The organism is Salinisphaera sp. RV14 (assembly GCF_052044135.1).
GTDB lineage: Bacteria > Pseudomonadota > Gammaproteobacteria > Nevskiales > Salinisphaeraceae > Salinisphaera.
Genome location: NZ_JBQDYF010000001.1, coordinates 171,363 through 227,733, shown reverse-complemented (window position 1 = coordinate 227,733; position 56,371 = coordinate 171,363). Strand labels below are relative to the sequence as shown.

At 65.8% G+C, this 56,371-nt stretch carries 53 protein-coding genes (2 of these 53 only partly in view); 19 read left to right on the top strand and 34 right to left on the bottom strand.

The window, feature by feature from the left end; all coding sequences use genetic code 11:
- Nucleotides 1–461 carry the final stretch of an MFS transporter gene (locus ACS8Y6_RS01030; RefSeq protein WP_440854824.1) on the top strand. It extends 799 nt beyond the left edge of the window, so 461 of the gene's 1,260 nt are visible here — the last part of the coding sequence; the start codon falls outside the window, past its left edge; its stop codon occupies nt 459–461.
- Between the two features lie 6 nt (nt 462–467).
- Here ACS8Y6_RS01030 and ACS8Y6_RS01025 read toward each other — a convergent pair whose 3' ends face one another.
- From ACS8Y6_RS01025 to ACS8Y6_RS01000, 6 genes are all read right to left on the bottom strand, one after another.
- Nucleotides 468–1,487: an efflux RND transporter periplasmic adaptor subunit gene (locus ACS8Y6_RS01025; RefSeq protein WP_440848634.1), complete on the bottom strand. Its 1,020-nt coding sequence runs from the start codon at nt 1,485–1,487 to the stop codon at nt 468–470.
- Between the two features lie 41 nt (nt 1,488–1,528).
- The gene (locus tag ACS8Y6_RS01020; protein ID WP_440848635.1) at nt 1,529–1,732 is read right to left on the bottom strand and encodes a DUF1656 domain-containing protein; all 204 of its coding nucleotides are present in this window, start codon (nt 1,730–1,732) and stop codon (nt 1,529–1,531) included.
- Nucleotides 1,722–3,830, bottom strand: a complete 2,109-nt coding sequence (locus tag ACS8Y6_RS01015; protein WP_440848636.1) for an FUSC family protein — start codon at nt 3,828–3,830, stop codon at nt 1,722–1,724. The genes ACS8Y6_RS01020 and ACS8Y6_RS01015 overlap by 11 nt, the downstream gene beginning before the upstream one ends.
- A gap of 322 nt (nt 3,831–4,152) precedes the next feature.
- Nucleotides 4,153–5,337 carry an acetyl-CoA C-acetyltransferase gene (locus ACS8Y6_RS01010; RefSeq protein WP_440848637.1) on the bottom strand — a complete coding sequence of 395 codons (1,185 nt, stop codon included), beginning with the start codon at nt 5,335–5,337 and terminating at the stop codon, nt 4,153–4,155.
- A 135-nt stretch (nt 5,338–5,472) separates the two neighbouring features.
- On the bottom strand, nt 5,473–7,428 hold the full coding sequence (gene acs, locus ACS8Y6_RS01005; protein WP_440848638.1) for an acetate--CoA ligase: 1,956 nt from the start codon (nt 7,426–7,428) through the stop codon (nt 5,473–5,475).
- A gap of 140 nt (nt 7,429–7,568) precedes the next feature.
- Entirely contained in the window at nt 7,569–8,066 is a 498-nt protein-coding gene (locus ACS8Y6_RS01000; RefSeq protein ID WP_440848639.1) for a CC0125/CC1285 family lipoprotein, read from the bottom strand.
- Nucleotides 8,067–8,226: 160 nt separating this feature from the next.
- Between ACS8Y6_RS01000 and ACS8Y6_RS00995 the strand changes: the two genes are divergently transcribed.
- Nucleotides 8,227–8,655 (top strand): organic hydroperoxide resistance protein, encoded by a 429-nt coding sequence (locus tag ACS8Y6_RS00995; RefSeq protein ID WP_440848640.1) that lies wholly within the window; start codon nt 8,227–8,229, stop codon nt 8,653–8,655.
- 153 nt (nt 8,656–8,808) lie between these two features.
- On the opposite strand, the gene ACS8Y6_RS00990 is transcribed toward ACS8Y6_RS00995, so the two are convergent.
- The 3 genes from ACS8Y6_RS00990 to ACS8Y6_RS00980 all read right to left on the bottom strand — a co-directional run bounded on the left by ACS8Y6_RS00990 (nt 8,809) and on the right by ACS8Y6_RS00980 (nt 12,000).
- Nucleotides 8,809–9,186: a hypothetical protein gene (locus ACS8Y6_RS00990; protein WP_440848641.1), complete on the bottom strand. Its 378-nt coding sequence runs from the start codon at nt 9,184–9,186 to the stop codon at nt 8,809–8,811.
- A gap of 69 nt (nt 9,187–9,255) precedes the next feature.
- Nucleotides 9,256–9,900: a rhomboid family intramembrane serine protease gene (locus ACS8Y6_RS00985; RefSeq protein ID WP_440848642.1), complete on the bottom strand. Its 645-nt coding sequence runs from the start codon at nt 9,898–9,900 to the stop codon at nt 9,256–9,258.
- Between the two features lie 102 nt (nt 9,901–10,002).
- Entirely contained in the window at nt 10,003–12,000 is a 1,998-nt protein-coding gene (locus ACS8Y6_RS00980) for a BCCT family transporter (RefSeq protein ID WP_440848643.1), read from the bottom strand.
- 287 nt (nt 12,001–12,287) lie between these two features.
- On the opposite strand from ACS8Y6_RS00980, the gene ACS8Y6_RS00975 reads away from it, so the two are divergent.
- Together ACS8Y6_RS00975 and ACS8Y6_RS00970 are read left to right on the top strand one after the other, a co-directional pair.
- Nucleotides 12,288–13,847: a BCCT family transporter gene (locus tag ACS8Y6_RS00975; protein WP_440848644.1), complete on the top strand. Its 1,560-nt coding sequence runs from the start codon at nt 12,288–12,290 to the stop codon at nt 13,845–13,847.
- A 79-nt stretch (nt 13,848–13,926) separates the two neighbouring features.
- Nucleotides 13,927–14,406 (top strand): Hsp20/alpha crystallin family protein, encoded by a 480-nt coding sequence (locus tag ACS8Y6_RS00970; protein ID WP_440848645.1) that lies wholly within the window; start codon nt 13,927–13,929, stop codon nt 14,404–14,406.
- Nucleotides 14,407–14,617: 211 nt separating this feature from the next.
- Here the strand turns inward: ACS8Y6_RS00970 and ACS8Y6_RS00965 are convergent, their stop codons facing one another.
- On the bottom strand, nt 14,618–15,214 hold the full coding sequence (locus ACS8Y6_RS00965; protein ID WP_440848646.1) for a nitroreductase family protein: 597 nt from the start codon (nt 15,212–15,214) through the stop codon (nt 14,618–14,620).
- 86 nt (nt 15,215–15,300) lie between these two features.
- Nucleotides 15,301–15,903, bottom strand: coding sequence for an NAD(P)H:quinone oxidoreductase (gene wrbA / locus ACS8Y6_RS00960; RefSeq protein WP_440848647.1), 603 nt, complete (start codon nt 15,901–15,903; stop codon nt 15,301–15,303).
- A 154-nt stretch (nt 15,904–16,057) separates the two neighbouring features.
- Between wrbA and ACS8Y6_RS00955 the strand changes: the two genes are divergently transcribed.
- Nucleotides 16,058–16,969 carry a LysR substrate-binding domain-containing protein gene (locus ACS8Y6_RS00955; protein ID WP_440848648.1) on the top strand — a complete coding sequence of 304 codons (912 nt, stop codon included), beginning with the start codon at nt 16,058–16,060 and terminating at the stop codon, nt 16,967–16,969.
- On the opposite strand, the gene djlA is transcribed toward ACS8Y6_RS00955, so the two are convergent.
- The 11 genes from djlA to ACS8Y6_RS00900 all read right to left on the bottom strand — a co-directional run bounded on the left by djlA (nt 16,962) and on the right by ACS8Y6_RS00900 (nt 30,871).
- Entirely contained in the window at nt 16,962–17,765 is an 804-nt protein-coding gene (gene djlA / locus ACS8Y6_RS00950) for a co-chaperone DjlA (RefSeq protein WP_440848649.1), read from the bottom strand. The two genes, ACS8Y6_RS00955 and djlA, sit on opposite strands and share 8 nt — an antisense overlap.
- 52 nt (nt 17,766–17,817) lie before the next feature.
- On the bottom strand, nt 17,818–18,501 hold the full coding sequence (gene pdeM, locus ACS8Y6_RS00945) for a ligase-associated DNA damage response endonuclease PdeM (protein ID WP_440848650.1): 684 nt from the start codon (nt 18,499–18,501) through the stop codon (nt 17,818–17,820).
- Nucleotides 18,502–19,660: 1,159 nt separating this feature from the next.
- Nucleotides 19,661–22,150, bottom strand: a complete 2,490-nt coding sequence (locus tag ACS8Y6_RS00940) for a ligase-associated DNA damage response DEXH box helicase (protein ID WP_440854823.1) — start codon at nt 22,148–22,150, stop codon at nt 19,661–19,663.
- Entirely contained in the window at nt 22,143–22,442 is a 300-nt protein-coding gene (locus tag ACS8Y6_RS00935; protein WP_440854822.1) for a hypothetical protein, read from the bottom strand. Before ACS8Y6_RS00935 ends, ACS8Y6_RS00940 begins: the two co-directional genes overlap by 8 nt.
- A 119-nt stretch (nt 22,443–22,561) precedes the next feature.
- Complete coding sequence (locus tag ACS8Y6_RS00930; RefSeq protein WP_440848653.1) at nt 22,562–23,359, bottom strand: ABC transporter permease; 798 nt, start codon at nt 23,357–23,359, stop codon at nt 22,562–22,564.
- A gap of 10 nt (nt 23,360–23,369) precedes the next feature.
- Nucleotides 23,370–24,287 carry an ABC transporter permease gene (locus tag ACS8Y6_RS00925; protein WP_440848654.1) on the bottom strand — a complete coding sequence of 306 codons (918 nt, stop codon included), beginning with the start codon at nt 24,285–24,287 and terminating at the stop codon, nt 23,370–23,372.
- 59 nt (nt 24,288–24,346) lie between these two features.
- Entirely contained in the window at nt 24,347–25,483 is a 1,137-nt protein-coding gene (locus ACS8Y6_RS00920; protein WP_440854934.1) for an ABC transporter substrate-binding protein, read from the bottom strand.
- 92 nt (nt 25,484–25,575) lie between these two features.
- Nucleotides 25,576–26,625 carry an ABC transporter ATP-binding protein gene (locus ACS8Y6_RS00915; RefSeq protein WP_440848656.1) on the bottom strand — a complete coding sequence of 350 codons (1,050 nt, stop codon included), beginning with the start codon at nt 26,623–26,625 and terminating at the stop codon, nt 25,576–25,578.
- On the bottom strand, nt 26,625–28,073 hold the full coding sequence (locus tag ACS8Y6_RS00910; protein WP_440854821.1) for a gamma-aminobutyraldehyde dehydrogenase: 1,449 nt from the start codon (nt 28,071–28,073) through the stop codon (nt 26,625–26,627). Before ACS8Y6_RS00910 ends, ACS8Y6_RS00915 begins: the two co-directional genes overlap by 1 nt.
- Before the next feature lie 189 nt (nt 28,074–28,262).
- Complete coding sequence (locus ACS8Y6_RS00905; protein WP_440848657.1) at nt 28,263–29,171, bottom strand: LysR family transcriptional regulator; 909 nt, start codon at nt 29,169–29,171, stop codon at nt 28,263–28,265.
- A 68-nt stretch (nt 29,172–29,239) separates the two neighbouring features.
- A complete protein-coding gene (locus ACS8Y6_RS00900; RefSeq protein WP_440848658.1) occupies nt 29,240–30,871 on the bottom strand; it encodes an ATP-dependent DNA ligase in 1,632 nt (543 codons plus the stop codon).
- A gap of 254 nt (nt 30,872–31,125) precedes the next feature.
- Between ACS8Y6_RS00900 and ACS8Y6_RS00895 the strand changes: the two genes are divergently transcribed.
- From ACS8Y6_RS00895 to ACS8Y6_RS00885, 3 genes are all read left to right on the top strand, one after another.
- Entirely contained in the window at nt 31,126–31,983 is an 858-nt protein-coding gene (locus ACS8Y6_RS00895; RefSeq protein ID WP_440848659.1) for a glycine/sarcosine N-methyltransferase, read from the top strand.
- A gap of 15 nt (nt 31,984–31,998) precedes the next feature.
- Nucleotides 31,999–32,832 (top strand): SAM-dependent methyltransferase, encoded by an 834-nt coding sequence (locus ACS8Y6_RS00890; protein WP_440848660.1) that lies wholly within the window; start codon nt 31,999–32,001, stop codon nt 32,830–32,832.
- A gap of 133 nt (nt 32,833–32,965) precedes the next feature.
- On the top strand, nt 32,966–33,736 hold the full coding sequence (locus tag ACS8Y6_RS00885; protein WP_440848661.1) for an SDR family NAD(P)-dependent oxidoreductase: 771 nt from the start codon (nt 32,966–32,968) through the stop codon (nt 33,734–33,736).
- A 65-nt stretch (nt 33,737–33,801) separates the two neighbouring features.
- Here the strand turns inward: ACS8Y6_RS00885 and ACS8Y6_RS00880 are convergent, their stop codons facing one another.
- Entirely contained in the window at nt 33,802–34,233 is a 432-nt protein-coding gene (locus ACS8Y6_RS00880; RefSeq protein ID WP_440848662.1) for an RrF2 family transcriptional regulator, read from the bottom strand.
- Between the two features lie 87 nt (nt 34,234–34,320).
- Here ACS8Y6_RS00880 and hmpA point away from each other — a divergent pair, with 87 nt between their 5' ends.
- Entirely contained in the window at nt 34,321–35,547 is a 1,227-nt protein-coding gene (hmpA, locus tag ACS8Y6_RS00875) for an NO-inducible flavohemoprotein (RefSeq protein ID WP_440854820.1), read from the top strand.
- 93 nt (nt 35,548–35,640) lie between these two features.
- Here hmpA and lipA read toward each other — a convergent pair whose 3' ends face one another.
- Entirely contained in the window at nt 35,641–36,636 is a 996-nt protein-coding gene (gene lipA / locus ACS8Y6_RS00870) for a lipoyl synthase (protein ID WP_440854819.1), read from the bottom strand.
- 152 nt (nt 36,637–36,788) lie between these two features.
- Between lipA and ACS8Y6_RS00865 the strand changes: the two genes are divergently transcribed.
- A complete protein-coding gene (locus ACS8Y6_RS00865) occupies nt 36,789–37,883 on the top strand; it encodes a DUF5924 family protein (protein ID WP_440848665.1) in 1,095 nt (364 codons plus the stop codon).
- A 20-nt stretch (nt 37,884–37,903) separates the two neighbouring features.
- Here ACS8Y6_RS00865 and ACS8Y6_RS00860 read toward each other — a convergent pair whose 3' ends face one another.
- The gene (locus tag ACS8Y6_RS00860) at nt 37,904–40,081 is read right to left on the bottom strand and encodes an acetyl-CoA hydrolase/transferase C-terminal domain-containing protein (protein ID WP_440854818.1); all 2,178 of its coding nucleotides are present in this window, start codon (nt 40,079–40,081) and stop codon (nt 37,904–37,906) included.
- A gap of 7 nt (nt 40,082–40,088) precedes the next feature.
- Complete coding sequence (locus ACS8Y6_RS00855; protein ID WP_440848667.1) at nt 40,089–41,009, bottom strand: lipid kinase; 921 nt, start codon at nt 41,007–41,009, stop codon at nt 40,089–40,091.
- Nucleotides 41,010–41,166: 157 nt separating this feature from the next.
- Here ACS8Y6_RS00855 and ACS8Y6_RS00850 point away from each other — a divergent pair, with 157 nt between their 5' ends.
- Nucleotides 41,167–41,724: a YIP1 family protein gene (locus ACS8Y6_RS00850; RefSeq protein WP_440854817.1), complete on the top strand. Its 558-nt coding sequence runs from the start codon at nt 41,167–41,169 to the stop codon at nt 41,722–41,724.
- Between the two features lie 121 nt (nt 41,725–41,845).
- On the opposite strand, the gene ACS8Y6_RS00845 is transcribed toward ACS8Y6_RS00850, so the two are convergent.
- Genes ACS8Y6_RS00845 through cydD form a run of 5 tightly spaced genes read right to left on the bottom strand, consistent with a single transcriptional unit; the run spans nt 41,846 to nt 48,328 of the window.
- Nucleotides 41,846–42,034, bottom strand: coding sequence for a hypothetical protein (locus ACS8Y6_RS00845; RefSeq protein WP_424822102.1), 189 nt, complete (start codon nt 42,032–42,034; stop codon nt 41,846–41,848).
- A gap of 9 nt (nt 42,035–42,043) precedes the next feature.
- A complete protein-coding gene (gene cydB / locus ACS8Y6_RS00840; protein WP_440848669.1) occupies nt 42,044–43,177 on the bottom strand; it encodes a cytochrome d ubiquinol oxidase subunit II in 1,134 nt (377 codons plus the stop codon).
- Nucleotides 43,178–43,180: 3 nt separating this feature from the next.
- The gene (locus ACS8Y6_RS00835; protein ID WP_440848670.1) at nt 43,181–44,767 is read right to left on the bottom strand and encodes a cytochrome ubiquinol oxidase subunit I; all 1,587 of its coding nucleotides are present in this window, start codon (nt 44,765–44,767) and stop codon (nt 43,181–43,183) included.
- Nucleotides 44,768–44,811: 44 nt separating this feature from the next.
- Entirely contained in the window at nt 44,812–46,590 is a 1,779-nt protein-coding gene (gene cydC, locus ACS8Y6_RS00830) for a thiol reductant ABC exporter subunit CydC (RefSeq protein ID WP_440854816.1), read from the bottom strand.
- Nucleotides 46,583–48,328: a thiol reductant ABC exporter subunit CydD gene (gene cydD / locus ACS8Y6_RS00825; RefSeq protein WP_440848672.1), complete on the bottom strand. Its 1,746-nt coding sequence runs from the start codon at nt 48,326–48,328 to the stop codon at nt 46,583–46,585. The genes cydC and cydD overlap by 8 nt, the downstream gene beginning before the upstream one ends.
- Before the next feature lie 192 nt (nt 48,329–48,520).
- On the opposite strand from cydD, the gene ACS8Y6_RS00820 reads away from it, so the two are divergent.
- Complete coding sequence (locus ACS8Y6_RS00820; RefSeq protein ID WP_440848673.1) at nt 48,521–49,264, top strand: helix-turn-helix domain-containing protein; 744 nt, start codon at nt 48,521–48,523, stop codon at nt 49,262–49,264.
- Between the two features lie 73 nt (nt 49,265–49,337).
- Here the strand turns inward: ACS8Y6_RS00820 and ACS8Y6_RS00815 are convergent, their stop codons facing one another.
- Complete coding sequence (locus ACS8Y6_RS00815; protein WP_440848674.1) at nt 49,338–50,024, bottom strand: OmpW/AlkL family protein; 687 nt, start codon at nt 50,022–50,024, stop codon at nt 49,338–49,340.
- Between the two features lie 186 nt (nt 50,025–50,210).
- On the opposite strand from ACS8Y6_RS00815, the gene ACS8Y6_RS00810 reads away from it, so the two are divergent.
- The 3 genes from ACS8Y6_RS00810 (at nt 50,211) to ACS8Y6_RS00800 (ending at nt 52,475) form a co-directional block, all read left to right on the top strand.
- Nucleotides 50,211–51,080: a universal stress protein gene (locus ACS8Y6_RS00810; RefSeq protein ID WP_440848675.1), complete on the top strand. Its 870-nt coding sequence runs from the start codon at nt 50,211–50,213 to the stop codon at nt 51,078–51,080.
- Between the two features lie 86 nt (nt 51,081–51,166).
- Entirely contained in the window at nt 51,167–52,150 is a 984-nt protein-coding gene (locus tag ACS8Y6_RS00805) for a DnaJ C-terminal domain-containing protein (protein ID WP_440848676.1), read from the top strand.
- A gap of 1 nt (nt 52,151) precedes the next feature.
- Nucleotides 52,152–52,475 carry a chaperone modulator CbpM gene (locus ACS8Y6_RS00800; RefSeq protein WP_440848677.1) on the top strand — a complete coding sequence of 108 codons (324 nt, stop codon included), beginning with the start codon at nt 52,152–52,154 and terminating at the stop codon, nt 52,473–52,475.
- A gap of 34 nt (nt 52,476–52,509) precedes the next feature.
- Here ACS8Y6_RS00800 and ACS8Y6_RS00795 read toward each other — a convergent pair whose 3' ends face one another.
- Together ACS8Y6_RS00795 and dusB are read right to left on the bottom strand one after the other, a co-directional pair.
- Entirely contained in the window at nt 52,510–53,322 is an 813-nt protein-coding gene (locus tag ACS8Y6_RS00795; RefSeq protein WP_440848678.1) for a universal stress protein, read from the bottom strand.
- Between the two features lie 94 nt (nt 53,323–53,416).
- A complete protein-coding gene (dusB, locus tag ACS8Y6_RS00790) occupies nt 53,417–54,403 on the bottom strand; it encodes a tRNA dihydrouridine synthase DusB (RefSeq protein ID WP_440854815.1) in 987 nt (328 codons plus the stop codon).
- Nucleotides 54,404–54,584: 181 nt separating this feature from the next.
- Here dusB and ACS8Y6_RS00785 point away from each other — a divergent pair, with 181 nt between their 5' ends.
- The 4 genes in view from ACS8Y6_RS00785 to ACS8Y6_RS00770 are tightly spaced (at most 38 nt apart) and all read left to right on the top strand, a layout consistent with a single transcriptional unit that may run on beyond the window.
- Nucleotides 54,585–54,959, top strand: coding sequence for a glycine zipper 2TM domain-containing protein (locus ACS8Y6_RS00785; protein ID WP_440848680.1), 375 nt, complete (start codon nt 54,585–54,587; stop codon nt 54,957–54,959).
- A gap of 38 nt (nt 54,960–54,997) precedes the next feature.
- Nucleotides 54,998–55,399 carry a PepSY domain-containing protein gene (locus tag ACS8Y6_RS00780; protein WP_440848681.1) on the top strand — a complete coding sequence of 134 codons (402 nt, stop codon included), beginning with the start codon at nt 54,998–55,000 and terminating at the stop codon, nt 55,397–55,399.
- 23 nt (nt 55,400–55,422) lie between these two features.
- On the top strand, nt 55,423–56,130 hold the full coding sequence (locus ACS8Y6_RS00775; protein WP_037339052.1) for a response regulator transcription factor: 708 nt from the start codon (nt 55,423–55,425) through the stop codon (nt 56,128–56,130).
- On the top strand, nt 56,130–56,371 hold the 5' portion of the coding sequence (locus ACS8Y6_RS00770) for an ATP-binding protein (RefSeq protein ID WP_440848682.1). Its footprint extends 1,105 nt past the window's final position; the window shows 242 of its 1,347 coding nt (coding positions 1–242); the start codon lies at nt 56,130–56,132; the stop codon falls past the right edge of the window. The genes ACS8Y6_RS00775 and ACS8Y6_RS00770 overlap by 1 nt, the downstream gene beginning before the upstream one ends.

Below are 56,371 nucleotides of genomic sequence, written 5' to 3'. Positions count from 1 at the left end.
CGGTGGCCGTGGGGGCGTTCGCCATGGGCCTGTATCTGAGCCGGGTATCGCTGAACCGCCGCGCAGGACCGACCATGTTCGTCGCTGTGGCCGTATTCGGTCTGGGGACGATCGTGTTCGGCTTGTCCACCCACTTCGCCCTGTCGTTCGCGGCGCTGGTCATCATGGGCGCGGCCGACATGATCAGCATGTTCGTGCGCTCGTCACTCATCCAACTGGCCACACCCGATGCCATGCGCGGCCGGGTCAACGCCGTGAACATGCTGTTCATCGGGGCCTCGAATGAGCTCGGCGAATTCGAATCCGGGGTCACCGCCGGTCTGCTGGGCACCGTACCGGCCGTGGTACTCGGCGGCCTGGGCACGCTCGCGGTGGTCGGCGGCTGGCTGTGGATGTTCCCGGCACTGCGCCGCGTCGATCGGCTCGAGGACGTCGGCCGCGCACCTGTCGACACCGGCTGAGCGGCGTCAGTGGTTGCCGGCGCCGTTCGCCCCGGCGGACGACGATGATCGCCCGGCGTGATCTTCGTCGCCGAACTGCCCGCGCCGGGCCGGCGACCAGCGCAGGTTGCCCTTGTGCGCGGAGGCCGCATAGCCGCCGGTGTCGCCGGCCTTGGGGTGAACATGCACGGTCGCGGTCAGGCCCACGGACAATGGCAGCTTCTGCGGCGGCCGGTCGAAGGCGATAGCCACGGGCACACGCTGGGCCAGGCGTACCCATTGAAATGTGGGGCTCACGTTGGGCAGATTGCGCTCGCCCGGCGCATTGTTGCCGACCGCAATGCCGCGGCCAATACTTGCGACATGCCCCTTGAGATGGGTATCGCCGGCCATGAGCGTGATATCGGCCGGGTCGCCGACCGCAATCTTCGCCAGCTTGGTTTCTTCGAAATAAGCGGTGACACGGAAGGTTTCGGCGTCGACCAGGGTCATCGCCGATGACCCCTGGGAGGCGTAGTCGCCCTGGTCGAGCAGCAGATGCGTGACATAGCCGTTGACCGGTGAACGCACCGCAGCCCATTGCAGATTCTGTTTCGCCTGCGCGAGTTTGGCCTTGGCCTGGGCAACCGAAGCGCGGGCGGATTCGGCATTCGACTGCGCCTGCTGCAGATTCTGCGTCGACACGCCGCCCGGCGGCAGTTTTTCGAGCCGACGGGCCTTGCGCTGCGCATAATGTTCCTGGGCCCGCGCCTGGGCCAGCGAGGCCCGGGCTTCGGCCACTGCGTGCTTGAACCGTATCGGCTGAATCTTGAACAGCAATTGTCCCTTGCGGACATAGCTGTTGTCGGCCACCGCGACATCGGTCACCGTGCCGGACACCTCGGGTGCGATATTGATGACGTCAGCCTGTACCCGCGCATCACGGGTCCAGGGCGCATAGACGTAGTGCTGCCAGGCGAACCAGCCCAGCACACCTGCGATTGCCACGACCACGAGCGTGGCAGCCACCCGCGCCGTTGTTTTCAGAATATTCTTGGGATTGGCCATCAACTCACCAGGACTTCACGAAATCATACGCACGACCACGCTCAGGGGCCGAACCAGAGCAGGAGGCAGGACAACAGGATCACGAACACGGCCGCACCGGCCAGCGCGGGATGCCAGAACAGACGATAGAGATGCAGGCGCTGGGCGAACCAGCGCAGGATGAAATACACCACACCGGTTACGGCCAGAAACCCCAGGAAGACGGGCAGGTAGATGCCGCCGATGGTTATCGTTTCAGGTAACACGATCGGCCTCCCCGAGGCGAATACGCCGCCCCTCGGTATTCTCGCGCGCCTGCCCGTAATCGGCCAGTGCGGCAGCCATCAGCTCGGCCGAGACCGAGGCCCGAACGCCGTAGCGCATACGCTTGCGCGGCGAGAAGGTCAGCGCCTCATCGAGCAGCCGCCGGGCCAGTCGATTGGCCTCGCCCTGCATTTCGAACACTCGTTCGACGCGCGGGTAACCCCGCTTGAACAACGATTCGAGCCCCACGAGTGCATCATGGATGGCGGCCCGGGTATGGCCACTGAAACCGGCGCGATCGGCCAGTACCCGCAGCGAGCGGGCCTCGACACCCATGTTGACCGCGGCGAAGGCCGCCTGGCGGGCAGAGACATGAAATTCGCCCTGATCCGCCGCCGTTGGCAGTTTGACCAGCCGATCATAGACCCGGGTCTCGAAGCGTTCACGGGACTCGGCGAACCCGGCCGCCAGTTCACCGAATATGCCCGCCAGTCGCGCACGCAACAGCTGCCTCGGATCGACCGGCAGCACCAGCGCGAACGCCACGAGCGCCAGAATGACCGCCAGCTCGGCGCCCAGAAACGTCTCCAGGAAACCGACGAATGTCTGGCGGCTGCCGTCGTTGGCGGGATGCACGAATAGTGCAAACTGCACCAGGGCCACCCGGCCGATCAGCGCGGTGGGCGGATTGACCATTGCCAGCCCTGCGACGAATACACAGGGCATCAACACCAGCATCAGCATGGCGAAGCTGTTCGCTGGCGGCAGGAACACGAAATTCACGAAAAAAGCGGCCCCCCCGGCAACAAGCCCGCCGATGCCGAAACCACGCGCGCCGCCGGCCGGATCGTCCATCAGCGCGAACAGCGTCGTCAGCACCGACAGCAGCACCATGGTCCCGGCCAGTGCCGGCTCGTCGTGCGTCGCCCAGATCGCCGCGCCCGAGCCCATGGCCGCGATCGCCCGGATCGTGACCTTGACCGATTCCCCGATCGGGTTGGCGGTCGAGAACTCGCTGCGACGGGATGCGTTGCGCGCGCCGGCACCGCGTTCGGCAATCAGCATGCCGTGCTTGATCACCGCGGCACGCATGCGGTTGGCCATATCGAGCGCGCGACTGAGTACCACCCAGTCGACCAACGAGCGCTCCCGGTGTCCCCCGTCGCCGTTGAGGCGGGCATCGGCGAGTACATCGTTGTACGCCTTGCCGAAGGCACGCTTGATGGCGCGCGTGTCGCCTGGATCGGCCTCCAGTAATGCCGCAGCTCGATCGAGCGCCGCGAGGGGACGCCGGTCAACCGCGGATCCGAGCTTGGCGAGATATACCTGCAGCGAGGCCATGGCGCTGACAATCGACAGCAACTCATAATCCAGACGTCGTGCCAGCCGGTTGTATTCACCGAAGCCGGGCGCGTCGAAACGCGCGTACTGGCGCGTTTGCTCGAGCTTGAGCGTCTTTTCCACCAACGCATGCAACTGCGGGTGCGGCGTATTCGGGTTGCTGTCGCCATCGACTTCGTCCGGGGGACGATCGAGCTCGCGGAACTGTCGCCCGATCGCCTTGAGCGCATCCACACGGGCCTCGAAATACTTCCGCGCGGTTACGCTCGGGGCCAGCACCACGCTCACGAACGCCGCCACCACCGCCGCCAACGCGGTTTCGGACGAACGCGCCACCGCCACCGAAAACACCGTGGTCGGATCCGACATCGCACGTACGCCGATGATCACCGCCACATAGCCCGCCAGCACGAAGCCGTAGGACAGGTTATTGCGGAACAGGCTGGCACAGAACACCATCGCCGACACCCAGGCGACCAGCGCGACCGAGAACAGCGTGTAACTCTGGGCGAACAGCGCGATCAGCAGGATCGCGACACAGGCGGCCACGAAGGTACCGGCCAGACGCGCAAAGCCGCGCACGACCAGAAAGCCCGGCAAGGGCTGAATGAGGATCGCGACATTGATGAACGCCCAGTAGGCGTTATCCAGTTCGAGATAGAACGCCAGCCACAGCGACAGCGCCACCGAGACGCAGCAGCGTATAGCGAAGGATATGTTTTCTCCGCTGGGCGCGAACAACCAGGCCAGGCGCGACATGCCCGCCATTATCCGTTGCACAATGCATTCAGGCCACCCCGGACTTGCACGTCGCCGGCATCCCGGCCCATCGGCCCGGGAATATACGCTCGCCAAAAAAATACCGGCCGGCGCATGTGCGCCGGCCGGAAGCCGCGATTACGCGGGCGATCGTGGGAAAGACAAGCGCGCACGCATTGGAGGAGAACAACACGACGCAAGATCACCCGCGCAGTACAACTGTTGCAAGCTCGGTGCCAACATCGGTGCGCCGGCCGGCATGGCGGCCGGGATTTCGCCAGACCCATGATTGGCTTTGTCTACGCCAACACCGCGCTTGCGTTCACGGGCGCTCGATAGCCAGCGCAACACCCTGCCCGCCCCCCACACAAAGAGTCGCGAGGCCACGCCGCGCTTCGCGTTTGCCCATTTCGTGCACCAGGGTCACCAGAATGCGGCATCCGGATGCACCAACCGGGTGCCCGAGCGCAATTGCGCCGCCATTGACGTTGACCCGATCGAGCGGCCATTGCATCTGCCGGTTCACGGCGATGGCCTGGGCCGCGAACGCTTCGTTGGCTTCGATCAGATCGAGATCGCGCACCGACCAACCCGCGCGTTGCAGACAGGCCTGGCTGGCCGCCACCGGGCCGATCCCCATCAAGGCGGGGTCCACGCCCGCCGTGGCATAGCCGGCGATCCGCGCCAAGGGCGTCAGACCGAGTTGGCGACAACGTGCCGCCGTGGTGACCACCACCAGCGCAGCGCCGTCGTTCAAGCCCGACGCATTGCCGGCCGTGACTGTACCGTCGCGCTGGAACGCCGGCTTGAGGCCGGCCAGGCTTTCGGCGGTCACGCCCGGCCGCGGGCCCTCGTCGCGAGCGAAGGCGATCGGATCGCCCCCCTTCTGCGCCACCGCGACCGGCAGGATCTCGTCCTCGAACCGGCCGTGCTTGGCCGCCTGTTCCGCGCGTTGTTGCGAGGCCGCGGCGAACTCGTCCTGCTCGGCGCGCGCGATCCGATACTTGTTGGCCACATTCTCCGCCGTGCGGCCCATGTGGTAGTCGTAGAACGCATCCCACAGTCCGTCATGGATCATGCTGTCCTGCATCGGCCACTCGCCCAGCCGGCGCCCGCGACGCGAGCCCGGCAGCAGATGCGGTGCCTGACTCATCGACTCCTGCCCGCCGGCGATCACCACACGGGCGTCACCGAGCGCGATCATTCGGGCTGCTTCGATGACGGCCGACAGCCCGCTGCCGCAAACGCGGTTGAGTGTCGCCGCCGGAACACGGTCGGGCAGGCCGGCGTGGCGCGCCGCCTGGCGCGCCGGATTCTGACCGCAACCGGCGGTCAACACTTGACCGAGCACGACCTCATCGATTACATCGGGATCGATCGCGTGGCGGGACAGCGTATCGCGGATAAGTGCGGCCCCGAGCCGGCTTGCCGGCAACTCTGCCAATGTACCGGACAACCGGCCGATCGCCGTACGCTGCGCGGCGGCGATGACCACATCGTTAGCCATGTTTGGATTCCTTGAACGCCGGAGGCCGGCATCATGATGGTGCACTGCAGCATCAGGCTAGCAAAAAAAAGGCCGGCACCGGCGGGCGCTACGCGCCTCGGCCGGCCCGGCCGCCCCCTAACCCGACCCCGGAGGTCAGGCCCCCCGGGCTTGTAGCTGCTCGAGAATCTGCGGATTCTCGAGCGTCGAAACGTCCTGCGTAACCTCGTCCCCGCGCGCGACCGAGCGCAACAGGCGGCGCATGATCTTGCCGGAACGCGTCTTGGGCAGCCCGTCGGCAAACCGGATCTCTTCCGGTTTGGCGATGGCACCCAATTGCTCTGCCACCCAGTTACGCAAATCCGATGCCAACTGCTCGCTTCCCTCGCCGCTCTTGAGGATCACGAACGCGACGATGGCCTCGCCCTTGACGTCATGCGGGCGCGAAACCACGGCGGCTTCGGCCACTTGCCCATGGGCGACGAGGGCAGACTCGACTTCCATCGTACCGAGACGGTGCCCGGAAATATTCACGACGTCGTCCATGCGTCCCAGAATACGGAAATAGCCCTGCTCGTCGCGCTGTGCGGAATCGCCGGCGACGTAGGTATGGGCATCGTACATGCCGAAGTAAGTCTCCTTGTAGCGCTCCGGGTCGCCCCAGATGGTGCGCAACATGTACGGCCAGGGTTTCTTGACCACCAGCACCCCGCCGGCCCCGGCATCGTTCACCGGCTTGCCGGCTTCATCCAGGATATCGGCCGCGATACCCGGCAGCGCGTGCGTCACCGAGCCCGGCTTGGTGGGCGTGTAGGACGGGATCGGCGTAATCATGTGACCACCGGTCTCGGTCTGCCACCAGGTGTCGACGATCGGGCAGCGATCATGGCCGATCATCTTGCGGTACCACATCCAGGCTTCCGGGTTGATCGGCTCGCCGACCGTGCCCAGCACCTTGAGGCTGTCCAGCGCATGACGCTGCGGGAATTCATCCCCGTGCTTCATCAGCGCGCGGATCGCGGTCGGCGCGGTGTAGAAGATGGTGACCTGATGGGTGTCGACCATTTTCCAGAACCGATCGGCTTCCGGGTAAGTCGGCACGCCTTCGAACATGACCTGGGTTGCGCCGCAGGCCGTCGGGCCATAGGTGATGTAGGTGTGTCCGGTGATCCAGCCGACATCGGCGGTGCACCAGAACACATCGTCGTCGCCCAGGTCGAACACCCAGCGGCAGGTACAGATCGCGCCCAGCAGATACCCGCCGGTGGAGTGCTGGATGCCCTTGGGTTTACCGGTGGAGCCCGAGGTATAGAGAATGAACAACGGGTGCTCCGCGTTCACCCATTCCGGCTCGCACGTCTCGGACTGGCCGTCAATGGCGTCGTGCCACCACAGGTCGCGGCCCGAGGTCATGGTTACCTCGGTGCCCGAGCGTTTGAGCACGATAACCTTTTCGATCGAAGCGCCGCCCTGGGACAGTGCCTTGTCGGCCACGTCCTTGAGCGGGATCAGCTTGCCGCCACGATAGTTGCCATCGGCGGTGATGAGCATCTTGGCCTCGGCGTCGTCGATGCGGTCGCGCAGCGACGGCGCGGAGAACCCGCCGAAGACCACCGAGTGGATCGCGCCGATCCGGGCGCAGGCCAGCATGGCGATCGCCGCCTGCGGCACGTTGGGCAGATAAATGACCGCCCGGTCGCCCTTGCCCAGACCATTGGCCTTGAGCGCGTTGGCGAAACGGCAGACCCGCGCATGCAGCTCGCGATAGCTGATGTGCTCGACCTCGCCGTCGTCGGATTCGAAAATGATCGCGGTCTTGTCGCCGCGGCTTTCCAGATGCCGGTCGAGACAGTTGTAGGACACATTGAGCTCGCCGTCGGCGAACCACTTGAAAAACGGCGCATTGCTGGCATCCAGGGTCTGGCTGAACGGCTTGTGCCAGTCGATCTGCCGGCGCGCCTGATCGGCCCAGAAGCCCTCGTGGTCCTCCTCGGCTGCGCGATACAGCGCCTCGACATCAGCTGGCTTGAGCGTCGCCTGATCGACGAACGCACGGGGCGGTTCGAACACGCGATCTTCGCGCAGAACCGATTCGATCTTGCTGTCAGTCATCGGATCCATTCATGTCGGTATGTTTAGGCCAGCATACGGAATCCCCCGCGGGGCATGCATCAGACGATAGCCTTATGGCCGCAAGGCACGGCAACCGGCCGGTCCGGCGCGGCCCGTCCGGACGACGATACAGCGATCGCTTATCGCCGCCGGGCCGCCACTTCGGGCGCGAGGTTCTGCTTGACCTGTCGCGCGTCGTAGACGTCGGGCCCCTGATCGGGCACATTCGGGCCGATCTGGATCTGCAGCACGCATTCATAGCGTGTGCGGCTCACACTGCCGGTGCTGTAACCGATGCCGGTGCCCCAGAACGGATAGCCCCAGCCATAGCCCACCGCGGCGGTGGGGCCAAAATCATTGTTCTCGGTAATCGGCGATGTCTGTTGCGATACCACGCGGAAATGGTCATCGCCGTGCGATAATGCCAGGTCGGCGGCCCGGAACAGGGCAAAGTTCTCGACTGTTTCACGGGCCGTGCCGTCATCACCGGCAAAGCTGACGCGATAATGCTGGGCCGTGAGCTTGGTATCACGGTAACCGAAATCGCCGGGCGCGGGCGCGGGCCGATAGACCGGCCCGGAAGCACAGCCGGCAAGCAGAGCGACCAGAGCGGTCAGCCAGAGGAAACGCGTCTTCATGATGCTCATATCGTGGTGCCGGCTGCGGATTTCGGTGCGGCGCGCGGTTGATTCTAGCTTAAGACCACAGGGCGCGCCGGATGTTCATGGGTCACTTCTAGTTGCGCGCAACATAACGTCGTGACAATCTCACGGCTTCATTTTAGCCCCAAGGCCCCCCATGGCAGTCGACAAGATTCTTTATGAGGCCGAAGCCACCGCAACCGGCGGCCGGGACGGCCGCGCGGCGAGTTCGGACCCGGTGCTGGACGTGAAACTGTCGACGCCGAAGGAGCTCGGCGGCGCCGGCGGCGACGGCACCAATCCGGAGCAACTGTTCGCAGCAGGTTATTCAGCGTGCTTCATCGGCGCGATGAAGGTCGTCGCCGGCCAACAGAAGATCAAGCTGCCCGAGGACCACAGGGTCACCGGACACGTGGGTATCGGCCCGTCGGGCGACGCCTTCGGTATCGCGGTAACCCTCGATGTCTCGCTGCCCGGACTGGAACAACACACGGCCGACGACCTGGTGGCCAAGGCACATCGGGTCTGCCCCTATTCCAACGCCACCCGCGGCAACATCGAGGTCACGCTCAACGTCAGCGTCTAGCAGCGTAAATGCGCGCCCGGCAGGGCGCACCGATGAACCGCCGGGCGACGGTGGACGACCGCAAAGCCGCATGGGGCGAAAAAGCGTCGGCGCCGGGCGATACGCCGGCGTTCCGGGGCCCTGTGTTCGCCATTATGGTCGGCGGCCCGGCCTTCAGTGCGTATCGCGCGCCGGACGGCCGAGTTCGTAGAGCGCCGAGATGGCCAGCACCAGCGGCATGACCGCCGTGAGCATGATAACGAGTGCGCCGATATTGGCGATCCAGATGGCGTGACCGATGCCGATCACGTCCACACAAAGCACCAGCGCCGCCAGCACGATCATGGCCCAGCGCGCCGCCGCCAGGCGTCGAAAAATCCCCAGGCCGCCGATGAAGGCAATCGCGCCCACCCCGACCATCGCCGCAAGGAAGACATTGTTGAGTGGCACGTCCGGCGGGTCGAACCAGAACATGAACCCGCTGATGGCCGTCATCGCACCCACGGTGCAGAACACCAGCCCGAATATGCGGTGAAGCAGGACGCTGTTCATGGCGCGACAACGCGCACAACCGCGCGGTGCGGCGGCACGGTCACGGCGGGCAAGCGGTACGTCATGCCCTCACCCGCCGAGGCGCCCCTGGCGCCGCCAGATCATCAGCAGAATGAAGCCGAACGCCATGCCACCGAGATGCGCGAAATGCGCCACGCCGGCCTCGGTGCCCGTGACGCCGAAAAACAGTTCCAGTGCGCCGTACCCCAACACGAAATATTTCGCCGGCATCGGGATGGGCGGAATCAGCAGCATGACGCGCACGTTGGGAAACATCATGCCGAAGGCCAGCAGAATGCCGAACACGCCGCCCGAGGCACCCAGTGTCGGCGCGACCGGTCCGGACTGGATGAATGACACCACCACCAGCTGCGTCAGCCCGGCCCCGATCACGCATACGGTGTAGAACAGCAGGAATCGCGCCTGTCCCCATATCTGCTCCAGCACGCGGCCGAACATCCACAGGCCGAACATGTTGAAGAACAGATGGAAGAAGTTCGCGTGCAGAAAGGCGTAGCTGACCAGCTGCCAGGGCTTGAAACCGACGCTGATGCCGGTCGCGGCCACCGGGAAGTTTCCCAGCGGCCACAAGGCAAAATGCAGGATCATCAACTGCGGATCGTAGATGCGCAGCAGAAAACCGATGCCGTTGGCGATCAGGAGCCATTTGATCATCGGCGGCACGGCAGTCAGGGCGAGCGGATTGGGGCGCATGAACATCCGGGCTGGCGAAAACGGGGTCAAGGATAACCGATCGGGGAGTCGTCACCGACGACGAAAGGACCGGCGCCCGCGAGCGCCGGGTTCCGGATGCGACTAATCGCGCATCAAATGCAGGAAATGCAGATGCTTTTCGTACTGATCGAGGATGTCGCCGATCAGCTGCGCCCGGGTGTACCCGACCACGCTGTATTGCTGTCCCCCCTCGCGCAGATAGACCTCCGCGCGATAATGGCTGCGATCGCGGGTATCGTCCCGGCGCGCACGCAGCGCGCCCATGGCGAACGACGGCGCGGCGAAGCGGCGGGCGCGCACGCCGTAGACGAAGTCGATCTCCGCCCCGTGGTCCACGTCGATGTAACAGCGATCGTCCTCGATCGAGACATCGGCACTCATGCCCGACTCTTGGAACTTCTCGGCCACCTCGTCCATCGCCGGCTTGACCGTGTCCTTGAGGAAGGTCTCGATCTGACCGCGCTGCGGCGAAGACACCAGCGTCTCGAGCCGGCGCTGCCAGTTGCCACCCGCGCCCGAGGCCACGTTGGAGGGTGTATTCATCATGTGGCGCATCGAATCCTGCTTGACCGCCTCGACTTTCAGCGACTTGTACAGCCCCAGCGCCATGATGAGAATGATGAGGGTGAACGGCAGCGCCGAGGCCAGCGAGGCGGCCTGCAACGCGCCGATACCGCCGGCCAGCAGCAGTACGATGGCCACCAGACCCTCCGAGACCGCCCAGAAGATGCGCTGCCAGACCGGCGCCTCCTCGCCGTCCCGGGCGGTGAGAATGTCGATCACCATCGAGCCCGAGTCCGAGGACGTCACAAAGAACGTTACCACCAGGATCGTGCCCAGCACCGACGTCACCATGGTCAGCGGGAAGTGCTGAAGAAAGACAAACAGCGCGGTGGAGACATTGGCATTGGCCGCACTCATGAGGTCGGTCGCGCCCTGGGCCATGACCATGTGCAGGGCGCCATCCCCGAAGGCGCTCATCCACAGGAAGGTGGCGCCCACCGGCACCAGCAGCACGCCGCCGACGAATTCGCGGATGGTCCGCCCACGCGACACACGCGCCACGAACATGCCCACGAACGGCGACCAGGAGATCCACCACGACCAGTAGAACAGCGTCCAGCCGCTCATGAAGCTCCGGGTGTCCTTGCCACCGGTATACACGTACGAATTGAACGTCATGTCGACCAGCGAGGACACATAGTTACCGACGTTCTGGGTGAACGACTGGAAGATATACAGCGTCGGCCCCAGCACGATCACGAACAGCAACAACGCCGCCGCCAGCCACAGGTTGAGTTCGGACACGCGGCGGATGCCGGCATCCAGCCCGAACACGACAGATGTCGTGGCCATGGCCGTGATGATGCAGATCAGCACGATCTGCGTGAACATCGAATCGGGCACGCTGAACAGGAAATTCAGGCCCGAGGCCACCTGCTGCGCGCCGAGCCCCAGCGAGGTCGCCACGCCGAACAACGTACCGAACACGGCGAGCACATCGACCGTGTTGCCGATCGGACCGGCGATGCGCTTGCCGATGAACGGATACAGCGCCGAACTGATGCGCAGCGGCAAGTCGCGCCGGAAACCGAAATAAGCCAGCGCCAGGCCCACCACGGCATAGATCGCCCAGGCATGCACCCCCCAGTGGAAGAAGGTGATGCGCATCGCCTCCTTGGCCGCGGCCGGCGTATGGGCCGGTCCGGTCGGCGGATTGGCGTAGTGCAACACCGGCTCGGCCACCCCATAGAACATCAGCCCGATACCCATGCCGGCCGAGAACAGCATGGCGAACCACGACAGATACGAGAAATCCGGCTCGCTGTGGTCCGGCCCGAGCTTGAAGGAACCGTAGCGTGACAGCGCCAGCACGATGCAGAACACCAGATAGACGCCGACCGAGGCCAGGTACAGCCAGCCGAACTTGCCGATCAGCCAGCTCTGGACCGCACCGAAGAACCGGTTGGCCGTTTCGGGCACAGCCGCGGCGAAGATCACCAGCAGGCCGACCACCACCACGGACGGAAAAAAGACCGGCGGGTTGATTCCTGCCTTAGTCTGTATAGTATCTGTCATGCAGCACGCGCAATTATGTTGCGCGCATCGTTTTAACATGCCTGTCCACGCGGTGACTGGCCGGGGGCATCGGCATGGCGTAGTCTGAATGCGGGCTGAAATCGCCGTCAGGTCATCGAAGGGGGCGCCACGACCCGGCCCGGTCATGGCAGCGCGAGCCCGCGTCGCGCCCGGTTCACAAGCCACAATCCCCCGCGTGCTTTTCGACGTCCCCGGCCGTCCGCGCGCCGCACCATGACCCGCGCGCTGGCCGTCGGCAGACGAACCCAACAGGGAGCATACCGTTCATGTCCCAGATCAAAACCTACCTGAAAACCCATACCAATCCGCCGGTATTCCTCATATCCGGCGGATTGCTGCTCGTGCTGGTGACGCTGGCCAGCGTTTTCCCCCAGGGGTTTTCCGGCGTCGCCAACGCGATCCAGAACTTCATCGTCACCTACTTCGGCTGGTTCTATATTCTCAGCACCACGCTGTTCCTGGTGTTCGTGGTGTTCATCGCGGTCAGCCGCTTTGGCAACCTTCGCCTGGGCGCCGACGACTCCACACCCGACTTCGATACCTGGTCGTGGATCTCGATGATGTTCACCGCCGGCATGGGTATCGGGCTGGTCTACTACGGCGTGTCCGAGCCGCTGCTGCACTACAAGAATCCGCCCGTGGTCGACGGCAAAACACCCGCGGCCGCCGAATCGGCGATGAACTACACCTTCTTCCACTGGGGCCTGCACCCATGGGCGATCTATATCGTGCTTGGCCTGTCGCTCGGCTATTTCGCCTACCGCCGCGACCTGCCGCTCAAGCCGGCTTCGGCGTTCTATCCGTTCATCGGTGATCGCATCTACGGCCCCATCGGCCATTTGATCGACATCCTCGCCGTTTTCGGCACCCTGTTCGGGCTGGCAACCTCGATTGGCCTCGGCGCAAGCCAGATCTCGGCCGGCCTCGGCCAGCTATTCGGCTTCGCCGACGGCCTGACCACCGAGTTGCTGGTCATCCTGGCGGTCGAAATCGTGGCCATCACCAGCGTCATGCTCGGCGTGGACGCCGGTATCCGGCGGCTGTCGGTCATCAACATGTGGCTGGCGATTGGGCTGGCGGTGTTCGTATTCGCGGTGGGGCCGACGGTGTACCTGCTGAGCTATCTCGCCACCGACACCGGCTTCTATCTCCAGCACCTGGTACAGACCAGCCTTAATATCTTCACCGACAAGAAGGGCCAGAACTTCCAGGATGCCTGGACGCTGTTCTACTGGGGCTGGTGGATTTCCTGGTCGCCGTTCGTGGGCATGTTCATCGCCCGTATTTCCTACGGCTACACCATTCGTCAGTTCATTCTGGGCACGCTGTTGATCCCCACCGGTGCATCGCTGGTCTGGTTCGTCATCTTCGGACGCAGCGCGCTGTACTACGTCATGCACGGCGGCGACTCGGCTCTCATGCATGCCAACTCCGCCAACGCCATTTTCGTGCTGATGAACCAATTGCCGATTCCGGCCTGGATCGCGATCATCGCCTCGGCGCTGGCCATCGTCGTGGTCACGCTGTTCTTCGCGACCTCGTCGGATTCGGGCTCGCTCGTGGTCGATATCCTGACCAACGGCGGTGACCCGAACCCGATCTGGCAGCAGCGCCTGTTCTGGGCAATCATGGAAGGCGCGGTCGCAGCCGTGCTGCTGATCGCCGGAACGGTTGGCGGCGGCAATCCTCTGTCGGCCTTGCAGATGGCGGCGGTAACCTCGGGGCTGCCGTTCTGTCTGGTTCTCGTGATCATGTGTTTCGCGTTGTACAAGGCACTCAACGAAGAGACGATACCGACGCGTGCCATCAACCCGAAGCGCGCCTGATCGCGCCGCGGTTGCACCTTCAAGCGGCCGGGCCCGATGATGACTGGGCCCGGCGCCCGAACCCATTCCGGAGGTTTCCATGGCTGACAATCCCCACCCCCCCAAATCCCGTCACAACCCGTTCCGTGGCTTCCTCGACGTCATGAGCGAGATGAACCGCGCACAGGAACAATGGATGACGCGCGGCAAGGTCAGCGGCAGCGGTCGCACCCATGCGGGCGCCTACGTGCCGCCGGCCGACATCTTCGCCATCGGCAACGACCTGATCGTGCGCTGCGAAGTAGCCGGCGTGAAGAGCGAGGATGTCTCGGTGACCGTCGCCAGCAACGTGCTGACCATCTCGGGCCAGCGTGATAGCGAACTCAACGACGACGAGGTGCTCTACTACACCCGCGAGCGCGTCTACGGCGAGTTCCGGCGCGCGATGATCCTGCCCAACGGGGTGGACGAGTCCGACATCAACGCTACCGTGCGCAACGGACTGCTCGAAATCCGCGTGGCCGGCGGCGCCGCGGCCAAGCCGCACGCGATCAACATCGTTGATCAGAACGACGACTGATTCTCGTCCAACAAAGTGCATCACAAGGAGGCCGCCGGGAAACCGTCGGCCTCTTTTCGTGTCGCCGGCCGCCGTGTCAGGCGACACCGGGTTGCAGCCCCAATCGCCTGGGGCCAACAAGGCGCACCGCCGATCCAAGGGGCCAGGTAAAACGGCGGCCGGTTATTGGCGCCTGTTTCAGCAGAACAAGGCGGGCTACCGGGACAAACTCTTAAAGCCCGGCGCTTTCGCCGAACCGATCGCCAAAGACGAATGCCGAGATCGGGCGCCGCTCGCGCGGCGTGGCATCGCGTTCGGCCAGCGCGGCGTCGTCCCCGCCCGTCTTGTCGGCGTAGCCGATCGCTATCGCAGTCAGGGCCTCGGCGTTCATCGGAATCGAGAACGCACTGCGCGCGGCTTCCGGGTCCAGTCCGATCATCTGGTGGACGTGCAGGCCACGCGCCGTGGCCTCGACCAGCAGACTACCGACCGCCAGACCGAGATCGTGCTCGGCAGCCTTGTTCGGATTGCCGTTACCCACGAATTCCCGAACGACCGTGCCGAGCACGAGCACCGGCGCCCGGTACGCCCATTTCCGATTCGGCTCCGCCAGACACTGCAGGATGCGGTCGTGCGCATCGCCCTGCTCGCGCCGGCCGACGATGAACCGCCACGGCTGTTCGTTGTAACTTGAGGGCGCCCAGCGCGCGGCCTCGAACAACGAACGCAGGTGCGCCGCCGGCACGGGTTGTTCGCTGAACACATAAGGGCTCCAGCGCACGGCCAGCAGATTCCTGATCGGATGATCGACGTCAGCGGTCTTTTTCATGCCCACTCTCCGGTTGCGGCTCGGCGCGGCCGGCCCGTCGGCCAGCCGCTGACGTGATCATCTTCGCATAGGGCCGAGCGTGTCGGTCAGCCCGAGAATTGCGTGGCCAGCCGGGCGACCTTTTCGCCCTGATAGCGGGCGATGGACAATTCATTGCCGGAGGGCTGACGCGAGCCGTCGCCGCCGGCATAGGTCGATGCGCCGTAGGGCGAGCCGCCGCGCAGCTCGGAAATATCGAACAGTTCCTGGGCGCCCGCGTAATCAAGGGGCGCGATCAGCATGCCGTGATGCGCCAGCGTGTTCCAGAACGACGTGATCGTCGTCTCGTTGCCGGCGCCGGTGGCGCTCGAAGTGAATACGCTGCCGATCTTGTTGACCAGCTTGCCGTTGGCCCAGAGACCGCCGGTCTGATCGAGGAAGGTGCGCATCTGGCCGGCCATGTTGCCGAAGCGGGTCGGTGTGCCGAACACGATGGCGTCGTAATCGGCCAGCTCATCAGGCGCAGCCTCCTCGCCCGCCAGCGCGCCCTTGGCACCGATGGCATCGAGCGCTTCGCGGCTCATGGTTTCCGGCACGTGCTTGAGCGCGACCTCCACGCCCTCGACGGACTTCGCGCCCTCGACCACCGCCTGCGCCAGCGTTTCGATATGGCCGTACATGGAATAGTAGAGCACCAGAATCTTTTTCATACGAACTCCTCGGCCCGTTTCGGCCTGAATATTGTTCAAACGGATTCAATCGGACGACCCGACTGCAGCAATGTCGAGACTAGACCTGTGGCGCCGCCGCGCATAGCAAGGCTTTCTGGCATAGTTGTTCAGATTTTCCGAATGCCTACCATCCATGACCGAGTCCGTCCGCCTGGAAGCATTGGAGGTGTTGGACGCCATCGACCGGCACGGCAGCTTTGCGGCGGCGGCGGCCTCGTTGTACCGCGTGCCTTCCGCGATCTCCTACACCGTCAACCAACTCGAGGCCGAGCTCGGCATCCGCGTGTTCGATCGTACCGGTCATCGCGCCGTGCTCACCCCCGCGGGCCGCCTGCTGCTCGACGAAGGCCGGCGAATTCTTGTGGCCACACGAGAACTCGCCGCCGCGGCCCGGCGCCAGGCGGACCACTGGGAGCCGGAACTCAAGATCGCGGTGGACGCCACCCAGCGGCCGGCCGATCTGTGGCCGGTGATCGCGGAATTTGCCGCCGCGCACCCCGCCATCAACGTGCGCATGAACGAGGAAGTCCTGGCCGGCAGCTGGGAGGCCCTGGTCGACGAGCGCGTCGATCTGGCGATCGGGGTCACCGACCCGCCGGCCAACGCCAGCATCCAGCGCACGCAGTTCGGGCGCATCGAGTTCGTCTTCTGCTGTGCGCCCGATCATCCGCTCGTGGACGCGCCAAGGCCACTGTCCGAAGACGCGATCCGGGCGCATCGTGCGCTGGTGGTCGCCGATACCGCGCGTCAGTTCGCCCCGCGCAGCGGCAACCTCATCGACGGCCAGCCGCGGCTGACCGTATCGAGCATGCGTACCAAGATCGAAGCCCTGGAACGCGGCCTGGGCGTCGGCTACTGCCCGCGCCACTGGGTCGTCGACGCGATCGCCGGCGCGCGGCTTGTTGCGCTGCCGACCGCCACCCGGCCGGCCGCGCGCGACACCTACCTGCTGTGGCGTCGCGGCGAACACGGGCGCGCGCTGCAATGGTTCATCGACCGGCTTGGGCGCGGCTTCGGCTCGCCGCCCGGCGCGGAGACTAATTGATGCCGCGCGCCTCGCGGATGCGTTCGTAGGCCGCCCCGATCTCGCGGGTCTTTTCCTCCGCCATCGCGCGCATGCTCTCCGGCATACCCTTGGAGGCCAGCTTATCCGGATGATTCTGGCTCATCTGGCGACGATAGGCCTTCTTGACCTCCGCGTCGCTGGCCTCCGACGAAACGCCGAGTACGTCGTAGGCCTGCTTGAGTTGATCCTCGGGCGACACGCCGGCCCGGGACCCCATGCCGTCGCCGCCAGTGTCGCCGCTAGCCGCACCGCGCGCACCCAGCATCGCCTCGAGCTGGCGAATCTCCATCTCGGAAAGGCCCAGCCCGCGGGCCACGCGCATGAGCGCGGCATGTTCGGCCGAGCTGACCTTGCCATCGGCCGCGATCGCCGCGATCTGCACCTGCAGGAACATCTGGTGCAGCGCGCGCTGGCCACGGGCGACCTGCACGAACTTCGCGACTTCCGCATCCAGATCGAAATCGCCCTGCTTGCCGCGATTGAACGAGCGACGGGCGTCGTCCTTTTGCGTATCCGACAACCGCAGACGCGTGAACAATTCCTCGGCCACGCGGATCTCGTCGCGCGTGACCTGGCCGTCCGCCTTGCACAACGCGCCCATCACGGCGAACGTGGAATCCAGGAACTGGGACTGGATCTGGCCCAGATTGCCCCGCCGCAGGGCCATCGCCAGCAACTGGGCGACCCAGTAACCCACAACAGCGCCCAGCAGCGCGCCAGAAAAACCCATGAACGAGGCGCCGATGAGCGCCCCGGCAATAATCGCGATCAACATCCGCGCGATTCTACCCGCGCCGCACCGGTTACGGCGAATCCGAAATGCTGATTCACGCCAGCCGCGCCTCAATCACCTCGCCCTCGCCGATCACGAACACACGATCGTCAACGCCCGGCGCGATCCGGCCGCCGCCAGCAAACCCGCAAAATGCCGGCAGCACCATGCCACCCGGACGCACCCAGAACGCCGGGCAGCGTACGCGTTCACCGGCGGCCGTCAGGCGCACGACCGGGTGGAGATGGCCGGCGAGCACCGGGCCACGGAAATCCTCGCCCGGCTCGTGCCGGCACACGAACGGCCCGATCCGGCGCGCGCCCGGTTGCCAGTCGATATCCATATCCACCGGCAACTGGCGCACACGATCATGGTTGCCGCGCGTGACCACGATCCCGATATGGTCGTGCCGGGCGCGCCATTCGGCGAACCGCATCAACCAGGGCTCGTCGCGAGTCGGCGGGGCGTGTACGAAGTCACCGAGCACGATCAGCCGCTGTGCGCCGGTCACTTCCAGCGCGTGCTCGAGCCGGGCGAGATCGTGCTCCGTGGTGCCGGTCGGCACGTTCACGCCCTGACGCCGGAACACGCCGCCCTTGCCGAAATGCGTGTCGGCCACGAACAGCGTCCCGCCGGCCGGCCAGAACAGACTGTGATCGGCGCGCAGCAGCAGCCGTTCGCCAGCCAGTTCAAGCTCGGCTTGCTGGAGCGGGAGTCGTGTATCGGCGCTTGCGGTCATCCGTCTTTTACACGTTGATGTGTGGCCAGCTTAAATGCGGCGGCAAGAGGCCCCAAGCGAGCATCGTGCCCATCATGGGTCGCGTCATACACTGGGCACGGAGCAATCGGCGACCGACGTATTCGATTTATCCAGTGCGGATAGGGCGCTGTCAGAACCGGCTCCGCAAATTAAACAGCGAAACAAAACTTCCTCCGCCTTCGAGCGTTCGCGCTTGGAAAACTCGCGAGTTTCGCGTTACTTGAGGTTTCGCGCTGTAGCGCGACTCCCTTTCGTTTGCTTGTCCCAACGAAAGGAAGCAAAGGAAACGACACCCTACCTTGCGCCGATGCTTTTCGCATCGGTGCCCTGCGCGGCTCCGGCCGCAAGAGGGACAGCCGCGAAACTCGCGCCGCTACGCGGCACTCAGACACACGGCTGTCTTGCTCCTCTTTCGGCCTCCACTGCTCGGCGCTGCGCTCAAGGGAACCCGAATACAGGCACGGCGCGCGAGGTAACGGAGTTCGTGTCTGTATTACCTCCCGTCTGAGGCGACGGAGACGCGCAGCGGCGACGGGTGTCCGGCGCACTGCGCCGGTGCGGCAAGCTGTCTGAGGACGGCCAAAGCCGTCGGAGTTTTTGCCGCATCCCGTCGCCGCGAGCATCGGAGTGTCGCCCCGAGAAGCGGAGCAGGGCCTTCCCGCAGCTAAGCTGTGGGATGCGACATTCGGCGGGTCGAACCGGACGAGTCGTAGCGTGGGGCTCATGCCGAACGCCGGCGGTCGCATCCCGGCTACGCCGGGAAAACCCTGCTCCTCGCCTCGTACGGCACCGGCAAAGTCGGCGCCGATGCGGGTGCCCTTTTCTTGGTTCCTTCTTTTTTTTGAGGGTGTAGACAACTTAACTGCCGGTGATAAACGCAATATCAGATCGTTACGTAGGTGGATTAGGTGCTTGCACCGTAATCCGACAGCCGAGCCTCGGCACTCGCCGATTGAGCGTCGGATCGCGCGCTGCGCGCTAATCCGACCTACACCCAAGACATTGTTTTTAAATTCGGTAGGCGGAATAAGGGTTTGTCTACACCCTCTTTGGGCAAGCAAAAGAAGGGGCTCGCACTGCAGTGCGAAACCCGAACCACTGCGCACCTCGCGAATCGTCCGGCATCCATGACCGGAACTCAACGCCCCGATTTCTTATCCGCCGCTTTTTCGAGCTGCACGGTCATGCGCTCGACCCGATCGCGCCAGGATTCCCCGGTCACCTGACTGGCCACCCGCTCGACCCAGAGCGGAAAACCGAGCGGCGTGAGCCGCGGCGGCTCGGCCAGCCGGATCGACTGGTCCGCAATCGCGGCGAGCGCGGATCGCAGCCGTCCGATCTCCAGCTCCCGCTCAAGCACTTCCCGGCGCGCCTGTCCCAGCAGGCGATTTTCGGCGTCGTAACGCGCCAGGACGTCGTAGACCAACCCGCTGGAGGCCTGGATCTGGCGCGCGCTCTTGGATGTACCCGGGTAACCGGGAAATACCAGCCCGGCGATACGCGCGATATCGCGAAAGGCGTGTTTGGCCAGCTCCGACGCATTGAGACAGGTCAGCAGATCGTCCACGAGATTGTCTTCCGGCAACGCGGCTCGCAGTTCATTCTCGGTGAAATCCACCTTCGAACGGGTGACCAATTCGAAGCCGTAATCGTTGACCGAAAAGCGGAACGTCGCCTTGTGCATGCGCGCCAGCCGCCAGGCCACCAGCGCCGACAGGCCTTCGTGGGCAAGCCGCCCGGCAAACGGATAGAAGAACCAGTGCCGGCCTTCGCGGGAGGTGACGTGCTCGATCAGCAGTTCATCGGCGGCCGGCAGCACCGACCAGCGTTGCTGTATTGCCAGCAGATCGTGGATCGCGGCCAGTTCCGGCTCGTCGTAGTGGTTGTTTCGAGCGGCTTCGAGCAGTTCGCGGATGGCATCCGCGAGCGTGCCGGAGATCGCCATGCGCCCGCCCGCCCAGCGCGGTACCTGGCGATTCTTGCGGGTGGCTGTTTTCACATAGGCCGTCAGCTCCTTCACGCGCACCAGCTCCAGCAGCCGCCCGGAGAACAGAAACACGTCACCCGGCTTGAGCTGCGCGATGAAGCGTTCCTCGACCGAGCCGAGCCGGCCGCCCTTGACCCAGCGCACGCTCATCGCGGCATCCGAGGTGATGGTGCCCATGGTCATGCGGTGCCGCCGCGCGATGCGCGGGTCGTTGACGACGAGGCTGCCGCCGACGAGATCTACACGCCGGAATTCCGGATAAGCCGCGAGTGCCGCCCCGCCGCGGGTGACGAAATCCAGCGTCCATTGCCATTCGTCGTCGGTGATATCGCGATAGGCATGCGTGCTGCGAACCTCGGCCAGCAGATCCTCGGGTGCGACCCCACCCGCGCCCGTGCTGCCGAGCGCTCGCGTGACGATATGCTGGGCGAGCACGTCGATGGCGCCGGTCAGCGGGCGCCGCGCCTCCAGCTCGCCGGCATGTGCTTTTTTGCGCGCGGCCGCGATCTCGACCAGCTCGAAGGCATGGGTCGGTACGCACAGAATCCGACTGGGCACGCCGGGGCGATGGCCGGAGCGCCCGGCCCGCTGCAGCAGCCGCGCCACGCCCTTGGGGCTGCCGACCTGGATCACCTGATCGACCGGCGAGAAATCCACGCCCAGATCGAGGCTGGACGTGGCCACCACGCAGGCCAGCCGGCCATCGGCGATCATCGCCTCGACCGTGTCGCGCAGCTCGCGGTCGAGCGAGCCGTGGTGCAGCGCGATTTTCTCCAGCCAGTCCGGCCGGGCCCGAATCAGCGCCTGATGCCAGAGTTCGGCCTGCGAGCGCGTGTTGGTGAACAGCAGCGTGGTCCGGGCTTTTTCGAGCGCGGCGATTACCGGCGCCACCATCTGCGTGCCCATATGCCCGGCCCAGGGGAAACGCTTGATGGTTTCGGGGATCAACGCCGTGATTTCGGTGGTGGAAGGCACCACGCCGCGGATATGGGTCACCGGCTGGCCGCCCGTGAGCACGTCGCCGGCCTCGTCGAGATTGGCCAGTGTGGCCGACACACCCCAGGTTCGCAGCCGCGGATTAATGGCCCGCAGGCGCGAAAGCCCCAGTTCGAGCGCCACGCCGCGCTTGGTCGAAAGCAGTTCATGCCATTCGTCGACCACCACACACTGCAGCCCGGCAAACATCTGCTCGTGATTGGCGTAGGACAGCAGCAGATTCAGACTTTCCGGCGTGGTCACCAGCGCGCTCGGCAATTTCTTGCGCTGGCGCGCCTTGACGTGCGACCTGGTATCGCCGGTACGCCGCTCGACGGTCCAGTTCAGGCCCAGTTCGGCGACGGACGCCGCCAGATGCTGCGTGGTATCGGCGGCCAGCGCGCGCAGTGGCGTGATCCAGAGCACGGTCAGGCCCGGCGTGGCGGACTCGTCGTCGACACGCGCCAGCCAGTCGTTGACCGCGCCGAACCAGGCAGCCAGCGTCTTGCCGGTGCCGGTCGGCGCATGGATCAGCCCCGATTCGCCGCGGCGCTGGGCGGCCCAGGCCGCGCGCTGGAAATCGAAGATCCGCCACTCGCGGTCGGCGAACCAGCGCTCGATACGGGGATCGACAGCGACACGATCCGGCGCGATCGCCTCACTCATCGGCCGGTTTCTTGCGGCTCCAGCGCGTGGCGATGCCGCGTGCCTTGTCCGACAGCCACGGAAACCTGCGCTCGAAGCGCGCGAGTTGCTTCTGCACCCAGCGCGAATACGGCGCCAGCAGGATCGCGGAGACGATCAGGAACAGCACGCCCTGAAGAATCGGCAGCACCAGACCGGCGATGCCGAGAAAAAAGAAGAAAACGCCAGCGCCAATCCGCAGGTAATCGCGCCAGGTCATATCCGCCCAGCGGATCACGCGGGGCTCTTGGTCGTCACGCGTGGCGTAGGACATCGCGGCATCCGATCGCAGGATTGCGTACCCACAACATGCGGGCACGCCGGGCCAAAGCAAACCAGCCGCGGAGCGGCTGGCTGCTGAACGAATACGCGATCAACCGCCCCGGCGATGCGTTATTTGCCGGTATCGGCCGGCGCGCGGTTCATCAGGCGATAGGCCAGAATCACCGGAACGAGCGTGGCGAGCATCACGACCGTGACCACCACGTTCACCTCCGGCAGGCGCTGGCCGAGGCGGATGGCGCCGAAGATCCACAGCGGCAGCGTGTTCTGCGCACCGGCCGTGAACGTGGTCACGATCACTTCGTCCAGCGACAGGGCAAAGGCCAGCAGCGCGCCGGAGATGAGTGCGGTGGACAGCATCGGCAGCGTGATGCGCCGGAAGGTCGAGAAGGCATCGGCGCCGAGGTCCATCGACGCCTCGCGCAGCGAGCCGGAGATACGGCGCAGGCGCGCGATGACGTTGTTGTAGACGATGACGATACAGAAGGTCGCGTGGCCGATCACGATGGTCCAGTACGACAGCCCGACGTGCCAGAAGCCGAAGAAGGAATTGAGCGCGATACCGGTGAGCACGCCCGGTAGCGCGATCGGCAGCACGACGATGAACGACACCGCGTCGCGGCCGAAGAACCGAAAGCGATGCACGGCAAAGGCTGCGGCCGTGCCGAGAACGACCGAAATGGTGGTGGCCAGCAGCGCGGCCTTGATCGACAGCCACAGCGCGTGCCGGATCTCGCGATTGTGCCAGGCGGCCGGGAACCATTTCAGCGACAGCCCGGGAATCGGCCAGCTCTGGATATTCGACGGATTGAAGGCATAGACCACGATGATCGCGATCGGCACGAACAGAAAGACGATGACCAGCGCCGTCCAGATGCCGAGCAGCCATTTGGTGAGTGTGCTTTCCATGATCGCGCCCCTACATCATCTCGAACGCGCCGAGCCGGCGCGCCGCGGCCAGGTACAGCACCATCACCAGCGCCGGGATCGTGGCGAAGGCCGCGGCGAATGGAATGTCGTTGGCGATGCCGACGTTGGCATACACCACGTTGCCGATGAACGACGAGCCCGGCCCGCCGATCAGGATCGGCGTGATGTAGTCGCCCATCGTGAGCGAGAAGGTGAAGATCGAGCCGGCGATGATGCCGGGCACCACCAGCGGCAGCGTCACTTTCGTGAAGGTGCGCAAGCCCTTCGCACCGAGATCGGCCGAGGCCTCGAACAGCGAGCCCGGCACGCGCTCGATGGCGGCATAGATCGGCGTGATCATGAATGGCAGCCAGATATAGGAGAACACCAGCCACATCGCCGTGTTGGTGTAACCGATGTCCGCTGCCGGCAGACCCAATGCGTGCAGCGTCCAGTTGAGCACGCCGTCGTGCGCCAGGATCAGCCGCCAGGCGTAGACGCGGGCGATATAGCTCAGCCAGATCGGCAGCAACATGACCACGAACAGCGTCGCGCGCAGCCGCGGCCCGGCGATGCGCGCCATGAAATAGGCACAGGGAAAGGCCAGCACGATGTCGGTGAGGGTCACGAGTGCCGCGATACCGAGCGTGCGCCCGGCGATCGCGCGGTAGGTCTCGCTGGTGGCGAGCGTTTCGAAGTTGACCAGCGTCCAGCGATGCACGATCTCGCCGGTGAAATCATCGACCGTCCAGAACGCGGATAGAAAAAGTATGCCGAGCGCGGCCAGATAGATGAGCACGAACCACAGCATCGGCGGCGCCAGCAGCGCCGTTGCGGCCAGGCGCGGCCGCCGCCACAACACGGACGAAGCCGCCCGCAGGAAACGCTGGGCCGGATTGAAATCAAGCGCTGCCGTGGATCGTCGCATGCCCTGCTCCCCTGTTCGCGACCGGCCGACCGCTTTTCGCAGCGGCCGGCCCCACATCGCTAGCCTTTCACCCGCTGCCAGGCCCGCTGCCAGTCGCGATAACTGGTGCAGTCGTGCTGGCCATCGGCGCATTGGGTGCGCGGCGTCTTCCAGAAATAGATCTGGTCGAAGTAGGACGACGGCGCATCGAGATGGAACTTGTGGCAGGCGCCATCCTGGATCTTGTCCATCGCGCTGCAGGCCTGTTTGTTGGCCGGCGTCTCGCCGAAATAGATGGCCTGTTCGGCCTGTACCTTGGGCGTGGAGACATACTGCATCCACTTGTAGGCACAGTTCGGGTGCTTGGCGTGGGCCGACAGCATCCAGGTATCCGACCAGCCGGTCGCGCCCTCCTTCGGGATGGTGTCCGCGACCGGCACGCCGTCTTTTTGCAGCGCGTTGGTCATGTACGGCCAGGCCGCACCCACCACCGCGTCGCCGTTCTTGAACAGCTCGATCTCGTCCGAGGCCTGGGCCCAGTATTTCTTGATCAGCGGCCGTTGCTTCTGCAGCAGATCGACCGCCGCGGCGAGCTGTTTCTGCGTGAGCTCGTAGGGATCCTTGATGCCCAGCTCCGGCTTGTGGGCTTTCAAATAGAGCGCGGCGTCCGCGATCTGGATCGGGTTGTCGGGCACCGTGATCTGGCCCTTGTGGTCCGCGCTGTAGATCGCATCCCAGCTGGCCGGTTTCGGGCTGACCTTCTTGCTGTTGTAGAGCAGCACGTTCGGGCCCCACTCGTAGGACACGCCGTAGTGCAGGCCGTTGACCGTGTTGTTCGGCGGCGATTTCAGCTGCGGCAGGAAATCCTGCCAGGCCGGGATCAGCTTCACGCTCACCGGCTGCACATCGCCGCCGTAGATCAGCCGCAGCGAGGCATCGCCTGAGGCCGACACGAGATCATATTCGCCGCCGCCGCCCTGGCGCATGAGCGCGACCATCTCGTCCGAGGAACCGGCATATTTTCGATGCACCATGCAGCCGGTCTGTTTCTCGAATGGTTTGACCCATTCATCCTGGGCGTAGCCTTCCCAGGCCACCAGATTGAGCTGGCCCTCGCCCTTGCCCACCTTGGCCGGATAATCGGCCTTGACCGGCGCCGCCGTGGCCGCCGTGGCCGCCGTGGCCGCCACGCCCAGCGTGAGCCATACCGCCGTCATGCCGCCGGCCACGGCCGTTGAAACCCGATTACGTATTATTTTCATCGATCCACCCTCCCTCGGACACTGTCCGAGTCACCCAGATTGTTAAGTCAAACGTCGCCGGGCAGCGCATACAGGCTGTCCCGGTGCCATGCGACGTGCACGGCGTCCCCCGCGGCCACGCGGTCGAAGACCGAGTGCCCCGGTAGATTCTGTTCGGTCACCACGACCCGCTCGCCGGCATCGAGCGCGACCGTATAGCGCGCGAACATGCCCACGAATTCCTTGAACTCGATCCGTCCCGGCTCGACCTGCCAGCCGTCGGCGGCGAACGCCTCGGCATGGAGGGCCAGCCGGATCTTCTCCGGCCGCAGCACAAAACGGGCACCGCCACGCTTGACGAAATTCGATGTCCCCACGAAGTTGGCCACGAATTCGCTTGCCGGCCGCTCGTAAAGCGCCACCGGGTCCCCGATCTGTTCGATGCGGCCTTCGTTGAACACGGCGATGCGATCGCTCATGGTCAACGCTTCTTCCTGGTCGTGGGTTACGTAGATGAAAGTGATCGCCACCTCGGCCTGAATGCGTTTGAGCTCGTGCTGCATCTCCTGGCGCAACTTAAGATCGAGCGCACCGAGCGGCTCGTCGAGCAGCAGCACCCGTGGTCGGTTGACGATCGCCCGGGCGAGTGCGACGCGCTGGCGCTGACCGCCGGAGAGCTGCGCCGGATTGCGCTCGCCGTAGTTCTCCAGCCGCACCGCCCGCAGGGCCTCGGCCACGCGCTGCGGAATCTCGCGCCGGCCGACCCGCTTGGCCTGCAGGCCGTAGGCCACGTTCTTGGCCACACTCATGTGCGGGAACAGCGCATAGTCCTGGAAGATCGTGTTGATATCGCGGTCATAGGGCGCTGTTTTGGTCACATCGCGCCCGTCGATATCGATCGTGCCGGCACTCGGCCGCTCGAAACCCGCGATCATGCGCAGGGTCGTCGTCTTGCCCGAGCCCGACGGGCCGAGCAGCGTGAAGAACTCACCACGCCGGATATCAAGATTCAGCGTTTCCACCGCCACCGTGGCGCCAAACGTCTTGCCGACGCCGGCCAGCCGGACGATGCTGTCGTCGGCCGTGACGGTTGCGCGAGCGGGCGCGGAGCCGTTCATCAATGCTTGACCATGACGTGCCGGACGGCGGTGTAATCCTCCAGCGAATACATCGACATATCCTTGCCATAGCCGGACTGCTTGATGCCGCCGTGGGGCATTTCGTTGCAGAGCATGAAGTGGCAGTTCACCCACGTGCAGCCATAGCGCATGCGGGCCGACGCATCCATCGCCCGGCCGACGTCGGCCGTCCACACCGACGAAGCCAGACCGTAACTGGAGTCGTTGGCCCAGGCGATCGCCTGATCGTCGTGGTCGAAACGCGTGACCGACACCACCGGCCCGAACACCTCGCGGCGCACGATCTCGTCTTCCTGCAGCGCGCCGGCGATCACGGTCGGCTGGTAGAAGAAGCCATCGCCGTCGGCAACCCGGCCGCCGGTGGTGATCTCGGTATGCCGCAGTTCAGAGGCGCGCTCGACGAAACTGGCCACCCGATCACGCTGGCGCGCGGAGATCAGTGGCGGGATCTCGTTGGCGGCATCCTCGGACCGGCCATAGGCGATGCCGGAAACCGCCGACGACAGATCCGCGACCAGCCGGTCGTAGATCTTCGGCCCGGCATAGACGCGACAGGCGGCCGTACAGTCCTGGCCGGCGTTGAAATAGCCGAAGGTGCGCACGCCCTCGACCACCGCCGCCAGATCGGCATCGTCGAACACCACCACCGGCGCCTTGCCGCCCAGTTCCAGATGGGTGCGCTTCACGCTCTTGGAGGCAGCCGTCAGGATCTTCTTGCCGGTGGCGATATCGCCGGTCAGCGAGACCATGTCGATGCCATCGTGGTTTACCAGCCGATCGCCGACCGTCTCGCCGCGCCCGGTGACGATGTTGAGCACGCCCGCCGGCAGCGCATCGCCGGCGATCTTCGCCAGCAGCAGCGCGGTCAGCGGCGTCTGTTCGGAGGGTTTGAGGACCACCGTATTGCCGGCCGCCAGCGCCGGGGCGAATTTCCAGGCGGCCATCATCAACGGGTAGTTCCAGGGCACGATGGAACCGATCACGCCGACCGCGTCGCGCCGCACCATCGAGGTGTAGCCGGCCATGTATTCGCCGGCCGCGCTGGTCGACATGCAGCGCGCCGCCCCGGCGAAAAAGCGAATCACATCCACGGTCGCCGGCAACTCCTCGGCGGCCACGATATGTGCCGGCTTGCCGCAGTTCATGGCTTCCAGTCGCACGAACTCGTCGGCATGCCGCTCGATCACATCGGCCAGCGCCAGCAGTACCGCCGAGCGATCGCCCGGCGTACGGCGCGACCAGGGCTCGAACGCGGCTCGCGCGGCTGCCACCGCGGCATCGACCTGGCCGGCAGTGGCCTCGGGGATCGCACCGATCGCCGCCCCTGTGAACGGGTTGAGAATGGTCTCGGAATCGCCCTGGCCGGCGACGTTCTCGTCGCCGATCAGGAGCGCGGTGGGGACATTGTTCTGGCCGCCCTGCTGCATGCCTGCTCTCCTCGAATGATCGCGGATCAGACGCAGCATCCCGCGTCAATCCGTGTTCATTCGAGTATCCGCAAACGCGCCGCGTTATCGCAATAACAAAAAATAGAAAAGCGCTATCGGAAAAAACGAAACCTATGCCCCGACAAAGACCTGCATTCAAATGCGCCGGTCGACCCAACCGGCTGCGATTCAGCCGGGCCCGGGCGAAGTCTTTTCAAGCGCCATCTCCACGAAGGCCGACGCTGCCGCCGACAGCCGCGTGCCGCGACGCGAAACCACGCCGACCGCTACCGGCTCCAGCGCATCGACCAACTCGGCCACGCCGATGCGATCGCCTTCCAGCGACCAGGGGCGGTACATCAGATCGGGTAACACCGACACGCCGGCGCCGGTTGCGATGAGGCTGCGCACGGCCTCCACCGAGGTCGTGCGATACGCGATGCGCGGCGTCTGGCGCATGTCGCGCCATAACGCTTCGGTCGAAGCCTGGATTTCGTCGAGATTGAGCAGGACATAGTGCTCGTCGACCAGCCGGGCGCGCTGTACCCGCCCTTCCTCGGCCAGGCGGTGGCCGAACGGCACCCAGAGCCGGAAAGGGTAACGCTGAATCACCGCGCTGTTGAATGCCGAAGGCTCGCCAAGCGCCGACAGGAATAACAACGCCACGTCGAGTTCGCCGCCCAGCAGGAAATGCTCGAGATATTCGGGGCTGTCTTCATACACCGACACCGCGGTGGCCGGGAATGCCCGTCGATAGCGCGCCAGCAGTTCCGGCAGCGCGTAGCCGGCCACCAGAGACGTGACGCCCAGATTGAGCGTACCCGTGATGCGCTGGCGCCCGGCGTTGAACGCCGATCGTGCATGGCTGACCTCGGCCAGAATACGCTGGGCATGACGCAGGAAGGTATGGCCGCGATGGGTGAGCGCCATGCCGCGGGCATGGCGCTGCACCAGCGTCACGCCCAGGTCCGACTCCAGCGACTTGATCGCCTCGGTGATCGTCGACTGCGAGGCAAACAACTCGCGCGCCGCACCGGAGATCGAACCGATCTCGGCCACGGCCACGAAATAACGCAGTTGCTGGAAGGAAAAACTCATCGGCCACGCCCGCTTCGCCTTGAAGCCGCGATGCTACCGGAACCGGACACGACAACAGACCATCGCGTTCAGCCGAGTTCGGCGCGTTCGCTGGGCGGCAGCAGCGCCTTGACATTGTCGAGCGTATCCGCCTCTTCCAGCGGCTTGTCAGTACGCCAGCGGGCGATGCGCGGGAAGCGCACGGCAATACCGGATTTATGCCGGTTCGAGGCCTGGATGCCCTCGAAATGCAGCTCGAAGACATGTTGCGGCGTCACCGAGCGCACCGGGCCGAAACGCTCTTTGGTGTTTTTTCGGATCCAGGCATCCACCTGGCGAATCTCTTTGTCGGTAAGCCCGGAGTAGGCCTTGGCGAACGGCACCAACGCGTCGCCGTCCCAGACGGCGAAGGTATAGTCGGTCAACAGGTTCGAACGCCGGCCCGAGCCCGGCTGGGCATAGAGCAGTACCGCATCCACCGAAAACGGATCGATCTTCCATTTCCACCAATCGCCGCGTATGCGCCCGACCCGATACGGCGAGCCAAGCCGTTTGAGCACGAAACCCTCGGTGGCATATTCGCGGGCGCGCTCGCGCAGGGCGGCGAGTTCGTCCCAGGAGCCGGCGGCCAGGCTTTCCGATAGCGCGATGCGTTCGTCGATGCCAACGAGCACGTCGCCCAGGCGCGCCCGCCGATCCTCCAGCGGCTGTTCACGGATGTCGACGCCTTCGTGTTCCATCAGGTCGTAGGCAAAGAACCGCACCGGATGTTTTTGCTGCATGTTGGCCGAGGGCTTGAGCCGGCCGATACGGCGCTGCAGGCGGGCGAACGGCAGCGGCAGGCTGTCGCCGGCGGCCCAGGCCAGGATCTCGCCGTCCAGCACACAGCCGTCGGGCAGCGCGGCCGCGGCGGCCTCCAGTTCCGGAAAGCGGCCTTCCATCAAGTCCTCGCCGCGCGACCAGATATGACATTCTCCAGCACGCCGGATGAGCTGGGCCCGGATGCCGTCCCATTTCCATTCGGCGTGCCAGTTTCCGGCCGGGCCGAGGTCGGCGATCGTCTCGATCGGCGCATTCTCGATCGGCGAGGCCAGGAAGAACGGGTACGGCTGCGCCGCATCCTCACCGTGGTCCTCAGGGTCGACCAGGCGCTCGAAGAATTCCGGGGTGGGTTGCCAGCGTCCCATCAATCGACGGGCCAACCGGGCCGGCTCGATGCCGGCATATTCGGCGAGCGCCCGCGTGACCAGCCGCCGCGAGACGCCCACACGGAAGGCGCCGGTGAGCAGTTTGTTGAGCGTGAAACGTGCCTCGGTCGGCAGTTCGCGCCAATAGCCGTACAAACATGCTTTCTGTTCGGCCTCGCTGAGGTTTTTGAGCGGCAGAATGCGGTTCTCGACCCACTCGTGCAGCGGCACGTCGAGCCCGGCCTCGCTCGAGCCGATCTGGTCGAGCAACAGCGTCATGGTTTCGGCCGAATCGCCGACCGCCGCATAACTCTCCTCGACCAGCCACATCGGCATGTCGATCGCCTCGGCCACCCATTCCCGCAGCTTCGGCCCGGCGATCAGCCGCTTGATCCGCCGTCCGCAGAGGAATGATACCGCCCAGGCGGCATCGGCCGGCGGCGCTTCGGCGAAGTAATCGCGCATCGCAGCCACCTTCGAGTTGGTCGCCGTGGTGGCATCGAGACGTGCGTAGAGGGCGGTAAATAGCTGCATCAAGCAATATTGTTTGCGCAGATGACAGCCCGATTCAAATCGGCCGTACACGATTGACTTGTCAACTCCGTATTCCTGCGGATGCCTTGTCCAGACAGGCTTGCAGCGCGATCAACGCGGGCCGGCCCGCGCGCAGCGGGGTGCGCGGCAAATTGAAGTCGGTGCGGTCTGTGCATACGGTGACAGGGCATCATTTGAAAAGCTCGCGGCCGGCGCTTGAAGCGCTGCAACGGCTGCTACGGAGGCATTTGCGTATGACTAGCGATCCCACGGTCGATCCCATGTTTCAACGCACGCAGGACTTTGGCGACCAGCCGACCGAAATCCGCGAAACCGACCACTACCAGCACGAATACGTGCACGATTTCGTCGAACGCTGGGACGACCTGATCGACTGGGACGGCCGGGCGGCCAGCGAAGGCAGTTTTTTCATCGATGTACTCAAGAAGTACGGCTGCGAGACGGTCATCGATGCAGCCTGCGGCACCGGCTTCCATTCCGTCCAGCTGCTGCGCGCCGGCTTCGAAGTCGCCAGCGTCGACGGCAGCCCCCAGATGCTCAGCAAGGCGTTCGATAACGCCCGCGAGCGCGGCTTCATCCTCAAGACCGTACACACCGACTGGCGCTGGATGACCCGCGACATGGTCGGTCGCTATGACGCGATCATCTGTCTCGGCAACTCCTTCACCCATATCTTCAACGAACACGACCGGCGCCGCACGCTCGCCGAGTTCTACTCGATGCTCAAGCACGACGGCATCCTCATCCTCGACCAGCGCAATTACGATGCCCTGCTCGACGGCAAGACCGGCGGCCCGAGCCATAAGTTCTATTACTGCGGCGAAGGCGTGTCCGCCCAGCCCGAGCATGTCGACGAGGGTCTGGCGCGCTTCCGTTATGAATTCTCGGACGACGGCTCCGTCTACCACCTGAACATGTTCCCGCTACGCAAGGCCTATGTGCACGACCTGATGCACCAGGTCGGTTTCCAGCGCGTGACCACCTTCGGCGATTTCCAGTCGAGCTATCGCGAGGACGATCCGGATTTCTTCATCAATGTCGCGGAGAAGAGCTATCTCTCGGCCGACGAAGACGACGACGTCAGCGAATAAAACGAGGGGGAACCGATGAGCGAGTATTCCGAGGCGGTCAGGACCGCCCAGAACTACTACAACAGCGACGACGCCGATAATTTCTACTCCAGCCTCTGGGGCGGCGAGGATATCCACATCGGCCTGTACCAGTCCGACGACGAGCCGGTCACCGAGGCCAGCCATCGCACCGTCGCCCGCATGGCCGAGTTGGTGGCCGACAAGCTCGGCCCGGATGCCCGGGTGTTGGATATCGGTGGCGGCTATGGCGGGTCGGCCCGCTATATTGCCGGGAAATACGGCGCCGAGGTCGTGTCGCTGAACCTGTCCGAGGTCCAGAACGAGCGCGGTCGCCGGCAGACCGCCGAACGCGGCCTGGACGACAAGGTCACCATCGTCGACGGCAATTTCGAGAATGTTCCCTTTGATGCCGACCGCTTCGATGTGGTCTGGTCGCAGGATGCGATCCTGCATTCCGGCAATCGGCCGCGCGTGCTCGACGAGGTCGTGCGCGTATTGAAGCCGGGCGGCGTGTTCGTATTCACCGACCCGATGTCGGCCGACGGCGTGGCAGCCGAGGTCCTGCAGCCGGTGCTTGACCGCATTCAGCTGGAGACCATGGGCTCGCCCGGCTTCTACCGCGAACAGCTGACGCGGCGCGGTCTGACCGAGCGCACCTTCGAGGACCACACCGAGCAGGTCCCGCGCCACTATGACCGGATCCACCGTGAACTCGACGCCCGCCGCGGCGAGCTCGACGGCCGGATATCCGAGACCTATATCGCCAACATGAAGAAAGGCCTGCAGCACTGGGTGGACGCCGGATCGGCCGGCCGGCTGGCCTGGGGCATCATGGTGTTCGACAACTGACCGAACGCTACCCTGCCGTAGCGTAGCGGCCCGGACTTGGGTTGTGACGCACAACGCGTCATAGTCGCGGTCACTGGCTTCAAGGCGCCGCCCGGCCCAGCCGGCGGCGCTTTTTTATCGAAAGGATGGATCCATGACTGAACGATTTTCCGGCAAGACCGTGGTCGTCACCGGCGCCGGCTCGGGTATCGGCGCCGCCACCGCCAGGCGATTCGCTGCCGAGGGCGCCAACGTGGTGCTCGTGGGGCGCACCCGCGAAAAACTCGAGGCCCTGTTCGGCGATGTCGCGGACAAGAACACGCTGATGATCCATGCCGCCGACGTCTCCGATGCCGATCAGGTCGACGCGCTGTTCAAGGCCGTCATCGATCGATTCGGCCGCCTGGATGTGCTGGTCAACAACGCCGGCGTGGCCTCGGGCGGTCCGATCTCCGAGGTCTCCGACGACGACTGGAAAAAAGTGATGTCGATCAACGTCGACGGCGTATTCCACTGCACGCGCGCCGCCATGCCGCATCTGTCAAAGACCGGCGGCTCCATCGTCAACACGTCGTCGGTGTCGGGCCTGGGCGGCGACTGGTCGTTTGCCACCTACAACACCAGCAAGGGCGCGGTGAGCAACTTCACCCGTGCGGTGGCACTGGACTACGTCAATACCGGCGTGCGCGTGAACGCGGTCTGCCCGAGCCTGACCCGCTCCGAGCTCACCGACGACATGTTCGAAAAAGACGACCTGATGGCGAAGTTCGCCGAGCGTATTCCCATGGGTCGCGGTGCCGAGGCCGAGGAAGTCGGCGACGTGATCGTGTTCCTGGCCAGCGACGATGCCCGTTTCATCAACGGCGTGAACCTGCCGGTCGACGGCGGCCTGTCGGCCTCCAACGGGCAGCCGCCGCTGGCCTGATCCCGGCGCCAGACCGTCACACCCCGGCCCGCCTCGGCGCGCCGGGTTTTTTTGCTTTTTTCGGGTCAGGGATGCCCGAGCAACGCCGACAGCTCCGCCCGGTTGGAGACCAGGCGATCCAGCGTATAACCGTCCAGCACCGCCAGAAACGCCTGCTGCGCCGCCCCCAGCACGTGCTTGAGACCGCAAACCGGATCGATGGGGCAGGTCGAATCCGGCCCGAAGCACTCCAGCAGTCGCAGATTCTCGGTCTGGCGCACCAGGGTGCCGATATTGATGCTCTCAACCGGTACGGCCAGCAACAGCCCGCCCCCGCGCCCCCGATAGCTGTGGATATAGCCGAGCTGCACCAGCGTCTGTGCCACCTTGGCCACGTGATGGCTCGATATGGCATAGCGAGCCGCGACCTCCTGGACACGAGCCGGCTCGGTGGCATCGCGCACGCCGAGATAGATCAGCAGGCGCAGCGCGTAATCCGTATGGGTGGTCAGTTGCATGGGCGGAATCTTGACTCTGAATCGGCAGAATATATACTCATTTAAATTGGTATATCACATGCTTTTTTAAACCCAGGAGAGCCCTCCATGCTCACAGCGCAGCAGACCGCCGCGATCAAGGCAACCGTCCCGCTTCTCAACGAACACGGTGAAACGCTGGCCCGCACCATGTACGCGCGGATGTTCAGTCACAATCCCGAGGTCAAGGCCTATTTCAACCCGGCCCACCAGCTCTCCGGCCGCCAGCAGAAAGCCTTGTCGAACGCGGTCTGTGCCTATGCCCAGCACATCGACAACCCGTCGGCCCTGGCCGATGCGGTCGAATTGATCGCGCAAAAGCATGCCTCGCTGGGAATCGCACCGGAACACTACCCGATCGTGGGCGAGAATCTCCTGGCCGCCGTCCGCGAGGTACTGGGCGAGGCCGCCACCGACGAAGTCATCGATGCATGGGCCGCCGCCTACGGCCAACTGGCCGATATCTTCATCGAGCGCGAGCGCCAGATCTACGCCGAGCAGGCGGCCCGCGACGGCTGGTCCGGCTTCAGGCGGTTCGTCGTCACGCGCCGCGAACCGGCCGCCGACAATATCGTGTCGCTGTATCTGGAACCGGTCGACGGCCAGTCGCTGGCGGCACATCGCCCGGGGCAATACGTGGCCATCCAGACCGAATTGCCCGACGGCGACAGCGCGCTGCGCAACTACAGCCTGTCGAACGCACCGGGCACGCCGTACTATCGGATCAGCATCAAACGCGAGGACGCCCCGGCGGCGAACGCGCCCAACGGCAAATTCTCGAACTACGCGCACGACCAACTGGCCGTCGGCGACCATGTTCGGCTCAGCCCGCCCTGCGGTGAATTTACCCTGCAGGCGGACGACGCCTCACGACCGCTGGTACTGCTGGCCGGCGGGGTCGGCATCACGCCGCTGTTGTCGATGCTGCATGCCGCCGTGGAAACCGACCCCAAGCGCGACATCGTGCTCGTACAGGCCGTGCGTGAACGCCGACTGCGCCCGTTCAGCGACGAAATCGACGCGCTCGCCGCCGCACACGACAACCTGCGCATCCATGTCCGCTACAGCGAGCCGGCGGCCGATGATCCGACGGATAGCGACGACGCGAGCCGCGGCCTGATCGACCACGCCCTGCTCGATGCGCTGGTCGGTGATCGGCCGGCCGATTACTACTTCTGCGGCCCCAAGCCGATGCTGGCCCTGATGCGGCGACTCCTGGACCAGCGCCGGGTGCCGGATTCGGCGATGCACTATGAGTTCTTCGGTCCGGCCGACGGCCTCGACCAAGCCGCCTGAGCGTCTATGTCACAGAGCGACCGGCGGCACGGCCGGTCGCTGCGGCATCGGCGGCATCGGGCTCGGGGCCGCGGGGACAAGCGCATAGGGCGCTCAGGCTGTTTCCTCCAGCCCGGCGTTGTTCTGGTCGAACACCCGATCGGCGCGATAGGAGCTGCGCACCAGCGGCCCGGAGACCACTTCCATGAAACCGCGCGCCAGGCCCCATTGCCGATATTTCCTGAAGTCGTCCGGCGGGACATAGCGATCGATCGGCAGGTGATTGACGGTCGGGCGCAGGTACTGGCCGAAGGTGACGATGTCGACGCCGATGGCGGCCAGATCGTCCAGCGTTTCGGCGATTTCGTCCTCGGTCTCGCCCAGACCGAGCATCACGGACGTCTTGGTCAGCACATCCGGATTATGCTTTTTCGCATGCGCGAGGACGTCCAGCGTCTGTTGGTAGCCGGCACGCGCGTCGCGCACGACATGCGTCAGACGCTTGACGGTCTCCACGTTCTGGGCGAACACCTCGAGCCCTGAATCGACCACGGTCTCGACATGGGCTTCGACGCCGCGGAAATCCGGGGCCAGCGCTTCCACCCGTGTTTCCGGCGTACGGCGCTTGATCGCCTTCACGCAGTCGGCATAATGCTGCGCGCCGCCGTCGGCCAGGTCGTCGCGATCGACCGAGGTGAGCACGATATAGTTCAGGCCCATGATCTCGACCGAGTCGGCACAGTGCTCCGGCTCGTCGGCATCCAGCCAGCCATGCGGATTGCCGGTGTCCACCGCGCAGAACTTGCAGGCGCGGGTACAGGTATCGCCCATGATCATGATGGTGGCGGTGCCGTGGGTCCAGCATTCGCCGATGTTCGGACACATCGACTCCTCGCACACCGTGGCCAGCTTGTGCTGGCGCACATTGTCCTTGACCCTGGCGTACTCGCCGCCGGAGGGCAGGCGCGCGCGCAGCCAGTCCGGCTTGCGCCCGATCGGCACCGCGGCCGCCTTCTTGGAGGCCTTCATGCCGTTCTTGATGGCGCGCGTGCCGTTGGGTTTGCTCACCTTGGTCCCGGTGACCACGGGAATGCCCTTGAACTCGCTCATATCCTCGATCCGGTCTGGCGGTTATCGATCGGCCGATCATGATAACACTCACCGATTCGGCCCATGCGCGTGTCGCGTAAGTCGTTGCCGCCGCGCGCCGCTGCTATGATGACGCGTTGATTTCGCCGCCCGCCGACGAGCCCTCGCCGCCCGTGTCGCGTTCCGATTCCGCGCTTGCAACCACCGTCCCGGCGAGCCGCACCGATCAGCTGATCGCGCGCGTAATGAACAGCCGCGCCGGGCAGCTGGCCTATCGGTTCCGACGCCTGGTACCCGTGGCGTCGTTCGCGATCGGCCTGGGCAGCTATTTTCTCATCCAGCGCCAAAACGCCCTGGCCCAGTGGCTGACCGCCCTCATGCTGCTGGGCTGGCTGGCGCTGCTGTTCGAAGGTCTGTTGTGTCGCGTTCTGGCCCGCTTCGTCGGCGAGCGTGTACCGCAGATCCTGGTGCGCTATGCCGCCCAGGTGCTGCACCAGGAAACGCTGTTCTTCGTCCTGCCGTTTTTCCTGACCACCACCACCTGGCAGTCGGCGCAATGCGTATTCACCGGGCTGATCGTCATCGCCGCCGTGGCCTCGGCGATCGATCCGCTGTATTACGACGTCATCGCGCGCCGGCGCTGGCTGTTTCTCGGCTACCACGCCTTCACGCTGTTCGCGGCCATCCTGGCCGGCGGGCCGATCATTCTGTCCCTGACCACGGGCAACTCCATCGCGCTCGCCTCCGCGGTGATGGGGGTCTGCGCCCTGCCCAGTTTCAACGATGTGCTGCGGGCCCGGCACTGGTCGCGCTGGTTCGTACTCGCCGGCCTGTCGGTCGCGCTCGGCGGCGGCGCCTGGATGGCACGTTTCTGGATCCCGCCGGCCACGCTCAACGCCAAGCACATGGCCATCACCACCCGGATGGACACCGCCAATCGACAACCCGGACCGGACCGGCATCATTTCACCGTAGCCCAACTGCGGGCCAACGGCCTGTATGCGTTCTCGGCGATCAAGGCGCCGCGCGGTCTGCACCAGAAGGTGCTGCATGTGTGGTCGCATGACGGCAAGGTGGTGAGCCGGATCCCGCTGCATATCCGCGGCGGCACACGCAACAACGGTTTCCGGACCTGGAGCCACAAGACCTCGCTCGGCCCGAACCCCGCCGGCCACTGGCGGGTCGCCGTGGTCACCGACGACGGCCAGCTGATCGGCGCGGAACGCTTCACCGTCGGTCCGGCCCGCGGCAACGGCCCGGGCGATTGAAGCGCGTGTCGCGATCGGCCTCAGTGGCCGTCGATGGCACCGGATTCAAGCAGCGCCATCGTCACCAGGCGGGCCTGCCAGCGCTCGCGCCAATCCCTGGGCCGATCCAGATCCATCCGCTCGAGATACGGGACGGCCGCCGCATGCGCGCGACCCAGCCTGGGCGCGTTGCGGGCCACCACGGCGACGAGCCGGGCCGGCGGGGCCGAGCGCAACGAGCGCAGCGCGCCGATCAGCGCCCGCTCGATATCGGTGAAATCGCAGCCATAGGGATATTGGGGAAAGCCGCCTTCGCGGCGATCCGGGGCCAGCCAGTCATGCACGGCCGCCGGCATGTTGGCCCGGGCCGCCGCGGGGATGCGATAACGCGGCGATAGCTTGCCGGCGGCCACCGCGGCCGCGCGCAGTTCGTCCTGGAAACGGGCGTCGGCGATTTCGATCAGGGCGATGGCGACGTCTTCGTCGGTCTTGCCGCGCAGGTCGGCCACGCCGTACTCGGTGGCCACGATGTCGCGCAGGTGGCGCGGGATGGTGTTGTAGCCGTAGCGTGCCACGATGTTGGATTCGGGCCCGCTCGCCCCCGACCGCACCGCGCGTACGCAGACAATCGAACGCGCGCCCGCCAGTTCGTGCGCCTGCGCCACGAAATTGTATTGCCCGCCCACGCCGGACAGGACCTGCCCCGACTCGAGGCCGTCGGACGCCACCGCGCCGTCCAGCGAAGCCTTGAGCGCGGTGTTGATAAAGCGCGCGTCGGTGCGCTGGGCGCGCTTGAGCGCCTCGTGGCCGTACAGCTGATTGATCTCGCCGACGCTGGTCATGTGGAAACGCTCGCGCGTGTCGGCGTCGAGATCGCGCAGGCGTTGATAGAAGTCGTTCGGCCCGAGAAAGAAACCGCCGTGGACCAGCGTCGCCCCGGCCAGATGCGTGCCCAGACAACGCGCCTCGATCTCGCTCCGGGCGTCGCGATCAGCCAGATTCGCCGCGATCGGCGGCTCGTGGTCGCCAGCGGACAGGTGCCGGTCCAGCCACACCACCCCGGCATGAAACACGCCGATGGACTTCAGATACGCGACATCATCCGCGCTGAGCTGGCCATCGATCGCGCCGGCATCCTGCAACGCGGTGAGCGTGCGCGGACCGACGGCCTCGTCGATGGCGCCAGCGTTGAGCAGGGTCTGGACGGTCAGGTCGTCGTAGACCGCGCGCTTGATCACCCCGGCGCGATGCAGCTGCAGATAGGCATCCACCAGCATTTCGGTACAGCCATAGAGCCCGCGCTCGAACACGCCCCGACCGGCATGGCGATCGACCAGGACGTGTTCGGCGGCGGTCGCCGGCATGCGCCCGATCAGCCGGCGAAAGCGGGCATTGTCGTTGTGGCGCAGCGCCAGGCAATAGGCGATGGCATCGGACAGACTGCCGATGCCGATCTGTAGCGTACCGCCGTCGGCCACCAGCGCCGCCACGCGTGCGGCAATGGCGTAATCGGCGTCGGGCACGGGCGCGGCCGGCGCGCCGAACGGCTTGAAGTCGGCGGCAGGGCCCTCGAACAATGCATCCATCCGGCGGCTGGACACCAGCGCGCTGCGGGTCATGGTCGGCAACCGGCGGTTGACCTGGCCGACGATCAGCGGCGCGGTGCCGGCCTCGCGCATGCGCTCGACGACCGGCATCAGATCCAGCGTGACATCGGTGTTGCACGACAACGAGATTTCGTCATCGCGAATGCCGGGCGCGACCATCTGCATAAGGACGTTCACCCCGGCATCGAGCAGATCGCGCGCCGCGTGGGTGTAGTTCACCGAGCGATAATGGCGCTGGGCATAGGTGTTGCCGAGCATGGCGCCGGGCTGGAAGAAAAACTCCGATACGGTAACGTTGGCCGGCAGCGCGCCGCGCTTGAGATCGCGCAGATAATCCAGCCCCGGATAGTCGCCGAACACGCGCTCGACGATCGGCCCCATCAACCGGCGTTCGAGATCGCCGGACGGCTCGGGCACATCCAGTGAAAGCGCCGTGATGAAGGTCAGATCAATGGCCGGGTCGGCACAGGCGCGCCGATACAGCGCGTTCATGAGTGTCGCGGCCTTGCCCAGCCCCAACGGCGCACCCACACACAGCCTGCGACCGACGCGCCCGATCAGCCAGTCGACCAGCGCCTCGGCATCGGTGAATCGTTCGGGCGCACGCGTCACCGGACACCTACGCGGCCGAGGCCGGCTTGGCGCGACCGTAACGATCAATGTACGCACGCGGCACCTTGACGGTCAGCACCCGCGGCCACACCCGGAAGGTCGCGGGCGTGGCCGTGAGAATCTCGCCATCGGTGTTGATAGCCATCGGCTGCTCGGTGTGAATCTCGAACGCCGTGCTCTCGAACAGCTGCACGCCCTGCATGGCCTTGTGCGGCCCGCGCACCAGCCCCGGCAGCATCGCGATCAGCGAGGGCAGCGGCTGCGGCTTGAGGCTATACAGATCAAGCCGGCCATCGTCGAGCGCGGCGTCGCTGGCCACCGCCAGCCCTCCGCCGAAATAGCGCCCGTTGCCGACGGCAATCTGAATCGATTCGAGATGTTCACTGCGCCCCTCGAAACGGACTTCGGCCCGAAAGGCTTCGGTATCCCGCACCGCGGAGAAAACATTGGTGGCGTAGCCGAGAGAACCCAGCCATTTCTTGGCCGTATCGGAGCGGTACTCACAAGCCCGCACGGCCAGACCGATACTGGCGACGTTGAGGAAATAGACGTCGTTGCACTGGCCCAGATCGATGCCATGATCGATGCCGTCGACCACGTTGTCGCAGGCTGCGGCCAGATCGGTGGGTATCAATAGCGTCCGGGCGAAATCGTTGGCGGTGCCGAGTGGCAGCACGGCCATCGGCTTGCCGCAGTCCAGCATCGCCTTCGACGCCAGATTGAGCGTCCCGTCACCGCCGCCGAGCACCACCACATCGACATCCCCCGCCTGGCGGTGGATGGCGGCCGGCACGTGGTCCGGCCGGTCGAAGCGGGCCTCGACGACGTCGACGTCGCGCGCGGCCAGGTGTTCGACCGCAGCCCGCGCATTGGCCTCGCCCTGGCGCGATTCGCGGTTGATGAGCAATAGAGCGCGCAGGCTGGTCACCCTGATCGAAACATGTGCTGCTAGCGTAAGCGGCTGTCGCGGACAGGGCAATCGAGAATTGCCGCGGCCGGGGCGACCCGCGGTCACGCGGGCCGGCTGGTCTTCACCGACGGTTTGCGCCACGCTGTGACGCGTTCACGCAAACCAAGATCATCACATGAGTGGATTCATTGAACGCATGGTCGGCGCCGCCAGGCTTGAGGTGCCGATCTACGAGGAAGTCGAACATGACAGCGCGGCCACCGGGCAGGCCGCCGGTGTCGTTATCCTGGCCTCGATCGCGGCCGGCATCGGCGCGCTCGGCCACGCCGGTTTCGGCGGCCTGATCCTGGCGCTGGTGGGGGCGCTGCTGGGCTGGGTGATCTGGGCGGTGATCGTCTGGTTCGTCGGCACCAAGGTGCTGCCGCAGGCCCAGACCGAGGCCGATATCGGCCAACTGTTGCGCACCATGGGCTTCGCCGCCTCACCCGGCCTGTTGCGCCTGTTCGAGATCGTGCCGGTGCTCGGCGGCCTGGTCGCGCTGGTGGTTTCGATCTGGATGCTGGTCGCCATGATCGTCGCGGTACGCCAGGCACTCGACTACGACAACACCTGGCGCGCGATCGGCGTAGTGGTGATCGGCTGGGTCATCCAGCTGCTGATCGCCTGGCTGATCGGCGGCGCGGCCATCTACGGCATGGGCGGCCCGCCCGCCGGCGGCGGTGGCGCGGTCTGAGCGCAGGCACAACGGACAAAAAAACGCCGGGCGGTCGCCCGGCGTTCTCCCGCTCCCTTTTTGGGGCCCGCCAAGGTTTTGCCCCACGCCTCGGCAGCCCCTCTGCCTCTCCCCTCTCGTTTTACTCGAGCGGCTCGTCCTCATAGCGCGCATCGAGCATGACCGTGCCGGCCACGGCAATCAGGATGATCATGACCGTGCCCAGCACCCAGGCCAGGTACCAGGCGCCGCGCTCGCCCAGCACGATGGCCAGGAACAGGGCGACAAAGGCCACGAGCAACCAGAAGATGAGTTGCAATACGGTTTTCATGACGCTCTCCTAGTAGGCGTGGTCGTCGTTTTCTATCGAGGCCGGTGTGACCTTGCCCCGCATCACGTAAAACGCCCAGCTGGTGTAGACGAGGATGATCGGCACGAAGATCAGCGTGAACACCAGCATCCAGCCCAGCGTGCCGGCACTGGATGACGCATCCCAGACCGTCAGGCTCTGGCTCGGGTTGCTCGACGACGGCATGAGAAACGGGAACATGGCCGCGCCCACGGTGCCGATGGTCGCCGCCCAGGCGACGGCCCCCGCCCACCAGGCGACGATCGCCGCGCCGCGGCGCGCGGCAACAACGCCCGCCACGATCGCGACATAAACCAGCCCCGGGATCGCCCACAGCGCCGGCACGGCGCCGTAGTTATGCAGCCAGGCGCCGGCTTCGCGAACCACCGTCTTGTTCAACGGCAACGCGGCCCCACCCGGATCGGCGCCCGCGGTGATCACATAGCCGTGTATGAATGCGACCCAGACGCCGCCGATGGTGAACAGCACCAGCGCGGCCGGGCCGCTGACCGTGGCCAGGCGCATCGCACGCTCACGGATCACGCCTTCGCCGCGGCCCATGATCATGGTCGATCCCTGATACAGCGCCAGCGCCAGCGACACCAGCCCGCACAGAATCGCGAACGGATTGAACAGCGTGATGAAGCTGCCGGTGTAGTACGACACCATGTCCCAGGAAAAGTGGAAGGGCACGCCCTCGAGCATGTTGCCCATGGCCGCGCCGAACACGATCATCGGCACCGCGCCGGAGATGAACAATGTCCAGTCCCACAGATTGCGCCAGCCCATGCTGGGCATCTTGCTGCGGTACTCGAAGCCGAGCGGCCGCACGATCATCGCCCACAGCAGCAGCAGCATGACCACATACAAGCCGGAAAACGCGGTGGCATAGATCGTCGGCCAGGCCGCGAACACCGCGCCGCCGCCCAGGATGAACCACACCTGGTTGCCGTCCCAGTGCGGGGCGATCATGTTGATCGCCGCACGCCGCTCGCCATCGGTGCGCCCGAAATAGCGCAGTGCCGCCCCGACGCCCATGTCCATGCCCACCATCACGGCCAGGCCGATCAGCAGGACGCCGAGCAGCGCCCACCAGATCAATTTGAGTACAACATACGCATCCATGATTTATGCCTCGCTCCACTGCGACATGCGGGGTGGGGTGGCCGGCTCAGTCTGGCCATGGCCGTCGTCGGGATCGTCCGGCCCGAGCCGGATGTACTTCACCATCAGGAACATCTCGATGACGATGAAGATCGAATACAGCAGCACGAAGCCGGTCAGCGAGAAGATCATGTAGCCGACCGAATGGGTCGAGGCCGAGACCCAGGTCGGCAGCTGCTCGTAGACCGTCCAGGGCTGGCGTCCGAGCTCCGCGACCAGCCAGCCCGCCTCGTTGGCGATGAAGGGGACCGGGATCATCCAGGGTGCGACCTTGAGGAACCAGCGCTTGTCGGCGATCGTGCCGCGCAGCGAATAATTCACCGCCAGGATCAGGAAGGCCAGCATCAAGAACGCGGCGGCCACCATGATCCGGAAGCTCCAGAACACGGGCGCCACCGGCGGGATGGCGTCACGCGCGGCTTTTTCGATCTGGGCATCGGTGGCATGGGCGACGTTCGGCGCGTAGCGCTGGACCAGCCGGGCATAGCCGAGATCGTCCTTGTGCGCATTGAACCGGGCGCGGGCGGCCGCGTCGTTCGGGTGCTCACGCAGGGTCTTGAGCGCCACCAGCCCGGGGATGCCGTTGCGAATACGCTGCGCGGCCTGTTTTTCCAGATCGTCCACGCCGGGGATCGATTTGCTGAAGCTGTGTGTGACCAGCGGCGTGAGCAGATACGGAATCTGCAGCTCGAACTCGTTTTTCTGTGCCGCCTGGTTGGGCCAGGCGATCACGTTGAAGCCCGCCGGTGCCGGCGCGGTCTTCCACAGCCCTTCCATCGCCGCCAGCTTGGTCGGCTGGTCCTCGCCGTTGATGAAGCCGAGCGCATCGCCCAGGCAGATCACCGCGATACTGGCGAAAATACCGAACAGGGCCGCCATCCGGAACGAGCGCTTGGCCAGCTCGATGTGGCGCTTGCGCAGCATGTAGAAGGCACTGATGCCCAGCACGAACATCGCCGCGGTCAGATAGCCGGCGATGCTGGTGTGCACGAACTTGGCCTGGGCGTCCGGGTTGAACACCAGATTGGTGAAGCTGGTCAACTCCATGCGCATGGTGGCGGGGTTGAACGTGGACCCCACCGGCGACTGCATGTAGCCGTTGGCAATCAGAATCCACAGCGCCGACAGGTTCGAGCCGAGTGCGACCATGTAGGTCACCAGCAGATGCTTGCCGCGCGACAGCTTGCCCCAGCCGAACAGCATCAACCCGACCATCGTGGATTCGAGGAAGAACGCCATCAGGCCCTCGATGGCCAGCGGCGCGCCGAAGATATCGCCCACGAAGTGCGAATAGGTTGACCAGTTGGTGCCGAACTGGAACTCCATGGTCAGCCCGGTGGCCACGCCGAGCGCGAAGTTGATCGCGAACAGCTTGCTCCAGAAGTGTGTCATCTGGCGGTAGATCGAGCGACCGGTGATGACATACACCGTCTCGATGGCCGCCAGCAGCATGCTCAGCCCGAGGGTGAGCGGCACGAATATGAAGTGGTAGAGCACGGTGGCAGCAAACTGCCAGCGCGATAGGTCGACAACAGTATCCAGGGAGTGCATCGGTCACGTCTCCGATCAAGGCGGCCCGGCCAGACAGCGGCCGTTCAGGGCAAGGTTAAAAGGGTCCCGGCGGCGGGTCGTTGATCTGAATCAAGGCGATAACCCGGACGGGTCAGACGACGATATTCGGCACAGGTCTCGGCCAGATCGCCCGGCGCGCCGTCGCCCACGACCCGCCCGCGATCGAGCACGATCACGCGCTCGCAGTGGGCCACCCATTCCGGCTGATGCGACACCACAATCAGCGTCCGGCCGGACAGGCGGGCGGCGGCCGCGGACCACAGCCGCGCGCCGGTGGCGCCGTCCAGCCCTTCGCCGGGCTCGTCCATGATCACCACCGGGGCGTCGCGCAGCAGCGCGCGGGCGATACCGATACGGCGGATCTGGCCGCCGGACAGGCGCAGTCCTTCCTCGCCGACCAGCGTGGCGTAGCCTTCGGGCAACGCCATGATTTCGTCATGAATGGCGGCGGCCCTCGCGGCGGCGATGATCGCGTTTTCGTCGGCGTCCGGGTCGCCCACGGCGATGTTGTCGGTCACCGTGGCGTGGAACAGGTAGATACGTTGCGGCACCAGCGCGATCGCGGCCCGAAGATCGGCGCTGCGATACGCCGTCACGGGGGCGCCGCCCCAAGTCACTTGACCCCGCTCGGGCAGCGTCATCCGGGTCAGCAAATGCACCAGGCTGCTCTTGCCCGCCCCGCTGGCGCCGACGATCGCGACGCGCTCACCGGGTGCGATCGAAAGCGATACATCAGCCAGTGCCCAGGGTGTATCCGGCGCGTGGCGGACGAAGACATGCCCGAACACCAAACGGTGATCGACCGGCGCCGGCCGCGGCGTCTCGGGTTCGACGATGGCCGGACGCAGCGACTCGAAGGCGCGCAGCCGGCGGGTTACGGCCTGGAGCTGGCCCAGCGCCTGCCAGGCCGCGGGCATCTGGGTCACGGCCTCGACGCTCGCCAGCACCAGCAGCACGACCGGCGCGAAATCGATCGGCGCCGCCGCGCCGGTACGAATCGCCGGCACGATCAGCCCGATCGAGGCCAGTACCGCCGCATTGATCAACAGCAGCATGCCGGCCTGGCCGAGCCCGGTAAGGCGCGAAAGACGCGCCTGGCTGTCCAGATGGGCCGCGGTCAACGCGGCGACCTTGCATTCACGCGCGGCGAAGGCGTCGAACACCACCAATTCGCCCAGACCTTCGACCATGTCCACGAGCTGGGCCTTGAGCCGGGCGGCGATCGCCACCGACTGCGCCCCCGGCGCGCGCCCGGCGCGTGCCACCCACCACGGCAACAGCCCCCCGGCCATCAGCAGCAGCGCCAGGTTGGCCAGGGCCACCGCCACGCTGTACCAGGCCCAGACCGCGACCGCCCCCGCCACACAGACCACGCCCACGGTCACCGGCAGAATCAACTGCAGATAGACCGCGCTCAGCGTGTCGATATCGGCCCGCACGCGGGCCAGCAGATCGCCGCTGCGCAGGCCGGACAACTGATGCGCCGACAACGGCTCGACCTGGCGGTAGAACCACACCCGCAGGCCAGTCAGCAGCTTCAACGTGGCGTCGTGGGTGACCAGCCGTTCCAGATAACGTCCGCCGGTGCGCGCGATCGCCAGGCCGCGGATGGCCGCGGCCGGCGTGAAGTAATTCATGTCGGCGGCGGCCAGCCCGGCCGCCGCCATGCTGGCAATGAACCAGCCGGAAACGGCCAGCAACGCCATGTTGGAGGCGACCGTGACAATGCCGAGCACGACGCCGAGCGCAAACGCCCCGCGATACGGCCGGGCGAGTTGCAGCCACCAGCGCAGATCACTCATGCCGGCCCTCCGCGAGCATGGCGGCATACCGCCCGCCGGCCGCCACCAGCGCCTCATGGTGGCCGGTCTCGACCACCCGGCCGGCATCCAGCACCACGATGTGATCGGCCTCGCGGACGGTGGCCAGACGATGCGCGATGACCACCAGGCTGCGATCCGCGCCCAGCTCGCCGAGCGCCGCCGTCAGCGCCTGTTCGTTGGGGGCGTCCAGATGCGCGCTGGCTTCGTCGACCACCACGAAGGGTGCGGCGGCCGCGAACGCCCGGGCGATGGCCAGCCGCTGGGCTTCGCCGCCGGACAAGCGCACCCCGCGTTCGCCGATCGGCGTATCGAGACCGTCCGGCAGCGCGGCCACGAACGCCCGCGCCTGGGCACGCTCCAGTGCCTGCCACAGGACATCGTCCGGCACCTCGATCGCGCCGAGCGTGAGGTTGTCGCGCACGTTGCCATGGAACAACCGCGGCTGCTGGGGTACCCAGGCACACCAACGCCGCCAGTAGTCGGGGGCCAACGTCGCGCGATCGATGCCATCCACCGTGACGCGGCCGGTTGTCGGCGCGAGCAGCCCCATGAGCACCAGTGCCAGCGTGCTCTTGCCCGCCGCCGAGGCGCCGACGATGGCCACCGTCTCGCCCGGCGCGATCGACAGATCCACACCGGTCAGCGCCTGGGTGCCGTCCGGGTAGGCGTACGACACCGCATCGAGCACGACAGCCGGCGCGCGCCCGGCCACCAGCCCGTCGCAACGGCTGCCCGGATTCGCATCGACGGGGGCATCCAGCAGGGCGACGATCCCCTCGGCGGCGCCGATGGCTTCCATGCGCGCGTGGTAGACCGTGCCCATGTTGCGCAGCGGCAGATAGAACTCGGGCGCCAGCAGCAGCACCAGGAAACCGGAGGTGAAGCCGATATCGCCCCAGAGCAGACGAAACCCGATCAATACCGCCACCATGGCGATGCTGACCGTGGCCAGGAATTCGAGTACCAGCGACGACACGAACGCCAGCCGCAGCACGCGCATCGTGGCCAGGCGGTATTCATCCGACAGCTTCGCGATCAGCCGGGCTTCGCGCGCACCGAGATTGAATAGCTTGAGCGTGGTCAGCCCCTGCAACGCGTCCAGGAAATGCCCCGACAACACCCCCATGCGCCGCCACTGGCGCTGGTTGAGCTTTTCGGCGCCGCGCCCGATGAAAATCATGAATACCGGGATCAGCGGCGCGGTCACCACCAGGATCAGCCCGGAGATCCAGTCGATGGGCGCGATCACGGCAAGAATCGCCAACGGCACCAGCGCGGCCAGCGCGCTCTGCGGCAGATAGCGGGCATAGTAGGCTTCCAGTGCCTCGACCCCGTCGCTGAGCGTGTTGACCAGATCGCCGGTGGCCTGGCTGCGCTGCCAGACGATGCCGCGCCCGGCCAGCCGGGCCACCAGCCGGGCCCGGATCTCGGTCTTGATGGCACGCCCGGCGGCAAAGGCGGCCTGTTGCGCCAAATAGACCAGCCCGGCCCGCACCAGCACGATCGCGGCCAGCCCGGCCAGCAGCCACACCAGCGCGGGCAATGCCGCGCCGTCGAAAATCACCGCATTGGCCAGATGCGCCAGCACGCTCGCCTGAACGATCAGCAGCAGGCCGCCGGCCAGGCCGAGGCCGACCGTGATCGCGACCGGGCGACGGATATGCGCCCGGTTGGATTTCAACCAGACAAGCGTGGGCGTGGCAGCGGAATGGCTCATCATGCGGTGCGGCCGAGCCGCCGATCGAAGCAGACGGGGGCCACACTAATCGGTCACCCGATCAACAGCGTTGATCTGGATCAATCATCAATCTGACGCGCACAACATGATGGTGGACTGGACACCTCCGATCCGAACGAATTTTTGGGTACAGTGATGGGCTATCCCTCCAACCGTCGACCGGAGCCGTACATGCCGGCGACATTCCGACATCTTGACGACGTCCAGCAGGCCTGCGGCCGCTGCTCGCTGGCGCATTTGTGCCTGCCCTACGGGCTCGGCACGGGCGATATCCAGCGCCTGGAAACATTGGTGGATGTCGGCAGGCCGCTGGCCCGCGGCACCGAACTGTTCACCCAGGGCGACCGGTTGAGCGCCCTGTACGCGGTGGGCTCGGGGGCCATGAAGACCTCGATGATCGACGCCGAAGGCCTGGAACAGATCATGGGCTTCTACTATCCCGGCGATCTGCTCGGCCTGGACGGCATGGGCGATGAAGTTCACCACTGCACGGCGACTGCACTCGAGGACAGCCAGATCTGTCGCATTCCGTTCGATCAACTCGATCACCTGGTCGACGAGGTGCCCGGCCTGCGCCGCCAGCTCATGCGCCTGATGAGCCATGCCCTGTCCGATGACGAGCAGCTTCTGCTGACTCTGGGCCGCAAGAGCAGCGAAGGCCGGATCGCGACGCTGCTGCTGAGCCTGTCGCGGCGGAGGAAGATGCGCGGATTGCCGGCCTCGCCGATCCGCCTGTCGATGAAGCGCGCCGATCTGGCCAACTTTCTCGGCATGCGTATCGAAACCGTCAGCCGCGTACTGCGCCGACTGCAGGAATGCCGGATCATCGCCGTGGATCGTGCGGATGTCGCGGTTCTCGATTTCGACGCGCTGGAAGCATGGGCCACGCGCGGCGCCTGGGTGGCCGACCAATAACCCGACCGGCCCGCAGGGCGCTCCGGATCGTGGCTCTGCCCGATCCGGAGTCGCCCGGGTACCCGCTCATCCTTTAAAAGCGATAGCCCACCGCTGCCGTGTACACCCACGGATTGATATCGAGGTTCACCTTGGTGTGCCCGCCGCCGGCGGTGTCGACGTGCGCATTGGTATCGATGCTTATGTAGCGCACGTTGGCGTTCACCAGCCAGTGATCGCCGATCCGGTAATCCAGGCCGACCTGGGCGGCGGGGCCGAACGAATTGCTCAGATCGAGCCCGGTCACCCCCGCGGCGGCCGCCTGACGGTGAACATGCTCGTCGAAAAACAGCGTGTAATTCACGCCCACGCCGACATAGGGCGACAACGGCGTGCCGGTCTCGAAGTGATAATCGAAGCTCAGCGTGGGCGGCAGGTGCTTGATGGAGCCGAGATCGGTCCCGCCCAGCGCGCCGCCCTGCAACTTCACGTCATGCTTGAACGGCCAGGCCGCCAGCAATTCGACGTCGATGTGATCGGTGATCATGTAGGCCAGTGTCACGCTCGGCTTCACGTCGTTGCCGACCGCGACATGGGTGCCCGCCAGCGCCGGCGCCAGCGTGCCGGATTTACGGTGGGTCTGTTCGTCGGGAACCACGGCGCTGGCGCCGCCGCGCACGATCACGTCGCCCGCGTGCCAGACGGGGGCCGCATTCGCGGCGCTCGCGCCCAGCACGAGCGCCAGCCCCGCACCGGCGCCGATCCAGGTATTTCTGTGCATGATGTACTCCCTTGGTCGAATGAATCCGGGAGCGAATCTAGGCCCGTGACCGCCCGGGCGGGTTGACACAGATCAAGTCGGTGCGGTCTTGCCGGCGCCGCCCGAGGGCGCTTGATTCAGGTCAATCGTCAGCCGGGGCGCGCATGGCATGATGACGCCGATAGACCCCCAACCGAACGCCCCGTCATGCGCTACGCCAGCCTTCTCGCCCATGTCCAGGACACGCCCAGCCAGGCCGTGTTCACCGACACTGCCGCCGTCCTGGCAGCGCGCTGGCGAGCCCATGTCACCGGGCTGCATACCCATGTCCCGACCTACAACAGCTATGTCGCCACCGGCGAGTATCCGGTGGCGCCGTCACCGACCGTGGTCGCCGAGGACGACGCGGCCGCGCGCGACCGGGATACGGACCTGGCTCGCGCCTTCGCCGAACGCGTCGAGGCGCGGCATGTGGCCGACCACGACTGGCGCTATCGCACGGCGGACCTGGCCGGGCGCCAGACCGCGGACCTGATCGCCGAGGAAGCACGGACACACGATCTGGTCGTGCTCGGCCGCCCGGCGCCGTCCGATCGTGACCATACGAGCGCCGACACCGCCGCCCTCGTCGCCCAGGCTTCGGCCCGGCCCGTACTGGTCCTGCCGGCCAGCGATGCACCGTTCGCCGACCTCGGCCGACATGTCGTGCTCGCCTGGAATGCGTCGCGCGAGGCACAGCGCGCCATCAGCGGCGCCCTGCCGCTGCTGCAGGATGCCGAGTCGGTGACTCTGCTCGTGGTCGACGACAACCATGCCTGGGTGTCGCCGCACGGCGAGGAGCCCGGTGCCGATATCGCGCTTTATCTGGCCCGCCACGGCGTATCCGTCGACATCTCTCGGGTCGGCTGCCGCGGGCGATCGGTCGCCGAGGCGTTGTGTGCGCAGGTGGATGAACGCGGCGCCGACCTGTTGTGCATGGGGGCCTACGGCCACTCGCGGCTGCGTGAGTTCTTCCTCGGCGGCACCACCTACGAGATGCTGCGACGCCTGCCCGTGCCCACGCTGATCGGTGCCTGAAAACGCCGGTGGCCCGGGTCCACAGGACCGCGCCACCGGCCTATAATCGAGCCATCGTATCCACGCCGAAAGTCGTATCCGGGCCTATGGAATACAAGGACTATTACAAGATTCTCGGCGTCGAGCGCGACGCCAGTGAAGACGACATCAAGCGGGCCTACCGCAAGCTCGCCCGCAAGTATCATCCGGACGTGAGCAGCGAGGAAGGCGCCGCCGAGAAGTTCCGCGAGGCCAACGAAGCCTACGAGGTGCTCAAGGATCCGGAAAAACGCGCCGCCTACGACCAGCTCGGCCGCGGCGGCGGCCCGCGCGCGGGCGCGCCCGGCGACGACGGGGCCGGCTTCGAGCCACCGCCGGGCTGGGAATCGAACTTCGATTTTCACGGCGGCGGTTATACCGGTGCCGATGCCGGCGATTTCAGCGATTTCTTCGAATCCCTTTTCGGCCGCGGCGGATTCCGGGCCGCGAGCAACCGGGGCCCCGGGGCCTCCGCAGGAGGCGCCATGCGCGGCCAGGACCAGACCGCTCGCATCGCGCTGGATCTGGAGGACGCGTTTCAGGGGGGGCAGAAAATGTTGTCGCTGCGCGTGCCGGAAGTCGATGCGCAAGGCCGCGTCGTCAACCGCGAACGCACCGTGCGGGTGAACATCCCCAAGGGCGTGCGTGCCGGCCAGCAGCTCCGGCTGAGCGGCCAGGGCATGCCCGGCCTCGGTGGCGGCGACGCTGGCGACCTGTATCTCGAGATCGAATTCCGCCCCCATCCCCTGTTCCGTCTGGACGACCGCAACCTGATCCTCGAGCTGCCGGTTGCCCCCTGGGAAGCCGCGCTCGGCGCGACGGTCAAGACCCCGACGCCGGCCGGGCCGGTCGATCTCAAGATTCCGGCCGGCTCGAACGCCGGCCGGCGACTGCGTCTGAAAGGCCGCGGCATGCCGGGCAAGACGCCGGGCGATCTGATCGCCATCCTCAAGATCGTATTGCCGGAACGCCTCGACGACGAGACCCGTACGCTCTACGAGCGCCTGGCGCGCGAGAGCGACTTCAATCCCCGCAAGACACTGGGGGTCTGACATGCAAGACACGCGCTATACGCTGACCTGCGAGCTCGTCGACCATGGCGAGACACTGACCTTCGCCGAACTTTGCCGGTCCTGCGGCGTCCATGCGGAATGGGTCGCCCTGCTGGTCGAGCATGGCGTGCTCGATCCGGTCGCGCCGCGCGAACGCCAGTGGCGCTTCGCCATCGCGCAACTGCCGCGCGTGCACACCGCGCGCCGGCTGGCACAGGATCTCGACCTCAACGCCTCGGGCATCGCACTGGCGCTGGAGTTGATCGACGAAATCCGCACGCTGCGCAGCCAGCTGGCCGCACGGGAGACGCCAGACGCACATTGATGCGCGGCTGGCGCCGCCCGCGGGCAGGCCGGGCTCAGTGCGCCAGCAACAACGGCACCGGGGGCGGCGCGTCGATCACATCCCGCGTCACCCCGCCCAGCACCAGTTCGCGCAGCCGCGAGTGGCCGTAGGCGCCCATGCAGACCAGATCGGCGTTCATCTCGATCGCTTCGGTGAGCAGCGTATCGGCCACACCGACACTGTCGCTGTCCGCAAGACGCACTTCGGCCTCGATGCCGTGCCGCGCCAGATACAACGCGATGTCGGCGCCGGGATTGTCGCCCAGGCGGCGATGGGCAGAGCCATCCGGATCGATCACCAGCACGCACACCTGTTCGGCGCGCGCCATCAGCGGCAGCGCCGCCGTCGCGGCCCGGGTCGACTCGCGGCTGGCGTTCCAGGCCAACATGATGCGCTGGCCCAGGGGTCGGTCCCGGTCGGCTTCCGGCACCGCGATCACCGGGCGCGACGACACGATCGCGAGCCGCGCCGCGAGATCGCCGCCGCTCATGACCAGTGCATCCGCATAACGCGCATGCAGCGCCAGCGTATTCAGCGTTTCCCCCCGCACGAAACGCCATTCGTTGGTTTCCACGCCTTCCGCCCGACAGGCGGCCTCGAAGGCCTCGCGAGCCGCCAGGGTCGCTTCATCCCGGCCGCTGGCGGCCTCGGGATCGACATCGGCGATATTCGGGTAGGCCAACGGGTAGCGATAATACGGCGGCTCGTAGACGTACAAGCCGGTCAGGTGGGCGTCGAAGCGCGCGGCCAGCGCGGCGGCCTGATTGATCGCGGCGCGATCCAGCGAGACCTCCGTGATGGCAATGATCAGACTCTTGTAGCTCATGGCAGTGTTCCCTGCGTGATCCGGACACGACCCGATCGAGTGCCGGGCATACCACCAGATTAACGCCGGTCCGGCACTCGGGACCTGATCTGGATCAACTCACATCGCGCCAGGCCACGGCAGCCGCCGCGTCGAAGTAACGCTCGATCAGGCGGATCTGGCGCGCCGCGCTCGCCGCGGTCATCAGATCCATGTACAGGGCCGGATGCGGCGCGCGGCGCTCGCACAGCCAGCCGATGTGCCGGCGGGCCACCCGCACCCCCTGTTGTTCACCGTAGAAATCGTGCACCTGTTCGATCAACCCCAGAACGATTTCGGCCTCGTCCGCCAGATCCGGCGCGACCGCCACCCTGCCCGCCATGGCGGCGGCCAGCTCACGAAACAGCCATGGGCGGCGACCGGCCGCGCGCCCGATCATCAGGCCGTCGGCGCCGGTTGCCGCCAGCACCTCGCGCGCGCGATCGACCGAATCCACATCGCCGTTGGCCCAGACCGGAATCGAAATCGAGGCCGCGACCGCCGCGATGGTGGCGTACTCCGCTACCCCGCGATAATGCTGATCCCGGGTTCGCCCGTGTACGGCCAGCGCGGCAATGCCCGCCTGCTCGGCCCGCTTCGCGATGGCGACCGCGTTGATTCGATCGGCCGAGATGCCGGTGCGCATCTTCAGTGTGACCGGTACCGGCGAGGCCGCCACCACGGCCTCCAGAATCCGGGCCACATTGTCGGTATCGGCCATGAGCGCCGAGCCGGCCGCCTTGCGACAGACCTTCTTGGCCGGGCAGCCCATATTGATGTCGATGATGTCGGCCCCGGCGTCGGCGTTGATACGCGCCGCCGTGGCCAGATCGGTCGCATCGCCTCCGGCAATCTGGATGACCCGGGGCGCGGGCTCGCCCGAGAAATCCAGCCGCAGCCGCGACTTGCGGGTAGCGCGCAATTCCGTGCGAGCCGAAACCATCTCGCCTACCGTCAGCGACGCGCCGAAGCCGCGACACAGGCGCCGGAACACGCGGTCGGTCACCCCGGCCATCGGTGCCAGCGCCAGTGCATTGGGGAAACGATAACCCGCGATCTCCATGGCGCGCAGTGTAGAGCCTGTGACGGCGACATACGAGATCGCGCGGCGCTCACTGGCGGGGCGCCCGGACCGGCCGGCGGGAACGGCCGCTGCCGGTTGCCGACGACAACGAGACCACGACCTCGCTTCAGGATCGATTCAGCGCTGGCCTTGTATTTTCGCGTCGAAACGAGGCTCGACCATGCGCAATTCGCTCCGCCCCATCCTGTCGACGGCTCTGATCGGTGCCGTACTCGCTCTGGCCGCCTGCGCCACACGGAACGGCCCGCAGGTGGATCCGATATTCAACGCCGTGCCCGGCGGGCGTTATGCCTGCGCCAACGCTCCGGATAATCGCAATGTGCTCGTGCGCAGTCTGACCAGCCCGCTGGGACAGGCAGCGCTCGGTGGCGCGCTCGGCGGGCTGGTCGGCAATCAGTTCGGTAGCGGTACCGGCCAGGATATCGCCACCGGCGCCGGGGCTGCCGCCGGTGTGGCCGCGGGCAACTGGAACGCCAACCGCATGGCCGACAATCGTTACCAGCAGTGTCGACAACGCCAGCAATCGGGCTATTGATGCATCGTCCGCCCGCATGCCCGGCCCGGCGCGTCGGCATGATGCAGCGGTCGATCGGCCCGCGCGAGTTGGCCTATGTGCTGATGTGCGCGCTGGCGCTGCTTGCGTATGCGGTCAACGCGGCGGCCGATCCGGCGACCCGTTCGACCCCGCCGCGCGGCGACGCCAGCCTGCTGCTGCGAACCGACTTTCATGCCCGGCCGGACCACGCCAACGGCCCGCATGGCGACAACGACCGTCGCCGGCAACAGCGCCAGAACAGCGAGAAACGGCAACGCCCGGCGATCACGCCGGAGCAGGCCGCGCAACGCGCCCGCCACCGCTTCGGCGGGCGCGTGCTCAACGTGATACTGGAACACGGACCGGGCGGGCCTTACTATCGGGTGAAACTTCTGGAAAATGGCCGGGTTCGCGTGGTGGATATCGACGCACGCCGTTGACCCCGGCCGCAAGGTAAGCACGCATGCGAGCTCTGGTGATCGAAGACGATGTCGAACTGCGCACCCAGGTCTGCGAGCGTCTGCGCTCGGAAGGCTTTGCAGTCGACGAGACCGGCGAAGGCGAAGAAGGCCTGTTCTATGCCAAGGAATACCCGATCGACATCGCGATCATCGACCTCGGCCTGCCGGGCCCGACCGGTCTGGACATCATTGCTGAAGTCCGCGAAGCCGGGCTGGACTACCCCATTCTGATCCTCACCGCGCGCAGCCGCTGGCAGGACAAGGTCGAGGGCCTGGAAGCCGGCGCCGACGATTACGTGGTCAAACCGTTCCAGCCGGAAGAGCTGTCGGCCCGGATTCAGGCGCTGGTCCGGCGCTCGCGCGGCTGGGCCCAGCCGCGGCTGGAATCCGGCGATATCGTGCTCGACACCTCGCGCCAGGAAGTCTTCGTTGGCGAGGAATCGATCGATCTGACCGCCTACGAGTATCGCGTACTCGAGTACCTGATGCTGCACGCCGGCGAGGTGATCTCGAAGACGGCCCTGACCGAGCACATCTACGAGGAGAACGCCGAGCGCGACTCCAACGTGATCGAGGTGTTCGTGCGTCGCCTGCGTGCCAAGCTCGATCCGGACGGCACGCGCAAGCCGATCGAGACCCTGCGTGGCCGCGGCTATCGCCTGGCCCGCGACGACCGCCCGCGGCCGACCGCCGATAGCGCCGCGCCGTGATGAACTCACTGCGGGCGCGGCTGCTGGCCGCGACCGCGGTGCTGTTGGTCGCGTTTATCGGGCTGACCGGCGTCGCCTTGCAGACCGCGGTTCGCGAGCGCGCCGAGCAGGCCGAGCACGACCGCCTGCAGGGATTGTCCTATGCCCTGCTCGGCAGCGCGGACATCACCAACGACGGCCAGTTCAACCTGGCGCCGCGGGTCCTGCCGGAGTCCGATCTTTCCCGCCCCGACTCCGGCCT

Bases quoted from the DNA above. Each gene is read 5' to 3' on its own strand.
- ACS8Y6_RS00965 (WP_440848646.1), bottom strand. From the start codon at position 15,214: ATGAAAAAGACCGCTGACGTCGATCATCCGATCAGGAATCTGCTGGCC.
- ACS8Y6_RS00910 (WP_440854821.1), bottom strand. From the start codon at position 28,073: ATGCAGCAGGGCGGCCAGAACAATGTCCCCACCGCGCTCCTGATCGGC.
- djlA (WP_440848649.1), bottom strand. From the start codon at position 17,765: ATGTTGATCGCGATTATTGCCGGGGCGCTCATCGGCGCCTCGTTCATG.
- cydC (WP_440854816.1), bottom strand. From the start codon at position 46,590: ATGAGTGATCTGCGCTGGTGGCTGCAACTCGCCCGGCCGTATCGCGGG.
- ACS8Y6_RS00880 (WP_440848662.1), bottom strand. From the start codon at position 34,233: ATGCAACTGACCACCCATACGGATTACGCGCTGCGCCTGCTGATCTAT.
- ACS8Y6_RS01010 (WP_440848637.1), bottom strand. From the start codon at position 5,337: ATGGCTAACGATGTGGTCATCGCCGCCGCGCAGCGTACGGCGATCGGC.
- ACS8Y6_RS00975 (WP_440848644.1), top strand. From the start codon at position 12,288: ATGTCCCAGATCAAAACCTACCTGAAAACCCATACCAATCCGCCGGTA.
- ACS8Y6_RS00925 (WP_440848654.1), bottom strand. From the start codon at position 24,287: ATGCGACGATCCACGGCAGCGCTTGATTTCAATCCGGCCCAGCGTTTC.
- ACS8Y6_RS00810 (WP_440848675.1), top strand. From the start codon at position 50,211: ATGCGCTACGCCAGCCTTCTCGCCCATGTCCAGGACACGCCCAGCCAG.
- hmpA (WP_440854820.1), top strand. From the start codon at position 34,321: ATGCTCACAGCGCAGCAGACCGCCGCGATCAAGGCAACCGTCCCGCTT.
- ACS8Y6_RS00900 (WP_440848658.1), bottom strand. From the start codon at position 30,871: ATGCAGCTATTTACCGCCCTCTACGCACGTCTCGATGCCACCACGGCG.
- ACS8Y6_RS00970 (WP_440848645.1), top strand. From the start codon at position 13,927: ATGGCTGACAATCCCCACCCCCCCAAATCCCGTCACAACCCGTTCCGT.
- ACS8Y6_RS00800 (WP_440848677.1), top strand. From the start codon at position 52,152: ATGCAAGACACGCGCTATACGCTGACCTGCGAGCTCGTCGACCATGGC.
- ACS8Y6_RS00820 (WP_440848673.1), top strand. From the start codon at position 48,521: ATGCCGGCGACATTCCGACATCTTGACGACGTCCAGCAGGCCTGCGGC.
- ACS8Y6_RS00905 (WP_440848657.1), bottom strand. From the start codon at position 29,171: ATGAGTTTTTCCTTCCAGCAACTGCGTTATTTCGTGGCCGTGGCCGAG.
- ACS8Y6_RS00935 (WP_440854822.1), bottom strand. From the start codon at position 22,442: ATGTCCTACGCCACGCGTGACGACCAAGAGCCCCGCGTGATCCGCTGG.
- ACS8Y6_RS00780 (WP_440848681.1), top strand. From the start codon at position 54,998: ATGATGCAGCGGTCGATCGGCCCGCGCGAGTTGGCCTATGTGCTGATG.
- dusB (WP_440854815.1), bottom strand. From the start codon at position 54,403: ATGGAGATCGCGGGTTATCGTTTCCCCAATGCACTGGCGCTGGCACCG.
- pdeM (WP_440848650.1), bottom strand. From the start codon at position 18,501: ATGACCGCAAGCGCCGATACACGACTCCCGCTCCAGCAAGCCGAGCTT.
- ACS8Y6_RS00815 (WP_440848674.1), bottom strand. From the start codon at position 50,024: ATGCACAGAAATACCTGGATCGGCGCCGGTGCGGGGCTGGCGCTCGTG.
- ACS8Y6_RS01025 (WP_440848634.1), bottom strand. From the start codon at position 1,487: ATGGCCAATCCCAAGAATATTCTGAAAACAACGGCGCGGGTGGCTGCC.
- ACS8Y6_RS00890 (WP_440848660.1), top strand. From the start codon at position 31,999: ATGAGCGAGTATTCCGAGGCGGTCAGGACCGCCCAGAACTACTACAAC.
- ACS8Y6_RS00845 (WP_424822102.1), bottom strand. From the start codon at position 42,034: ATGAAAACCGTATTGCAACTCATCTTCTGGTTGCTCGTGGCCTTTGTC.
- ACS8Y6_RS00915 (WP_440848656.1), bottom strand. From the start codon at position 26,625: ATGAACGGCTCCGCGCCCGCTCGCGCAACCGTCACGGCCGACGACAGC.
- ACS8Y6_RS01015 (WP_440848636.1), bottom strand. From the start codon at position 3,830: ATGTCGCGCCTGGCCTGGTTGTTCGCGCCCAGCGGAGAAAACATATCC.
- ACS8Y6_RS00985 (WP_440848642.1), bottom strand. From the start codon at position 9,900: ATGCGCCCCAATCCGCTCGCCCTGACTGCCGTGCCGCCGATGATCAAA.
- wrbA (WP_440848647.1), bottom strand. From the start codon at position 15,903: ATGAAAAAGATTCTGGTGCTCTACTATTCCATGTACGGCCATATCGAA.
- ACS8Y6_RS00930 (WP_440848653.1), bottom strand. From the start codon at position 23,359: ATGGAAAGCACACTCACCAAATGGCTGCTCGGCATCTGGACGGCGCTG.
- ACS8Y6_RS00795 (WP_440848678.1), bottom strand. From the start codon at position 53,322: ATGAGCTACAAGAGTCTGATCATTGCCATCACGGAGGTCTCGCTGGAT.
- ACS8Y6_RS00805 (WP_440848676.1), top strand. From the start codon at position 51,167: ATGGAATACAAGGACTATTACAAGATTCTCGGCGTCGAGCGCGACGCC.
- cydD (WP_440848672.1), bottom strand. From the start codon at position 48,328: ATGAGCCATTCCGCTGCCACGCCCACGCTTGTCTGGTTGAAATCCAAC.
- ACS8Y6_RS00955 (WP_440848648.1), top strand. From the start codon at position 16,058: ATGACCGAGTCCGTCCGCCTGGAAGCATTGGAGGTGTTGGACGCCATC.
- acs (WP_440848638.1), bottom strand. From the start codon at position 7,428: ATGACTGACAGCAAGATCGAATCGGTTCTGCGCGAAGATCGCGTGTTC.
- ACS8Y6_RS00895 (WP_440848659.1), top strand. From the start codon at position 31,126: ATGACTAGCGATCCCACGGTCGATCCCATGTTTCAACGCACGCAGGAC.
- ACS8Y6_RS00835 (WP_440848670.1), bottom strand. From the start codon at position 44,767: ATGCACTCCCTGGATACTGTTGTCGACCTATCGCGCTGGCAGTTTGCT.
- ACS8Y6_RS00920 (WP_440854934.1), bottom strand. From the start codon at position 25,483: ATGACGGCGGTATGGCTCACGCTGGGCGTGGCGGCCACGGCGGCCACG.
- ACS8Y6_RS00850 (WP_440854817.1), top strand. From the start codon at position 41,167: ATGAGTGGATTCATTGAACGCATGGTCGGCGCCGCCAGGCTTGAGGTG.
- lipA (WP_440854819.1), bottom strand. From the start codon at position 36,636: ATGAGCGAGTTCAAGGGCATTCCCGTGGTCACCGGGACCAAGGTGAGC.
- ACS8Y6_RS00940 (WP_440854823.1), bottom strand. From the start codon at position 22,150: ATGAGTGAGGCGATCGCGCCGGATCGTGTCGCTGTCGATCCCCGTATC.
- ACS8Y6_RS00980 (WP_440848643.1), bottom strand. From the start codon at position 12,000: ATGACAGATACTATACAGACTAAGGCAGGAATCAACCCGCCGGTCTTT.
- ACS8Y6_RS00775 (WP_037339052.1), top strand. From the start codon at position 55,423: ATGCGAGCTCTGGTGATCGAAGACGATGTCGAACTGCGCACCCAGGTC.
- ACS8Y6_RS01000 (WP_440848639.1), bottom strand. From the start codon at position 8,066: ATGAAGACGCGTTTCCTCTGGCTGACCGCTCTGGTCGCTCTGCTTGCC.
- ACS8Y6_RS00785 (WP_440848680.1), top strand. From the start codon at position 54,585: ATGCGCAATTCGCTCCGCCCCATCCTGTCGACGGCTCTGATCGGTGCC.
- cydB (WP_440848669.1), bottom strand. From the start codon at position 43,177: ATGGATGCGTATGTTGTACTCAAATTGATCTGGTGGGCGCTGCTCGGC.
- ACS8Y6_RS00885 (WP_440848661.1), top strand. From the start codon at position 32,966: ATGACTGAACGATTTTCCGGCAAGACCGTGGTCGTCACCGGCGCCGGC.
- ACS8Y6_RS00995 (WP_440848640.1), top strand. From the start codon at position 8,227: ATGGCAGTCGACAAGATTCTTTATGAGGCCGAAGCCACCGCAACCGGC.
- ACS8Y6_RS00990 (WP_440848641.1), bottom strand. From the start codon at position 9,186: ATGAACAGCGTCCTGCTTCACCGCATATTCGGGCTGGTGTTCTGCACC.